The 56720-nt window shown below is 42.3% G+C and carries 60 protein-coding genes and 5 pseudogenes; 46 read left to right on the top strand and 19 right to left on the bottom strand.

Annotated elements, in window-relative coordinates; all coding sequences use genetic code 11:
- Positions 1-778: 778 nt before the first annotated feature.
- From BM135_RS07305 to BM135_RS07325, 5 genes and pseudogenes are all read left to right on the top strand, one after another.
- A complete protein-coding gene (locus tag BM135_RS07305; RefSeq protein WP_092519122.1) occupies positions 779-1798 on the top strand; it encodes a P63C domain-containing protein in 1020 nt (339 codons plus the stop codon).
- A 141-nt stretch (positions 1799-1939) separates the two neighbouring features.
- Positions 1940-3238: pseudogene (locus BM135_RS07310) on the top strand (DNA methyltransferase); the annotation flags it as partial.
- A gap of 94 nt (positions 3239-3332) precedes the next feature.
- On the top strand, positions 3333-3662 hold the full coding sequence (locus BM135_RS07315) for a phage holin, lambda family (protein WP_175486018.1): 330 nt from the start codon (positions 3333-3335) through the stop codon (positions 3660-3662).
- A gap of 56 nt (positions 3663-3718) precedes the next feature.
- Positions 3719-4048: a structural protein gene (locus tag BM135_RS07320; RefSeq protein WP_342741292.1), complete on the top strand. Its 330-nt coding sequence runs from the start codon at positions 3719-3721 to the stop codon at positions 4046-4048.
- Positions 4045-4302 (top strand): lysis system i-spanin subunit Rz, encoded by a 258-nt coding sequence (locus BM135_RS07325; protein WP_092519125.1) that lies wholly within the window; start codon positions 4045-4047, stop codon positions 4300-4302. The genes BM135_RS07320 and BM135_RS07325 overlap by 4 nt, the downstream gene beginning before the upstream one ends.
- Here BM135_RS07325 and BM135_RS07330 read toward each other — a convergent pair.
- The 3 genes and pseudogenes from BM135_RS07330 to BM135_RS07340 form a co-directional block, all read right to left on the bottom strand.
- Positions 4301-4444 (bottom strand): annotated as a pseudogene (locus BM135_RS07330) (winged helix-turn-helix transcriptional regulator); the annotation flags it as partial. The gene BM135_RS07325 and the pseudogene BM135_RS07330 overlap by 2 nt on opposite strands.
- Positions 4445-4857: 413 nt before the next feature.
- Positions 4858-6135, bottom strand: coding sequence for an insecticidal delta-endotoxin Cry8Ea1 family protein (locus BM135_RS07335; RefSeq protein WP_092519126.1), 1278 nt, complete (start codon positions 6133-6135; stop codon positions 4858-4860).
- 89 nt (positions 6136-6224) lie between these two features.
- Positions 6225-6650: a JHE-like toxin PirA gene (locus BM135_RS07340; protein WP_245737318.1), complete on the bottom strand. Its 426-nt coding sequence runs from the start codon at positions 6648-6650 to the stop codon at positions 6225-6227.
- A 581-nt stretch (positions 6651-7231) separates the two neighbouring features.
- On the opposite strand from BM135_RS07340, the gene tnpA reads away from it, so the two are divergent.
- Positions 7232-7687, top strand: a complete 456-nt coding sequence (gene tnpA / locus BM135_RS07345; protein WP_092519127.1) for an IS200/IS605 family transposase — start codon at positions 7232-7234, stop codon at positions 7685-7687.
- Positions 7688-8013: 326 nt separating this feature from the next.
- Here the strand turns inward: tnpA and BM135_RS07350 are convergent, their stop codons facing one another.
- From BM135_RS07350 to cobA, 3 genes are read right to left on the bottom strand one after another with little or no spacing between them, the layout of a single operon-like run.
- On the bottom strand, positions 8014-8874 hold the full coding sequence (locus tag BM135_RS07350; protein ID WP_092519128.1) for a GHMP family kinase ATP-binding protein: 861 nt from the start codon (positions 8872-8874) through the stop codon (positions 8014-8016).
- Positions 8867-9940, bottom strand: coding sequence for a threonine-phosphate decarboxylase CobD (gene cobD / locus BM135_RS07355; protein WP_092519129.1), 1074 nt, complete (start codon positions 9938-9940; stop codon positions 8867-8869). Before cobD ends, BM135_RS07350 begins: the two co-directional genes overlap by 8 nt.
- Complete coding sequence (gene cobA, locus BM135_RS07360; protein WP_092519130.1) at positions 9940-10695, bottom strand: uroporphyrinogen-III C-methyltransferase; 756 nt, start codon at positions 10693-10695, stop codon at positions 9940-9942. The genes cobD and cobA overlap by 1 nt, the downstream gene beginning before the upstream one ends.
- 791 nt (positions 10696-11486) lie before the next feature.
- Between cobA and BM135_RS07370 the strand changes: the two genes are divergently transcribed.
- The 17 genes from BM135_RS07370 to cobT all read left to right on the top strand — a co-directional run bounded on the left by BM135_RS07370 (position 11487) and on the right by cobT (position 26434).
- Positions 11487-12914 (top strand): cobyrinic acid a,c-diamide synthase CobB, encoded by a 1428-nt coding sequence (locus tag BM135_RS07370; RefSeq protein ID WP_092519131.1) that lies wholly within the window; start codon positions 11487-11489, stop codon positions 12912-12914.
- Positions 12911-13927: an adenosylcobinamide-phosphate synthase CbiB gene (gene cbiB, locus BM135_RS07375; protein WP_092519132.1), complete on the top strand. Its 1017-nt coding sequence runs from the start codon at positions 12911-12913 to the stop codon at positions 13925-13927. The genes BM135_RS07370 and cbiB overlap by 4 nt, the downstream gene beginning before the upstream one ends.
- A gap of 12 nt (positions 13928-13939) precedes the next feature.
- Entirely contained in the window at positions 13940-14581 is a 642-nt protein-coding gene (locus BM135_RS07380) for a cobalt-precorrin-8 methylmutase (protein ID WP_092519133.1), read from the top strand.
- A 1-nt stretch (position 14582) separates the two neighbouring features.
- The gene (gene cbiD / locus BM135_RS07385) at positions 14583-15755 is read left to right on the top strand and encodes a cobalt-precorrin-5B (C(1))-methyltransferase CbiD (RefSeq protein WP_422646122.1); all 1173 of its coding nucleotides are present in this window, start codon (positions 14583-14585) and stop codon (positions 15753-15755) included.
- Complete coding sequence (gene cbiE, locus BM135_RS07390; RefSeq protein WP_092519135.1) at positions 15752-16426, top strand: precorrin-6y C5,15-methyltransferase (decarboxylating) subunit CbiE; 675 nt, start codon at positions 15752-15754, stop codon at positions 16424-16426. The genes cbiD and cbiE overlap by 4 nt, the downstream gene beginning before the upstream one ends.
- 6 nt (positions 16427-16432) lie before the next feature.
- Positions 16433-17047 (top strand): decarboxylating cobalt-precorrin-6B (C(15))-methyltransferase, encoded by a 615-nt coding sequence (locus tag BM135_RS07395; RefSeq protein WP_092519136.1) that lies wholly within the window; start codon positions 16433-16435, stop codon positions 17045-17047.
- Positions 17040-17858: a cobalt-precorrin-4 methyltransferase gene (locus BM135_RS07400; protein WP_092519137.1), complete on the top strand. Its 819-nt coding sequence runs from the start codon at positions 17040-17042 to the stop codon at positions 17856-17858. Before BM135_RS07395 ends, BM135_RS07400 begins: the two co-directional genes overlap by 8 nt.
- Positions 17839-19035, top strand: a complete 1197-nt coding sequence (gene cbiG / locus BM135_RS07405) for a cobalt-precorrin 5A hydrolase (RefSeq protein ID WP_092519138.1) — start codon at positions 17839-17841, stop codon at positions 19033-19035. The genes BM135_RS07400 and cbiG overlap by 20 nt, the downstream gene beginning before the upstream one ends.
- Positions 19029-19754 carry a precorrin-3B C(17)-methyltransferase gene (locus tag BM135_RS07410; protein WP_092519139.1) on the top strand — a complete coding sequence of 242 codons (726 nt, stop codon included), beginning with the start codon at positions 19029-19031 and terminating at the stop codon, positions 19752-19754. The genes cbiG and BM135_RS07410 overlap by 7 nt, the downstream gene beginning before the upstream one ends.
- The gene (locus BM135_RS07415) at positions 19751-20530 is read left to right on the top strand and encodes a cobalt-precorrin-6A reductase (protein ID WP_092519140.1); all 780 of its coding nucleotides are present in this window, start codon (positions 19751-19753) and stop codon (positions 20528-20530) included. The genes BM135_RS07410 and BM135_RS07415 overlap by 4 nt, the downstream gene beginning before the upstream one ends.
- Positions 20531-20563: 33 nt before the next feature.
- Positions 20564-21343 (top strand): sirohydrochlorin cobaltochelatase, encoded by a 780-nt coding sequence (gene cbiK / locus BM135_RS07420; protein ID WP_092519141.1) that lies wholly within the window; start codon positions 20564-20566, stop codon positions 21341-21343.
- A gap of 25 nt (positions 21344-21368) precedes the next feature.
- Positions 21369-22112: a cobalt-factor II C(20)-methyltransferase gene (locus BM135_RS07425; RefSeq protein ID WP_092519142.1), complete on the top strand. Its 744-nt coding sequence runs from the start codon at positions 21369-21371 to the stop codon at positions 22110-22112.
- Between the two features lie 105 nt (positions 22113-22217).
- A complete protein-coding gene (locus BM135_RS07430; RefSeq protein WP_092519143.1) occupies positions 22218-23765 on the top strand; it encodes a cobyric acid synthase in 1548 nt (515 codons plus the stop codon).
- Positions 23766-23861: 96 nt separating this feature from the next.
- Positions 23862-24407 (top strand): bifunctional adenosylcobinamide kinase/adenosylcobinamide-phosphate guanylyltransferase, encoded by a 546-nt coding sequence (cobU, locus tag BM135_RS07435; RefSeq protein ID WP_092519144.1) that lies wholly within the window; start codon positions 23862-23864, stop codon positions 24405-24407.
- Positions 24404-25162 carry an adenosylcobinamide-GDP ribazoletransferase gene (cobS, locus tag BM135_RS07440; protein ID WP_092519145.1) on the top strand — a complete coding sequence of 253 codons (759 nt, stop codon included), beginning with the start codon at positions 24404-24406 and terminating at the stop codon, positions 25160-25162. The genes cobU and cobS overlap by 4 nt, the downstream gene beginning before the upstream one ends.
- A gap of 46 nt (positions 25163-25208) precedes the next feature.
- Positions 25209-25349, top strand: a complete 141-nt coding sequence (locus BM135_RS16915; protein WP_175486010.1) for a hypothetical protein — start codon at positions 25209-25211, stop codon at positions 25347-25349.
- Between the two features lie 2 nt (positions 25350-25351).
- Positions 25352-26434 carry a nicotinate-nucleotide--dimethylbenzimidazole phosphoribosyltransferase gene (gene cobT, locus BM135_RS07445; protein ID WP_092519146.1) on the top strand — a complete coding sequence of 361 codons (1083 nt, stop codon included), beginning with the start codon at positions 25352-25354 and terminating at the stop codon, positions 26432-26434.
- 87 nt (positions 26435-26521) lie between these two features.
- Here cobT and BM135_RS07450 read toward each other — a convergent pair whose 3' ends face one another.
- A complete protein-coding gene (locus BM135_RS07450; RefSeq protein ID WP_139204082.1) occupies positions 26522-26974 on the bottom strand; it encodes a hypothetical protein in 453 nt (150 codons plus the stop codon).
- A gap of 56 nt (positions 26975-27030) precedes the next feature.
- The gene (locus BM135_RS07455; protein ID WP_092519148.1) at positions 27031-28638 is read right to left on the bottom strand and encodes an AMP-binding protein; all 1608 of its coding nucleotides are present in this window, start codon (positions 28636-28638) and stop codon (positions 27031-27033) included.
- A 259-nt stretch (positions 28639-28897) separates the two neighbouring features.
- Here BM135_RS07455 and BM135_RS07460 point away from each other — a divergent pair, with 259 nt between their 5' ends.
- Both BM135_RS07460 and BM135_RS07465 read left to right on the top strand, forming a co-directional pair.
- Positions 28898-29647: an SDR family oxidoreductase gene (locus BM135_RS07460; RefSeq protein WP_092519149.1), complete on the top strand. Its 750-nt coding sequence runs from the start codon at positions 28898-28900 to the stop codon at positions 29645-29647.
- A gap of 117 nt (positions 29648-29764) precedes the next feature.
- On the top strand, positions 29765-30418 hold the full coding sequence (locus BM135_RS07465) for an epoxyqueuosine reductase QueH (protein WP_092519150.1): 654 nt from the start codon (positions 29765-29767) through the stop codon (positions 30416-30418).
- Positions 30419-30875: 457 nt separating this feature from the next.
- Here the strand turns inward: BM135_RS07465 and BM135_RS07470 are convergent, their stop codons facing one another.
- Complete coding sequence (locus BM135_RS07470) at positions 30876-31691, bottom strand: helix-turn-helix transcriptional regulator (RefSeq protein WP_092519151.1); 816 nt, start codon at positions 31689-31691, stop codon at positions 30876-30878.
- 1063 nt (positions 31692-32754) lie between these two features.
- On the opposite strand from BM135_RS07470, the gene BM135_RS07475 reads away from it, so the two are divergent.
- The gene (locus tag BM135_RS07475; RefSeq protein ID WP_092519152.1) at positions 32755-33249 is read left to right on the top strand and encodes a bactofilin family protein; all 495 of its coding nucleotides are present in this window, start codon (positions 32755-32757) and stop codon (positions 33247-33249) included.
- Between the two features lie 218 nt (positions 33250-33467).
- On the opposite strand, the gene BM135_RS07480 is transcribed toward BM135_RS07475, so the two are convergent.
- Positions 33468-34088: a phage repressor protein CI gene (locus BM135_RS07480; protein ID WP_092519153.1), complete on the bottom strand. Its 621-nt coding sequence runs from the start codon at positions 34086-34088 to the stop codon at positions 33468-33470.
- A 196-nt stretch (positions 34089-34284) separates the two neighbouring features.
- Between BM135_RS07480 and BM135_RS07485 the strand changes: the two genes are divergently transcribed.
- The 12 genes and pseudogenes from BM135_RS07485 (at position 34285) to BM135_RS07545 (ending at position 41113) form a co-directional block, all read left to right on the top strand.
- On the top strand, positions 34285-34476 hold the full coding sequence (locus tag BM135_RS07485; RefSeq protein ID WP_139204083.1) for a DUF5347 family protein: 192 nt from the start codon (positions 34285-34287) through the stop codon (positions 34474-34476).
- Between the two features lie 327 nt (positions 34477-34803).
- Positions 34804-35031, top strand: coding sequence for a hypothetical protein (locus BM135_RS07495; RefSeq protein WP_092519155.1), 228 nt, complete (start codon positions 34804-34806; stop codon positions 35029-35031).
- Positions 35032-35050: 19 nt separating this feature from the next.
- Entirely contained in the window at positions 35051-35287 is a 237-nt protein-coding gene (locus BM135_RS07500) for a DinI-like family protein (protein WP_092519156.1), read from the top strand.
- Positions 35288-35534: 247 nt separating this feature from the next.
- Positions 35535-35738, top strand: a complete 204-nt coding sequence (locus BM135_RS07505) for a tail protein X (protein WP_092519157.1) — start codon at positions 35535-35537, stop codon at positions 35736-35738.
- 9 nt (positions 35739-35747) lie between these two features.
- Positions 35748-36011, top strand: a complete 264-nt coding sequence (locus tag BM135_RS07510; RefSeq protein ID WP_092519158.1) for a hypothetical protein — start codon at positions 35748-35750, stop codon at positions 36009-36011.
- A 73-nt stretch (positions 36012-36084) separates the two neighbouring features.
- The gene (locus BM135_RS07515; RefSeq protein WP_092519159.1) at positions 36085-36588 is read left to right on the top strand and encodes a lysis system i-spanin subunit Rz; all 504 of its coding nucleotides are present in this window, start codon (positions 36085-36087) and stop codon (positions 36586-36588) included.
- Positions 36589-36799: 211 nt separating this feature from the next.
- The gene (locus BM135_RS07520; RefSeq protein ID WP_092519200.1) at positions 36800-37549 is read left to right on the top strand and encodes a phage baseplate assembly protein V; all 750 of its coding nucleotides are present in this window, start codon (positions 36800-36802) and stop codon (positions 37547-37549) included.
- On the top strand, positions 37546-37887 hold the full coding sequence (locus BM135_RS07525) for a GPW/gp25 family protein (RefSeq protein ID WP_086110222.1): 342 nt from the start codon (positions 37546-37548) through the stop codon (positions 37885-37887). Before BM135_RS07520 ends, BM135_RS07525 begins: the two co-directional genes overlap by 4 nt.
- A 3-nt stretch (positions 37888-37890) precedes the next feature.
- A complete protein-coding gene (locus BM135_RS07530) occupies positions 37891-38799 on the top strand; it encodes a baseplate assembly protein (protein WP_092519160.1) in 909 nt (302 codons plus the stop codon).
- Complete coding sequence (locus BM135_RS07535; RefSeq protein WP_092519161.1) at positions 38792-39400, top strand: phage tail protein I; 609 nt, start codon at positions 38792-38794, stop codon at positions 39398-39400. Before BM135_RS07530 ends, BM135_RS07535 begins: the two co-directional genes overlap by 8 nt.
- Positions 39397-40509 (top strand): phage tail protein, encoded by a 1113-nt coding sequence (locus BM135_RS07540; RefSeq protein ID WP_092519162.1) that lies wholly within the window; start codon positions 39397-39399, stop codon positions 40507-40509. The genes BM135_RS07535 and BM135_RS07540 overlap by 4 nt, the downstream gene beginning before the upstream one ends.
- 42 nt (positions 40510-40551) lie before the next feature.
- Positions 40552-41113 (top strand): annotated as a pseudogene (locus BM135_RS07545) (tail fiber assembly protein).
- Between the two features lie 90 nt (positions 41114-41203).
- Here the strand turns inward: BM135_RS07545 and BM135_RS17330 are convergent.
- A complete protein-coding gene (locus tag BM135_RS17330) occupies positions 41204-42007 on the bottom strand; it encodes a phage tail fiber protein (RefSeq protein ID WP_245737319.1) in 804 nt (267 codons plus the stop codon).
- Position 42008: 1 nt separating this feature from the next.
- On the opposite strand from BM135_RS17330, the gene BM135_RS07560 reads away from it, so the two are divergent.
- A complete protein-coding gene (locus BM135_RS07560; protein WP_245737320.1) occupies positions 42009-42791 on the top strand; it encodes a contractile injection system protein, VgrG/Pvc8 family in 783 nt (260 codons plus the stop codon).
- A gap of 69 nt (positions 42792-42860) precedes the next feature.
- Entirely contained in the window at positions 42861-43097 is a 237-nt protein-coding gene (locus BM135_RS07565) for an ogr/Delta-like zinc finger family protein (protein WP_092519163.1), read from the top strand.
- 153 nt (positions 43098-43250) lie between these two features.
- Here BM135_RS07565 and BM135_RS07570 read toward each other — a convergent pair whose 3' ends face one another.
- Positions 43251-43475, bottom strand: coding sequence for an HP1242/YdcH family protein (locus BM135_RS07570; RefSeq protein ID WP_092519164.1), 225 nt, complete (start codon positions 43473-43475; stop codon positions 43251-43253).
- A gap of 268 nt (positions 43476-43743) precedes the next feature.
- Here BM135_RS07570 and eco point away from each other — a divergent pair, with 268 nt between their 5' ends.
- Both eco and BM135_RS07580 read left to right on the top strand, forming a co-directional pair.
- On the top strand, positions 43744-44220 hold the full coding sequence (gene eco / locus BM135_RS07575) for a serine protease inhibitor ecotin (protein WP_092519165.1): 477 nt from the start codon (positions 43744-43746) through the stop codon (positions 44218-44220).
- A gap of 302 nt (positions 44221-44522) precedes the next feature.
- Positions 44523-44690, top strand: a pseudogene (locus BM135_RS07580) (aquaporin); the annotation flags it as partial.
- On the opposite strand, the gene BM135_RS07585 reads toward BM135_RS07580, so the two are convergent.
- On the bottom strand, positions 44675-44866 hold the full coding sequence (locus BM135_RS07585) for an ATP-dependent Clp protease proteolytic subunit (RefSeq protein ID WP_092519166.1): 192 nt from the start codon (positions 44864-44866) through the stop codon (positions 44675-44677). The pseudogene BM135_RS07580 and the gene BM135_RS07585 sit on opposite strands and share 16 nt — an antisense overlap.
- 492 nt (positions 44867-45358) lie before the next feature.
- Here BM135_RS07585 and pvcA point away from each other — a divergent pair, with 492 nt between their 5' ends.
- Genes pvcA through BM135_RS07600 form a run of 3 tightly spaced genes read left to right on the top strand, consistent with a single transcriptional unit; the run spans position 45359 to position 48598 of the window.
- Entirely contained in the window at positions 45359-46381 is a 1023-nt protein-coding gene (gene pvcA / locus BM135_RS07590; RefSeq protein WP_092519167.1) for an L-tyrosine isonitrile synthase, read from the top strand.
- A gap of 35 nt (positions 46382-46416) precedes the next feature.
- On the top strand, positions 46417-47286 hold the full coding sequence (pvcB, locus tag BM135_RS07595) for a tyrosine isonitrile desaturase/decarboxylase (protein ID WP_092519168.1): 870 nt from the start codon (positions 46417-46419) through the stop codon (positions 47284-47286).
- Positions 47287-47320: 34 nt separating this feature from the next.
- Entirely contained in the window at positions 47321-48598 is a 1278-nt protein-coding gene (locus tag BM135_RS07600) for a rhabduscin glycosyltransferase (RefSeq protein ID WP_092519169.1), read from the top strand.
- Between the two features lie 190 nt (positions 48599-48788).
- Here BM135_RS07600 and BM135_RS07605 read toward each other — a convergent pair whose 3' ends face one another.
- Both BM135_RS07605 and BM135_RS07610 read right to left on the bottom strand, forming a co-directional pair.
- Positions 48789-49415, bottom strand: a complete 627-nt coding sequence (locus BM135_RS07605) for a YceI family protein (RefSeq protein ID WP_092519170.1) — start codon at positions 49413-49415, stop codon at positions 48789-48791.
- A 19-nt stretch (positions 49416-49434) separates the two neighbouring features.
- Positions 49435-49995 (bottom strand): cytochrome b, encoded by a 561-nt coding sequence (locus tag BM135_RS07610; RefSeq protein ID WP_092519171.1) that lies wholly within the window; start codon positions 49993-49995, stop codon positions 49435-49437.
- A gap of 492 nt (positions 49996-50487) precedes the next feature.
- On the opposite strand from BM135_RS07610, the pseudogene BM135_RS17335 reads away from it, so the two are divergent.
- A pseudogene (locus tag BM135_RS17335) lies at positions 50488-50600 on the top strand (thioredoxin domain-containing protein); the annotation flags it as partial.
- A 270-nt stretch (positions 50601-50870) separates the two neighbouring features.
- Here BM135_RS17335 and BM135_RS07615 read toward each other — a convergent pair.
- From BM135_RS07615 to prpB, 4 genes are all read right to left on the bottom strand, one after another.
- Positions 50871-52757 (bottom strand): propionate--CoA ligase, encoded by a 1887-nt coding sequence (locus tag BM135_RS07615; protein WP_092519172.1) that lies wholly within the window; start codon positions 52755-52757, stop codon positions 50871-50873.
- Positions 52758-52880: 123 nt separating this feature from the next.
- Positions 52881-54332 (bottom strand): bifunctional 2-methylcitrate dehydratase/aconitate hydratase, encoded by a 1452-nt coding sequence (locus BM135_RS07620; RefSeq protein ID WP_092519173.1) that lies wholly within the window; start codon positions 54330-54332, stop codon positions 52881-52883.
- A gap of 35 nt (positions 54333-54367) precedes the next feature.
- On the bottom strand, positions 54368-55543 hold the full coding sequence (prpC, locus tag BM135_RS07625; RefSeq protein WP_092519174.1) for a bifunctional 2-methylcitrate synthase/citrate synthase: 1176 nt from the start codon (positions 55541-55543) through the stop codon (positions 54368-54370).
- 14 nt (positions 55544-55557) lie between these two features.
- A complete protein-coding gene (gene prpB, locus BM135_RS07630; RefSeq protein ID WP_092519175.1) occupies positions 55558-56442 on the bottom strand; it encodes a methylisocitrate lyase in 885 nt (294 codons plus the stop codon).
- Positions 56443-56720: the final 278 nt, after the last annotated feature.

Raw genomic sequence — 56720 nt, forward strand, 5'->3', positions numbered from 1 at the left:
GACTAAGCGCCAGAAGGCTGGCTGGGATAATGGCTATATGATGAAAATCCTGACAGTGGGATTTTCATCTGTATAAATTAGACCCGTTTGCCCTATATGAATATCCTCAATATAAGTAAGTTGGTTTTAAAGTATTCTGACAACAGCATTAGAATGACTCTGGTGTAATATGAGGCATTATATAAATATTCAACTAAACGGAATTAAAACCAAAACCGATTTATTTCGGATAAAACATTAATAAAAGATAAATAAAATTGATTTTTAAAAATTATATGGTTAGTGAAATCTTTGAATTTACAACTCAATTCGATCAGGGGCGGTCAATGCTATATTCACAGTTAAATCAATGCATTAGGTGTTATTTCAACCATTTCGATCAACACCTCGAATTGGTATAGAGAACACCCCTATATGCTAGATAAATCAACGTGTTAATCTGATTTTCAGCAAAAAAGAGAACACCCTCATGAAAGATGAATTCGAATGGTGTGATGAGTTCGATGGATTTTAATTCCAACCTGTAAGCCATCGCTACAAGTTCAACCTGTCGGCCAGACCGACCAGTTCAAATTCAAGGCTGCGCATGGCGTGGCCTTTTTGTTTTCTGGGGGTAGTTAGCTTAGGGTTATATCTGCTTGAATAGCCATTACTGGGCTTTAAACTGCCGTAAATTAAGATTAATCTGGTTTGCATATACGTACAAAATATTTATTTGCACGTGTAAACGTACATATGTTTTAATTGCTCGTGATTTTACGATACGAGTAACTTAACCATGACAGATGAAAATAAAAAAGAAGTTGTTGGTAAGGCAAAGGGTGGTAAGGCAAGAGCGGCCAATATGACCCCTGAACAAAGAAAAAAGTCAGCTCAAAAAGCAGCAGTAGCCCGCAAAGAAAAGGCAATGCTGCCCACAGTACTGAATGAGGGAGTATTAAGCATAGGTGATACAGAGTTAGATGTCGCTGTATTGAATAATGGAACTCGGGTTGTGAGCGCTACGTCTATATTTGCCGCTCTTGGGAGAACTCAGAGAGGTTATAAGAAAGATAATGAAAATCAAAGAGTTATAGGTCAGATCCAGACCCCCCCTTTCATGGATGCAATTAACCTTAAACCTTTTATAAATCAAGATCTTGAAGAGCAGATCCCGAAGGTAAAATACAAGACAAAAACAGGCGTAATTAAAGAAGGACACAATGTACTTATACTACCTTTAGTGGGAGACCTCTACTTAAAAGCTAGAGAATTTGGAGCAATAAAAACCAAGGAACAGATGTCGGTTGCACATAAAGCAGAGATATTAGTTCGTTCTTTGGCTAAAGTTGGTGTAATCGCTTTAGTTGACGAGGCAACTGGCTATCAACGTGATAGAGAAAGAGATGCTCTGGCTAAGATTTTGGAGGCTTTCGTAGCTAAAGAATTAAAACCATGGGTGAGTACTTTTCCGGCTGATTATTATGAAGGGCTTTTCAAAATTTACGGTCTTGAGTACCCCCCGGTAGGACAAAAAAACTGGAGACCGGGTTTTATAGGTAATGTTACAAACAATGTTGTCTATAGCCGTCTTGCCCCCGATTTCTTGCCTGAATTAAAAAAAGCAGCTTCTAGGTCAGAAAGAAAAGCAAAGTTACATCAGTGGCTAACAGATGATATTGGACATCCAAAGTTAAGAGAACACTTAGCATCTATAGTCACCTTGCTTAAGATATCAAAAACGCCAGAGCAATTTTACGAGTTAGTGGAAACAGTGCATCCAAAATTGATTCCAGAAACTGAACAAGATAGCGAATGAAACACCAAACTCGCTTCTGAACTGCACCCCCAGTAGTTAACTTAGCGTTTACAACTCGATTATCCAAGGCTGCTTAATGCGGCCTTTTTTGTTTTGCAATCCTAACCATTTGACATTCATTCGATATCGGAATTCCGATAACGGCACCTATTTATTGAAGGTGATAACCTTGAAGTACTTAAAATATTACAAAAGTCTTATCACAAAAAGATAAAGATGATTTATATCGACCCGCCCTATAACACAGGCAAGGATTTTATCTATAAAGACAGATTTGATACATCGGGTCGGCGTCACACAAACTGGCTGAACATGATATTTCCACGGCTGCTCGTTGCTAAAAACTTACTTCATCCGGAAGGCATGATCTATATCTCTATAGATGATAATGAAGTCTTTAATTTAGTGAAGGTCTGTGAAGAAATATTTGGCTACGATGCCATTAAAGTTATTGTCGTTAAGATGAGTGAAGCTAGCGGACTAAAAATGGCCAGCGTCAAAAAACTAGGCACTATTCCAAAATTAAAAGAATATATCATTGCTATAAAACCGAGTGGTATCAATGGCATTGAATTTACGCCAATAAAAAAGATTAAGTGGGACTCGGCGTATAATTTATATTTGGATAATTTTAGCCGGGAGCACAGGGATTTTTACGATTCTATAAAAGATTCAAAATATCTTAGTGACGAGCAGTTAAAAAAACTGGATGAAATTTTATCAGGTGTAACTTTAAAGCCTTTGACCGAAGTATATAAAGGAGCCGCTTCCAAAAAGAATGAGTGGCTTTTTAATAATAGCTGGCGAATATGCCAATGCGTCAAATCCAGCAGCGTTCACAAGCTAAGCGAAGAAAAGAGGAAAAACAAAAAAACAAGTGATGTTTTTTCTGTTAAGTCAGCTCAGGGATTAGTATATCTGGTACGCGTAACCTATTCAGAAACCAGCCGAAATCCCAGACCGCAATTGATATTTGCCTCTGACCACCTGTTTGTCCATCCGGGTGATTTCTGGTCTCACATTAAAACCACGGGGATTAATAACGAAGGTGGTGTGCCTTTCAAAAATGGGAAAAAGCCATTAAAACTCGTGACTGAATTGATTGGTTCTTTAAAACCCCTTAATGATGGCGATATCGTTTTGGACTTCTTCGCTGGTTCAGCAACGACGGGGGAAGCGACGATGATAGTGAGTAAAAATAAGGATGTTAAATTAAATTACATATTAGTCCAGTTACCCGAAAGCTTAGAGGACGCCTGCAAATTAGCCAGTGCTGATGCGAAAAAGCAAATAAAAGAATCTATGGATTACTTAAATGCATTGGGTAAGCCGCTTAGCTTAACGGAACTGGGAAAACAAAGAATGAGAATAAGTATTGAGAAATACAAAACTGAATCTCAGGCAGGTGGATTTAAAGTATTTAAGCTTGTTACAGCATAACTTAACTATCCCCCATTACTTTTAACCAACTCACAGGGGCGACCATAACTCACCCCGCGGATGCCCATTGTTCAGATGGGGTGGAATTATGAAGATGAAAGAGAACCCAGACTTTTGGGTGCACCTCGGTGACTGGCTCGTCTCGGTAAGAGAGCAGGGCATCGGGGCAGCACTCGCAGGGACAATGGCATTTCTTCGCGGTCGCTATAACGGCGGAGGATGGTTGCGAGTCTCTATCGACGCCTTTATGTGTGCCATGTTCGCGTGGTTCATCCGTGATGTATTAAATCTCATCGGTCTGGATCCTGATTTGGCCTACATCGGCAGTGTGGTGATTGGCTATCTGGGGACCGACTTTATCGGTCAATTGCTGCGTAAGGCGGCGGAGAAAAGAGCGGGGGTAAGTAATGACGAGAGGCATTGATAATAACAATCCGGGCAATATCGATCATAACCCAAAGAAGTAAGTGGCAGGGTCAGTTGCCTCATGACCCAAAGATTGAAAAGCGGTTCTGTCGCTTCGAATCTGAAATTTACGGTATTCGGGCACTCATGAAGTTACTGACCAACTACCACAAGAACGGTTACCAAACGGTGTACCGAATGATAGACCGCTGGGCACCCAATGTGGAAAACAACACCTCAGCCTATATCAATGGCGTTGCCAAGGCACTGAGCGTCGACCCGCATCAAGTGCTCAACATTGATAAACCGACGTTGATTGCACTGGCTAAGTCGATCATTCGACATGAGAACGGCCAGCAACCGTATTCTGATGATATTTTCACACGGGCATTTGAGATGCTATGAACTGGAAAGCTAAAGCTGTCGTGGTGATTGTTTGTATCGCGCTGATTGGCTCGGTTGCATATTCTGTCTATTCGGTGTATGCGGATAATGGGCGACTCTCTGGAGAGAATGAGGTACTGACAACTCAGCTATCAGAGAAAAACGCCATTATCACCACCCAGCAAGAACGCCTCAATCAACTCGCAGAACTGGATATCAAGCACACTCAGGAACTCGCCAATGCCAAATCTGAAATTGACACTCAACATCGTTAGATAAAATATACCCTTTGCCTTTGATATAACCTTTTTTACTTAGGTTCATAATATGCCCTGCAACACATGATCGACTGATCCCAAGAATATCAGCAATTTCTTGTTGCTGAATAAAAGGATCACGCTTCAGAAGTTGCAATATCTGATTTTACCTCTTTGACATATCATCCCCTCAGCTATTTTTACACTGATGTTTTGTTTCATGTCAGGCAAACAGTAAAGTCTATTTTTATACTTCTTTCTCATTATGAGAATACGATCGTAAGTTTGCTGAAGTTATCAAATTGCAAAAAATGTGATGTATGTCTCTAATATTATGCTGAAAAATTAATAAAAATCAGATGACTAAATACATCAAGTGAGCAAACTATATTTACTACTGTAATAATCTCTTTTAAAACAGTGCATTGAGTTGCTTTATGGAAATTACAAACATATGTTTGGTTTTATGATTTATTGATTTTCATAGAGAGGTGAAACTGGAGTATACGATGGGAAAAAATTACCCCTGGTTACATAGTTAGCTATGTAACCAGGGGAGCTATTAGTCAGGTATTATTTTTTATTATCCAACATATGATATGAAACGGCAATACCCGCTGCTTGACCAGCAAGTGAAGGTTCATCGTTGGCTAAGTACAGCCCTGCAATATAGTGTCCATCAACAGCATATTTTCTGTATTTTTTGGCGTAGCGCTGACCAATCTTGAGTGTACGCTTATCACTTAACGTAAATAATGCTTCATCAACAGCACCATTGCCCCATACTTCCAACATTTCGATAACACTATCATTTAGCTCAATTGAATTTGTTTCTGATGTTACTTTGCCAAGTGTGTAGGATGAACCGTTGGCAAACGTGATCTTAATACCACCAACTCGAGGCGCATTCCCAATTCTTTGTACATATCCAACCAATGATTTTATTTTATTGTATTTACCGTTGATTAAAGATGGCTTGAAGGGTTCCTGCATTTTATCGTCTTCTTTAATCGCTTGATTTTTCATTTCGGGAGTAGGATGATCAAACACAGTTGAATAACTAATAGTTTTAGGATAGAAACCACTTTTGAAGCTATTATTTTTTAGATGTTCAATTAATTCAATACACTCTAAACCGTGTAATAAACAATATCCTCTAACAGATAATAAATTATTAGTGATATCCTGTGGTTTTGATGTATCTATGGTATTCTTATATTCATTAGTATACATCGTATTAATGTAGTCTTTGGCCTGGCCAACCAATTTGTCGATAAGTTGTTTTAACTCATTGACTTCAATATCTGTCAGCCCAATATCATTTTTCTTCTCTACCCCCATTTTCCAATAAGGGATCTGTAACATAATGGTGTTAGTGTACATCGGCATGATCTGGTAGTTTGTTTTATTATCAAAAGACTTAAATCTTTCATCTATACTAACCAGAAATCTAGCTAGGAACATATATGCTTCATGACTTTCTTTACTACCAGGCGAGGTTTCCAGCATGTATTTTACATTTTCTATTTTTCCTTTGATTTCTTGTAGAGCTCCATTAAGTATTCCTTTAATAGTTTTTAGAGTGGCATTCTCTATCCTCTGCTCTACTTTTTGGAGGATTTGCTCCCAAGTATTATCTTTCTGTTGAGGCCAAAATAGTCCTAACAGGAAGGACATTGCCTGACCTGCTCCTGGAATAAATCCTATGCCACCAATAATCGCATCCTTTACGATTGATGACATATCCCATTCATAATCAGGGGTAGATGTTGTATAAGGCACCATAAGCATGGCGTCAGTGAGTACAGGTAATGTTTCATTATTAGATACATTAATTGGTGTGGTATTCATGATTTTATTTTAAATCCTTAGTTAAATCGTGCTTTAGTTAGATAGTTATTAAATTAAAATCTGTTAGTTATAGATGGTTTTTCATCTTGTTACTTCTTATATCCAGTAACAAAGGCTCTTTTATCTGTATTGTTATAAATGACGACCTTGCTGTAATACACAGGGTTGCTCGGTGATTTTAATATTCCGTTCTCCCCTGCTTTCACTGTGATAGAGGAATCTTCAAACCATTCTGATGTGAAAGAATGAGACCAATAAGAAACAGCCTTAACTGATGATGCGGGGCCGGAATTAGCTACGTAGTAATTGGGACGTTTTTCGAGAATAATTGGTGTGTCAATTCTTATTGCCTCAATAGAAGAGTGTGGCTCTATTGTCATATCCTTATAAGGACTGACTGTAAGAGGTTCTGATGCTGGTGTGTTTGTATTATAAGTTAATGGTTCTGGATTGGAATCATTATCACTTGTGACTGTAACGTTACTGTCATTTATATTTGTATTGATTTTACTCATAAGGTGTTATCCTATTTTAAAAATTTATTAAATATAATCCTGGGTTGTTTTTAATGTGTTAAATATTTATTTTACAGCGTTTTTACTATGGTTATATTATGTTAATATTTATGGTGGATTTCTCCTTACAGTTGAGATTTATTTTATTATTAATAGTGAATCTATATATTATGACTGCGGATATTATAAACATATTGATATAGCAGGATGAAATATAAAAAATGTAAGTTTGATTTAAAAATTATACTGCTTATTGAAATGATATTATTAGCATGCGGATATTGTTAAAATTTATTAATGCGTGTGGATAAGTAATAATATGACTATTTTAAATAAGGTTGATAACTTTATTAGTGCGAGATATAAATAGTGCTTTTATTAATCTCTTAAGATCTAATTCCCCGCCGCTTTCGGCGGGGTTCTTCATTATGGCTTTAGCCAGTTTAAGAAGCATAAGCTTCTTAAACATAAAACCACCCGCTATGCGAGTGGAGCTCAAGGGTTATAACAAGAAAAACACCTTTCCGTTACAATATAGATGTTCAAGCTAATATATGTAACTAAAAGAAGGAAAGGTGTTTATGGGAATTAAAGCACAAAGCTCAGCCCATACAAAATGGCTCTGCAAATACCATATCGTCTTTTCGCCAAAATACAGACGAAAAGTTATTTTTGCGAGTTTACGTTCAAGTATAGGTGAGATTTTACAAAGCCTTTGTAAGTACAAAGGGGTAGAAATAATAGAAGGGCATTTTATGCCAGATCATGTGCATATGTTGGTGAGTATCCCCCCGAAAATAAGTATACCGAGCTTCATAGAGTATTTGAAAGGTAAAATCTCACTGATGAGATTTGATAATCACGCGAATTTAAAATACAAATTTGGCAATAGGAAGTTTTGGTCAGAAGGATATTATGTGAGCACAGTGGGGTTAAATGAAGCCACGATCCGCAAATATATCCGAGAGCAAGAAAAGCAATATTTAATGCAAGATAAATTGAGTACACGTGAGTATGAGGACCCCTTCAAGGGGTAAGCCAAAGCGGCAATGACACTTTAGCTTGAACGAAGAGAAAGCGGCGTCGTTTAGGCGCGGTCGGTAACACGCCCTTATAGGGCTAGAGCAAACCACCCGCTATGCGGGTGGTTATGATTACCAATTTCCCGGCTGGGGTGTATCTTCTACCAACGTAACCCATACATCTTTTTTTGTGTTCTCATGGTATTCCTATTATTTCTTAACTTTTTTCTAACTTAAAAAATTACAGCATAAGGGTGCCTATGCTCACACCTCTTTCTGGCTGCCTGTTATCTTTCGAATTAGCTATGTAATGAGAGATAGATTCGCTTCTCAAGTTTATTTCAGCGAACACCGCCCGTAATCAGTTTGACCTGATAGATTTTCGGATAATACTCAGAGATCTTCTTTTGATGCAGTTGCCAGCACAGGTAATTTACATCATGGTGGTGTGAATTGAATAATAGGCCAACAACACTGCCGCTATGGGCAACGTTCAAGCCATAAATACCTGTCTGTTCAACTAAATCCTTCAGTTGATGAAAACAGGGTTTCGGTAATATCGATTGGTTGGCGATGGCACTTAATGTACAGGCTTCTCCAAGTCGGTAATTATCATGCCGCTGATTTGCTGTATTAAATTGCAACCAGGCTTGTTGTAATAAAGAAACGTTATTTTGCAATTGTGATTGACGATCCTGCCGATGATATTCTTCCGTCAAAACGGTTTGTGGACTTTCCAGCAGCAAAATATCGATATCCGGTTGCCAATCGAAAGAAATTTGAGTTTGGGCGGTGAGATGATCAAACAGGGTTAATTGTCTGAATATCGTGCTGTCAGTGGGTTCCAATTTGACACAAAGTTGTGCCAGATCTGCGCTGCTCAATGATTTCCCTAATAATTTGGCGGTTGCTTGAGCGGTAGCAGCAATATCCGCTGTGCTGCTGGCCATGCCTTTGGCGAGTGGAATTGTCGATTGATATTCAATGCGCAAGCCAGAAGTCAATTCGGGAGGCTCCTGCCAGTAATCCAAGAGTAAATTTACCATCTGGCGCATACGTGGGCGTTCATGTGGCGCAGGAACGCCTTCACTGACAGAAATACAGTTGAACCAGTTGATTGGGCAGGAGATTAATTTTTCTCCACCAAATAGCCATCCTTGCAAAAGCTCTCCACAGGAAGCGGGGAAAGAGGCTTCAGCCATAGGCAAAAACCTGCTGCATGGCTGCGATCAGGCGCTGATTTTCCCATTCACTGCGTACGGCTACGCGATAGTAACGTGCGTCTAATCCTGCATAGTTCTTACAATGGCGAATTAACAACTGATGTTTAAGCAGGAGATGCCATAAATCAACATTGGGTTTATGGCAGCGGAAGAACAGAAAATTAGCCGATGGCGGCCAGACAGTCAGTTCAGGTAAAGCTGAAAGTTGAGTCCAGAGATAATGTCGCTGCGATTTTAGCCATTGATGTGTAGCAGCAATATAATCATGCTCGTCAAACAAAATCTCACCAATCCGAGCCGCAAAGGCGTTGATTGACCACGGTTCACGCCGATGTTTCATCTCAGCAATTCCCGCTGTATTTCCGCTGACTAAATAGCCCAAACGTAACCCGGGAATGGCGAAAAATTTTGTCATTGAACGCAGTATATAAAGATGTTCAGTGACCACAATTTGGGGAATCAACCCTCGGTTATCAGGCAGAAAATCAATAAAGGATTCATCGACAATCAGCGAGATCCCTTGTTTCTCACAATATTTCACCAGTGATTGCAAAAACTGGCTGTCTGGCATTAATCCGGTGGGATTATTGGGGGTGGCTATAAAAATGCAATCGGGTTGGATGGTGGAAAGTGCATCTAACAGGCGTAAATCCGGTTGAAATCCAGTTTCTTCTGTTAACGGATAGTCGATGATTTCAGAGCCAACTTGCTGCAAGGCTCGCCGATATTCGGCAAAACCTGGAATAAGCAGTAAAGCTCGCTTGGGATGGAGATAACGAGTAACGGCATAGATCAGTTCTGTTGCGCCATTGCCCGCCATCACTACCGCATTATCGCATTGATGAGCTTTTGCGATCGCCTGATGTAAATGACGATATTCCACATCTGGATACTTTTCGATATCGGCAAGACTATTTTTGATCAACGCCTTAACCCGTTCTGGTGCGCCCAGCGGATTGATATTGGCGCTGAAATCAATAAGCGTATTGGCGGGAAGACCATATTGCTCGGCAACGCCAAGGATATTGCCACCATGTTCACTCATTAAATTGCTCCGTCAGTGGGAAGAAAGGAGAGAGTTGCCCCCAGATTAACAACTTCACCAATTACAATCAGTGCTGGTGCACGCAGATTCTGCTCTTCCGCTTTTGCAGACAGAGTTTCCAGTGTGCCTATAACGCTCTTTTGTTTGGGTTGACTGGCGTACATGATCACCGCTGCAGGTGTTGCGGGGGATTTGCCATATAGCATCAGTTGTTGGCAGATCTCCATCAGACGGGTCATTCCCATCAGAATAATTAATGTTCCTTCCAATTGGGCGAGTATTTCCCAGTTCTGTTGTTCATTGCCCTGAGACGTATGCCCTGTTACGACATGGAAACTTGATGCGTGATTGCGGTGAGTGACAGGAATACCGGCATAGGCCAATCCACCAATTGAGGAACTTATCCCCGGAACGACTTCAAATTTGATGCCATGTTGTGCCAATACTTCCGCTTCCTCTCCTCCGCGACCAAAGACATAGGGATCACCGCCTTTCAGGCGAACAACCTGTTTTCCCGCTTGTGCATGTTTTACCAGAATTTGGTTAATCTTTTCTTGTGGGATGGGATGATAATCATGTTCTTTCCCAACATTAATGATTTCACAATGATCAGGCACTTGAGCAATGAGTTCAGGGTTGACGAGACGGTCATGAACAATAACATCCGCAAATTGAATACAATGTAGTCCTTTGACCGTGATTAAACCGGCATCACCGGGGCCGGCTCCCACTAACCAAACATTGCCTTTATTCATTGGATTACCTCTATGGGTTTAAAATATAAATAATTAAAGAAATGGAAAAATATTCTCATCATGATAACTAAAACGGGATTTTATTTATTATAAAGGCTTGCCTATTCTGTCTTATGCTTTAGTTAATTATCTTTCTAATAATCTTTTTTTGTATTTATGAATAGCGTTATATTAATCTCATTTTTTTGATAATTATTACTTCAATATGGTGTGGGATAATTTGATTTATATCAATATTCGTATTTTTAATTTTGATTTTTTTAAAATGAATTTTGTTATCTGTTGAAAATATTTACTAGCAGAAATGTTTTTTCATTTTATTAATGAAAGGCTCTTTATTTTTGTTGTTTTTTTATTTAAATTCATTAGGTTAATTTTTTGTTGTTAATTGATGTGTTTTTGCTGTGTATTAATTTTTATTTTCTTTATTATAAAAACATGTTTTATAACTTAAGAATCATGAACAAGATCACAAAAGTAATCATGGGTGTTTTTATAAATATAAAAAATGTGTATTTTTAAATAAAACAATTTTCTGTTTTTTAAAATGTAATTTACTTCGTGATAATGAATTTCTATCATAAGGTTTAATTTGTTGAAAGATAAAGAAACCATTGATATCTATATTGCTCGTGAAATATTAATTGATTTGTCAAAAAATAATTAAAAGCCTTTTGTTTGATAAATATCAATGAATGAGAGCATTAGTTTTAGTTTTTAGTATCAATACTGGTTTAACGCTAATGTTAGTGGAACACCAATACAGAGTTTAAATATTTTGGGGCAAGCACATGCAACAGAAATATGCTTTTGTCATTGCAGGTACAGGCAGCGGATGTGGGAAGACAACGGTTGCGCTGGGCATTATGCGGGCCCTGATGAATCGTTCACTGCGGGTACAGCCGTTTAAAATAGGGCCTGATTATCTGGATGGCGGCTGGCATCGTGCTGTGACTGGTGTTGCTTCACATAATCTTGATGCTTTTATGCTCCCCGAACCCATTTTAAATGGTCTGTTTAACCAAGCCATGACCAATCAAGATATTGCGGTTATTGAAGGCGTTATGGGGTTATATGATGGCTATGGTACTAACCCCAACTATTGTAGTAGCGCGGCGATGGCAAAGCAGCTTGGTTGTCCGGTGATTTTATTGGTGGATGGTAAGGCGGTTTCTACCTCGATTGCAGCTACGGTGATAGGGTTTCAGCAATTTGATCCGGCGGTCAATATTGTGGGAGTGCTGATAAATCGTGTCAATCGGGATAGTCATTTTCAATTATTAAAACAGGCAATTGAACGTTATTGCGGTATTCCCGTTTTGGGACGAATCCCTGTAATGCCTGATATTGCGCTTCCTTCCCGCCATCTTGGGCTGATCCCGGCACAAGAACAAGGCCGTCAGCATGATAAAGGCAGCCAACACAATGAAAATGTTCGCCGTGATGAATGCTGGTCTTATCTTGCTCAACAGATTGAAGCCTCGGTGGATTTGGATAAATTGCTGGCATTGGCTCAGCTATCTTCTTTACCAAAAGGAAATATTGATTCTCTTGTCGATCCCGCAATAGGGCAAGGTTTGACGCTGGCTTTGGCAGAAGATGAAGCATTCCACTTCTATTATCCCGATAACTTGCTGTTATTGGAAAAAGCAGGTGTGACGATCAAACGTTTCAGTCCCCTGCATGATTACCAGTTACCCACATGCCAGATGATCTATCTGGGCGGGGGATATCCTGAAATCTATGCTCAAACTTTATCTTCCAATTACGCCATGCATGAAGCATTACGTCGGGCGCATCAAAAAGGCATTCCCATTTATGCGGAATGCGGTGGTCTGATGTATCTCGGTGATGCCCTGACTGATGCAGATGGCGTGCGGCATAACATGGTGGGGTTGATTGCTGGTGAAAGCCAGATGGGGGATCACTTGCAACGCTTTGGTTACTGCGAAGCCACGGCAATGTGCGATACCTCTCTGGTGGCGAAAGGGGAAACGCTACGTGGGCATGAATTCCATTACTCGGATTTTATTACGACTCAGCCGCCTATTTTCCAATGTGTCAAATGGTGTGATATCCCAACACGAAAAAAAGCGCAGAAAAACTGGCTGGGGGGCTACCAGAATGGCAACACGCTGGCGGGCTATCTGCATATTCATTTTGCTCAACGCCCTGGTCTGCTTCATCGCTGGCTGATGATGGCACGGAGGCTGTTATGACAGTCTTACTGTGGTTTGCGGCTTTTATGCTGGATATGAAATTGGGTGATCCTCCTCATTGGCCGCATCCCGTGCGCTGGATGGGACGGCTTATCAATCAAACTGAACAGTTTATCCGCCGGATTTGCCAAACCGAAACCGACTTGAAATGGGGCGGTGTACTGTTATGGCTGGTGGTAGTGGGAAGCGTCTGGCTGGCGAGCTATTGGGTTTTGCAATTGGCCTATGGTTTGGCGTTCTGGTCAGGGTGTTTGGTTGAGATTTGGCTGATTTATACCGCGCTGGCAGGACGTGGTTTGAGTGAGGCGGCAAATGCGGTTTATCAGGCCTTGCGGCAGGGAGATTTGTTAGCCAGTCGTGAACAGCTTTCCAAAATTGTCGGGCGGGAAACGGCTCAATTGCAAGCACCACAGATCAGCCGCGCCACCATTGAAACCGTGGCAGAAAACAGTGTGGATGGTGTGATTGCACCATTGTTCTTTTTAATGCTTGGCGGCGCTCCACTTGCTATGGCCTATAAAGCAGTTAATACCCTCGATTCAATGGTTGGCTATAAAACCCCCCGTTATCGGGCGCTGGGGATGTTTTCGGCGCGTATGGATGATGTGGCGAATTGGCTGCCTGCACGTTTGGGCTGGCTTTTGCTGGCAATGGCTGCGAAATGGCAGGGGTTGGATTTTCGACAGGCGCTACGAATTGGCTGGCGTGATCGCTATCAACACAGTAGTCCCAACAGCGGCTGGTCGGAAGCCACAGTAGCGGGGGCATTGGGCATCCGTCTTGGCGGGCCGAATGTTTATTTTAACCAGCGCGTTGAAAAGCCGTGGATTGGTGATGCAAGACGCGAGGTCACACCTGACGATATTCCACAATCTATACAGATGATGATGGTGGCATCAGTGATGGCGCTGCTGCTGTTTGCGCTGCTGCACAGCTTGAGTGTGGTAGATAGCTTGAGTGTGATAGACAGCTTGGGCAGTTTGATGAATAGCTTGGTCAGAGTGACGGTATAAGGAGGGAACAGCATGAGCAATTACATCCAGCAACCCCAACAGATTGAAAGAAATAGTTTTGACATCATTAGCCGACTTATTTGTGAATCACGTCCTGATTATCGTTTTGTAGATGCGGATCAAGAAGCAGTGATCAAACGGGTGATCCATACCACTGCCGATTTTGACTGGCTGGATATTCTCTATTTTTCCCCTGATGTTTTTCGCCTCATTCGTGACGGTATCTTGCGTGGCTGTACGTTATATACCGATACAACAATGGTGTTGTCTGGCATCAATAAAACCCGCTTGGCTCAGTACGGTAGCGAATGTCGTTGTTATGTCAGCGATCCCCGCACTATTCAAATGGCAAAAGCACAGCAAATCACGCGTTCAATGGCAGCCGTTGATCTGGCTCTGCAAGAATCAGGGGAGAAGATTTTTGTCTTTGGTAATGCCCCGACCGCGCTGTTTCGCTTGATGGAACATCAATCTGCACCGATTTCTGTCGTTGGTGTCCCCGTCGGTTTTGTTGGTGCGGAGGAATCAAAACATGCCCTTATCAATAGCGGATTAAGTTGCATTGCTGCAAAAGGACGCAAAGGAGGCAGCAATATTGCAGCCGCCATTATCAACGCCATTCTTTACCGGATGCCGGAGGTGAAGGGTGAATGAAATCCGTGATCAGCAAGTTATTGATGATAAACAAGCCGATGGCCTCGGAACGATTTGGCACAGGGGCAAGCAATATCGCAAGGGTTATACCACCGGATCTTGCGCTACGGCTGCCGCTCGGGTCGCTGCGTTGATGATCTTGCGCCAGCAGATTATTCATCAGGTTTCGATTGTCACACCCTCTGGTGTCACATTGGCCTTGAATGTCGAGCAACCCTTGATTGAAGGACAGCAGGCGATTGCGGCTATCCGTAAAGATGGTGGCGATGATGTGGATGCAACCCACGGAATGCTGATTTTTGCCCGTGTTTCCCTCAATGACAGCGGCGTGATCATACTGGATGGCGGCGAAGGCATTGGCAGAGTAACACGAGTGGGGGTCGGTTTGCCTATTGGCTGGGCTGCTATCAATAAAACCCCACGGCATACCATTGAGGAAACAGTGCGGGAGGTGATTGGCCCGCATCGTGGGGCTGATATTGTCATTTTTGCGCCAGAAGGCGAGGAACGAGCGAAGAAAACCTATAACGACAGATTGGGGATTAAAGGCGGGATTTCGATTATCGGCACGACAGGCATTGTGACGCCGATGTCGGAAGAGAGCTGGAAACGTTCTCTGGCGCTTGAACTGGAGGCTAAACGTGCCAGCGGGTTGGATCGTGTTATTTTTGTGCCGGGTAATCATGGTGAACGTTTTGTCAGTCAACAATTGGGCATTGATGCGAACTGTGTTGTCACGATGAGCAATTTCGTCGGTTATATGTTGCAAGAAGCGGTGCGCTTGGAGTTCCGCCATGTAGTGCTGGTAGGGCATGTCGGCAAGTTGGTGAAAATCGCCGCCGGTATCTTTCACACCCACAGCCATATTGCCGATGGTCGCATGGAAACGCTGATCGCCAATCTGGCCTTGATGGGAGCACCTTTCGAATTGATTCAGGCGGTGGATCAATGTGATACCACCGAAGCCGCTATTGAATTGATAGCTGAGCAGGGCTGGCAGGGGGTATACCAACAAATTGCCCAGAAAATCTGTTGGCGTATCGACCAGATGCTGCGCTTTGCCAGTGGTAAACCACAATGTGACGCCATTCTGTTCTCCTTTGATAACCAAGTATTGGGTTGCAATCGGCCTGTGGACGAGATTGTGCAGGATTTTGGGGAGGATTGCCGATGATCACCGTTGTTGGTATTGGCCCCGGAGCTGCTGCAAACCAAACGTTGGCTGCGCTGGATGCTATCAAACAGGCAGAAGTGTTAGTGGGTGGAAAACGTCATCTTGCCGGGTTTCCTCATTTCAGTGGTGAAATCCGCTGTTTGAATGCGGATATGGATGGATTAATGCAGTGGCTCGAACAGAATCAGCATCGGCAGGTTGTCGTGCTGGCTTCGGGTGATCCCCTCTTTTATGGCATTGGCAAACGAATTACCGAGCATTTCTCTGGGTTGTATGCTGGCAGCCAAAACTTCGGCAGACAAGACCTTGGCAGGAAAAACCTTCGCATTATTTCTGGCATCAGTTCGATCCAATATCTGTGTGCCCATATCTTGCTGGATATGAATGACATTTATCTCACCAGCAGCCACGGACGCAAACCGGATTTTGGCTGGCTGCTTCAACATGAAAAAATCGCGATGGTAACGGATGACGTCATTGGCCCTTACCAGATTGCGCAAGAAATTTTAGCGCGAGGGCAGCAACGCCGCATGGTAATTGGTGAAAATCTATCTCAGGAACATGAGCAAATTATGTGTTTGAGCGCGGAACAGGTCGCTCAACGAGGTGACATTGATTATGGCTTGAATGTAGTCGTTATCTTAAATGGTAGTGATCTTAAATGGTGGTGATCCTGAATGAAAGATGAACTTTTTTTGCGTGGTCATCGCATCCCAATGACCAAAGAAGTGGTTAGAGCGCTGGCGTTGGGACGGTTGGAGCTGGAAAAAGCCAGTCGCTTTATTGATGTTGGAGCGGGTACTGGCAGCGTCAGTATTGAAGCGGCATTGCGTTATCCCACACTGGACATCCTCGCGATTGAACGCAAAGAGGAAGCGTTGCTACTGCTTACGGAGAATGTTCGGCATTTTGGCTGCCATAGCATTCGCATCCAGTCTGGGGTTGCTCCCATACCATTGGACAACACCGCCGATGCCATTTTCATTGGCGGAACTGGCGGGAATTTGACGGAAATTATTGATTGGGCGCTTGTACACCTGAATTCTGGCGGGCGTTTGGTGATGACTTTTATCTTGCTGGAAAACTTCACTCAAGCATTATCGCATCTGAAATCTTGTCAGGTAACCGAGCTTGAGGGACGTGAAATTCAGGTAGGAGAACTGACGGCATTGGGGCAAGGGCATTATTTCAAACCCAACAATTCCACCTATTTGCTGTCCTGCCAGAAAGATTCTGAACAAGAGGAACTTAGGCAAGAGAGGCATTGGCAAGAGGAGCAAGATAATGTCTGAACACGTTAATTCTGAACAGATTGATTCTGAACAAATTGATAAAGCCAGTTTTGATACTGCAAAAGTTTGGTTTGTTGGTGCAGGGCCGGGGGATAAGAGCCTGATTACCTTGAAAGGTTATCAATTGTTGCAGCAGGCTCAAGTCGTGGTTTATGCCGGTTCACTGATTAATCGGGAGTTGCTGGAGTATTGCCGCGCAGATACCGAATGCCATGATAGCGCGAGGCTGACGTTATCGGAAATCACGGCATTAATGGTGAATGGTGTAAAAGCGGGCAAGTTGGTGGTTCGCCTGCAAACAGGAGATTTATCGCTGTTTGGCTCCATTCGTGAACAAGCGGAAGAGCTGGCAAATCACGATATTGGTTTTGTCTCTGTGCCGGGAGTGAGTTCATTTCTTGGCGCTGCTGCGCAGTTGGGGGTGGAGTACACCGTGCCCGAAGTCGCGCAAAGTTTGATTATCACCCGAATGGAAGGCCGAACGCCAATGCCGCCACGGGAAACGTTGGAAGCCTTTGCCGCCCACCAGACTTCAATGGCGATTTTCCTTTCGGTACAGAACATTGCGCAGGTTATTGCGCAGTTGGTTCAGGGAGGATATGAGCAGCAAACACCTGTTGCTGTAGTTTACAAGGCAACATGGCCGGATTGCCAGATTGTGCGGGGGACATTGGCAACAATTGCTGAACAGGTACGCAGCGCTGGCATTCGTAAAACTGCCTTGATTCTGGTGGGGGCGTTTCTTGGGGAAGAGTATCACTACTCGAAATTGTACGATGCGAGGTTCAGCCATGAATACCGCAGCGCCTAACAAATTGACTTCTGCCAGAACTGTTGTTGGCAGAACTAGAACTACAGCTAAAAAAGCCATTTTAAATAAATCGGCCTTGAATATACCGTCCTTGAATAAACCAATAGTGAATAAAGAATATGCCTTGTTTTGTCTGACGGAAGGAGGCATAGCGCTGGCTCGTCGTTTGCAATCCCACTTGGCGATGGATTGCTTCACTTCTCCTGAATTGCTGGAGAGTGAATTTTTGGATCCGGACAATGGATTCATGGCTTTTGAAGATGGATTTGCCAGTACAGTGCGCAAGGCATTCATTCAATACAGTGCTTTGATCATGATTGGTGCGACGGGGATTGCCATTCGGGTTATCGCCCCTCTGCTCAAGGACAAAATGACCGATCCGGCGGTTGTGGTGCTGGATGAAAAAGGACAATTTGCTATCAGCTTACTGTCGGGGCATATGGGAGGCGCAAATAAGCTGGCACAACAGATCGCTGATATTCTTGATGGTCAGGCGGTGATCACGACTGCGACAGATGTTAACCAAGTTGCAGCATTGGATCTGTTATCTCAACAAATTGACGGAGAAATGGAGAATTTCCGTACCAACGTCAAAACCGTCAATCAAATGCTGGTCAATGGTAAGCGGGTGGGAATTTGGTGGCATCCCTCCTTGCGTTGCGAAAAAGAACGCTACGACACGCGCGGTTTCATTTCTGTTGATGTTCTGGATGATCGGCCTGAACTGGATGCTCTGGTATACGTCAGTTATGAACGGATAAATCTGGCATTGGCAATTCCCACTTTTAAATTAATTCCTCGCCGTATTGTTGCAGGAATTGGTTGCCGGCGCGGAGTGGAAGCCGATCGGCTTGCTGAATTATTGGATCGCCATCTGATGGAATACGGTCTTGAGCCTTTGGCGCTAAAAGCCGTTGGCAGTATCGAATTGAAAAAAGCCGAGCCAGCGTTAATCCAATTGGCAGAAAAACGCCAAATTCCATTCCAAATCTTCTCTGTTAATCAACTTGCCCAGTGTGAACAAGCACTTCCGGCTTCTGAATTTGTCCGAAAAACGGTGGGCATAGGCTGTGTTTCCCAACCCGTGGCTTGGATAATGAGTCAAGGGCACTTGGTTGGCCATACCCTGCGTGAGCAGGGCGTCACCATCACATTAGGAGTATTGAATCCATGTTAACTGTCATTGGAATTGGCCCCGGCAGCGAAGCCATGATGACGCAGGAAGCGATTGCAGCATTGAAAGCGGCTGATATCGTGGTGGGTTACAAAACTTATACCCATTTGGTGAAACCGCTGGTGGGCGATAAAGAGATCATCAAAACCGGCATGTGCAAAGAGATTGAACGCTGTCAGATAGCTATTGAACTGGCAGAGCAGGGCAAAAATGTGGCGATGGTTTGTAGCGGCGATGCGGGAATTTATGGCATGGCTGGCTTGATTTTGGAATTAGTCAGCCAGCAAAAACGCAATGTGGAAGTTCGGTTGGTGGCAGGTGTCACGGCAAGTACAGCCTGCGCTACCTTGCTTGGTGCGCCGTTGATGCATGATTTTTGTCATATCAGCCTGAGTGATTTGCTTACACCGTGGGAGGTGATTGAAAAACGGGTGAGGGCTGCGGCAGAAGCTGATTTTGTGGTTTGTTTCTACAATCCCCGTAGCCGTGGGCGGGAAGAACATTTGGCACGGGCATTTTCCTTGATGGCTCCGTGGAAATCAGCAGAAACTCCTGTAGGTGTGGTGAAAGCGGCGGGGCGTAAACATGAGGATAAATGGCTGACGACTTTTGCGACAATGGATTTTTCCCGTGTTGATATGCGCAGTCTGGTGATTGTGGGTAATCAGTCAACCTATATACGTGATGGGCTGATGATCACGCCGAGAGGGTACAAACTATGAAACGGCCGCTGATCCACATTTTTGGCGGCACAAGCGATGCCCGCCAGATTTGTGTGATGATGGATACTGCCGGCATAGATTATGGCTTGTCAGTGGCTACCCCAACAGGAGCACAGCAGGCAATGGGGATTCGCGGCGAAATTGTCATTGGCAGGATGGAAGCCGAAGGAATGGCCGAATATCTGCAAAAGCAGGGGGTGAGAATAGTAATTGATGCGTCTCATCCTTATGCTGAACGCTTGAGTCAAAACATTGTCAGCGCTTGCCAAACATTGGGAGTGCCTCTCATTCGTTATATCCGTCCCAGCGATATTGACGCCGTTGAACATCCCCTCATCCATAAAGTGGCAACTATTGAGAAGGCGTGTGAAGTAGCAGCCAATTTGGGAACCCGCATTTTGCTGACTACCGGCAGCAAGCAATTGCCGGATTATGTAACTCACTTACAAGGAAAAACCGTGCTGGCTCGTGTATTGCCGACAACAGAAGTTTTGGCGATGTGTGAATCCTGTGGTTTGTCCGTCGATCAGATTTTTGCCCTGAAAGGCCCATTCAGTGCCAATTTCAATCGGGCATTTTACCAATTTTGTCAGGCGGAGGTCGTGATTACTAAAGAGTCAGGTGAGCAAGGTGGTTTCAAGGAAAAAATCGAGCCATGTCTTTCTCTCGGTTTGCCCTGCATCGTGCTTTGTCGTCCCGAGGGGCAATTTGGCGGAAAAGGGATCACGCAGGTCAATGGGTTGGAAGCAATGGCGCAGTTATTGGCGAATGTTTGAAGGCCAGCAAATAGACCAATAAGGAAGAGTGAAATGAAAAAAGCACTATTGGTTATAAGCTTCGGAACCAGCTATCCCGAAACACTAAAAAGCAATATTGAAGCCTGTGAACAGCAATTGGCATCAGTTTTTCCGGACAGGGAGCTATTTCGGGCATTTACTTCTGGCATGATTATTCGAAAATTGCATCAGCGTGATGGTATTCACATTGATACTCCCCATGATGCACTGATCAGATTGCAGCACGCGGGTTATAACGATGTCGCTGTTCAATGCCTGCATATCATTAATGGCGATGAGTATGAAAAAGTGCTGCGTGAAGTTGAGAAATTCCGCCCCCACTTTAAACGGTTGGTGTTGGGCGCTCCGTTACTCAGCCACTTTAATGACTACCTGCAATTGATGCGGGCGCTACGCCACCAGCTTCCCCGGCTGGCGGAGAGTGAATGTGTCGTCTTTATGGGACACGGTACAACACACCCTGCTTTTTCCGCCTACGCCTGTTTGGATCACCTGATGAGTCATTACCATTTTCCGGCGCGGGTAGGAGCGGTTGAAAGCTATCCCGAACTTCCCCTGATCATCAAAGGATTAAAAGAGCAGAAGATCCGCAAAGTTTATCTGATGCCATTGATGTTGGTGGCTGGAGATCATGCCACCAATGATATGGCCTCAAATGAAGAAGACTCTTGGAAATCACAGTTGGAGAAGGCGGGAATTGTCGCAATCCCCTGGTTACAGGGTTTGGGGGAAAACTCAATGATTCGGCAGATGTTTGTCGATCACCTTACTTACGCGCTGGATGCTGAATGATGAATAATGATGAGGAGAAAGCCGAATGAACGGAAAAGCAAAAACAGGAAAACTGTATGTTATGGGCGTTGGCCCCGGAGCCAGTGACCTGATTACTGTACGGGCGGCGCGTATTCTTTCTGAGCTTGATGTGGTTTATACCCCAACGGGGAAAAAAGGAGCCCAAAGCCTCGCCCACTCCATTATTGAAGAATACCTTTCACCAAAAACCGAAGTTTGTACTTACCATTTTTTAATGAAAGCCGATATAGCAGCAAAAAAAGCGGTATGGGACGAAGTGGCACAAACCTTGAAAGAGGAAGTTATCAGCGGCAGGAAAGTCGGTTTTATCACTTTGGGAGATCCCATGCTGTTCAGTACATGGGTATTTCTTTTGGAGCGGATGAACTCTCCATCATGGTTAGAAATTGTACCGGGGATCACCTCATTTTCTGCTATTTCCGCGGTCAGCATGATGCCACTGGCAATGGAAAACCAAACTTTGGCGGTTATTTCCTGTACCGCTTCTGAAGCCGTCTTAGAACAAGCATTGCTCAATCACGACTGCATTGTCCTGATGAAAGTTTATTCGCGTTTTCCCCTGATACGTGACCTGCTGCATCGACACAATCTATTGGAACATGCACAGATGATGGCAGATGCCACTTTGCTGACAGAGCAATATTGGCGCGATCTTGCCACGTTATCCTTTAGTGAAAAAGATTGGAAGCATGAGTTATCGTATTTTTCCACGATTTTGATTAATAAAAACTGGCAATTATCGGGGTGAGTTATGCAACAGAAAATAATGAAATAAAAAGGATCATTATTTCCAGTCACGACATAAATTTGATCTATCAAAAATAAGCAACCACGAAATAAGGGAGAATACACAATGACATTATCGCTGATGGTTCAGGGAACGGCATCTGATGTAGGCAAAAGTGTGCTGGTAGCGGGATTTTGTCGAATATTTTCGCAGGACGGTTATCGTTGCACTCCCTTTAAATCCCAGAATATGGCGCTTAATTCAGGGATTACCGCAGATGGCAAAGAGATGGGACGGGCGCAGATATTTCAGGCGGAAGCGGCGGGAATTGCGCCGGATGTGCGCATGAATCCTGTATTGTTGAAACCCACCAGCGATCGTAAGGCACAAGTGATTTTTATGGGAAAAGTGATGTGCAGCATGAATGCGGTGGAATATCACGAACATAAGCCCCAATTGCTGCAACAGATTTTGATGGCATATAACGGGTTGGCAGCAGAAACGGACATCATGGTATTAGAAGGAGCAGGCAGTCCGGCGGAGATCAATTTGCGTGATCGCGATATCGTCAATATGGGTATGGCCGAATTGGTGAATACTCCCGTAATTCTGGTGGCAGACATTGATCGTGGTGGTGTGTTCGCATCCATCTACGGTACATTGGCCTTGCTTAAACCTGAGGAAAAAGCCCGAATCAAGGGTGTTATCATCAATAAATTTCGCGGTGATATCTCTTTGTTGCAATCAGGTATCGATCAGATCGAAGCTTTGACACAAGTACCGATATTGGGCGTTTTACCGTGGCTGGATCTCGATCTGGAAGATGAAGACAGCGTTGCCTTGCAGGTGGGCAAATATGATCGGCGGAAACAAAAAACAGAAGGTCGTTTGGATGAAAATTGCCTGAATATTGCTGTCATCCAATACCCTCATATCGCTAATTTCACGGATTTCAATGCGCTGGCGGCTCAACCGGATGTGCATTTGCGTTATGTCTCTGAGCCTTCTGAACTGCAAGGCGCTGATCTGATTATTCTTCCCGGCAGCAAGAATACTTTGGGGGATTTGGCATGGTTGAAAACTCAAGGTCTTGATCAGGCCATTATCAAAGCCCGTCAGGAAAGCGTACCAATTATCGGGATCTGTGGCGGTTATCAAATGTTGGGCAAGCAGATTGTGGATGAAGTGGAATCCGGCTTAATTCAAATGACAGGTTTGGGGTTATTGGATACTGAAACAGAATTTGCCAGTGAAAAGCAGACTGCACAGGTTAAGGGCATCGTGATGCCTGCGTTATCAGGCATGTTGAAATTATGCAGTGAAAAGCCGATTGCGGGTTATGAGATTCACATGGGAACTACGCAACTTAGTAAGCAAGCCGCGCCTTTTGCCAAAATGCACTGGCATAATGGTGAGGAAAAAATCTGGTTTGATGGTGCAGTTGCGCGGGATGGTTTGGTGATGGGAAGCTACTTGCATGGTTTGTTTGATCAAAACACATTCACCCGCCCACTATTAAATCAATTGCGTATAAGAAAAGGTTGCGTTCCAATGGAAAATGTTGCCTTTAATTACGTCCGGCACAAAGAAAAACAGTTCAATATATTGGCGGCCAGTATGCGTGAACATCTGGATATCCCACGAATTTATCAATTAATGTGTGAACATAAATAATGATTTATCGTAAATTTACAAGAGGAAATTTAGATAAAATAGGGCATTATGTAGAGTCATTCTGTGAAATGAAATTTTGCATGATGGAGTCATACCATGATTTTAGTGACAGGCGGTGCCCGCAGTGGCAAGAGCAGCTACGCTGAACACCTGCTTGCTGAGCAGTGCAGGCAGGTATTGTATATCGCTACGGCGCAGGTCACGGATGAAGAGATGGCGGCTCGTATTGAGCAGCATAGACAGGAGCGTCCGGTACATTGGCGCACTTGGGAAGGCCATCAAGATTTAGGCTTTGTTATCCGCCAGCATCGTCAGCCCCAAGAGGGCGTTATACTAGAATGTGTTACCACATTGATTGCCAATTTACTGTTTGACTTATCGGGTGGTATATCACCTGAGGAACTTGATTTCGCATCATTGGAAGTGCTTATCCATCATCAGCTTGATGATTTGATTGATGCCAGCTTGATGTGTCCGATGCCGGTGTATTTGGTGACCAATGAGTTGGGAATGGGCATCACACCTGAAAATCGCCTGGCACGCCATTTTGTCGATATTGCTGGGCGTGCTAATCAAAAGTTGGCAAGGGCTGCTAAAGAAGTCTGGTTGATGGTGTCAGGCATTGGAGTGAAGGTTAAATGAAGCTGAATGTTTTTTGGGCAGCATTACAGTTTATGACACGGCTTCCGATCCCCGAAAAATGGGCGGAAGGTGTCGATTTTCGCCAATATTGGCGTGGTGTTCCCTATTTCCCTGTGATCGGGTTGATTCTTGGTGGTTTGGCTGGCTTGGTATCACTTTCTATCAGTCAGTCGGGTGGAGGAATGTACATCGGCGCGATTGGTTATGTTTTGGCTTTGGCTTTTTTGACGGGTGGATTACATTTAGATGGATTGTCTGACACTTGTGACGGGATTTTTTCCGCCCGCCAGCGAGAAAAAATGCTGGAGATCATGCGTGATAGCCGGCTCGGAACTTATGGCGGTATCGGGTTAATCTTCTGTATCGTCCTCAAAATATTAGCTGTCGTTGAATTGTCTTATCATCCCCCTCTTTACTTGCTTGCTTTGCTGACGTGTGCCCCGATTGTTGGACGTACGGCTGTGGTGCTTTTAATGTATGAGCAACTTTATGCCCGTGAAAATGAGGGCATGGGAAGCGGTTATATTGGTCGAATTACCCCCTCTGCAACTGCACTGACTTTATTGGGTGGGGCTGTATTGTTGATGACATTGGGAAACTGGAAAGCCTTATTGGCAATGATGGTGTCGTTGCTTGTGGTTTATGGGCTTGCGCTCTATTTCAATTATCGCCTTGGTGGGCAAACGGGCGATACGCTGGGGGCTTCTATTGAAGTGGGAGAAGTTACTTTTTTGTTGGCAATAATTTGGCAATAAATGATGAGTTGGCAATAAATAAAATCAATCTGGAGAGAATAATCAGATGCGATTGTTTCTTGTTCGACATGGACAGACACAAGCCAATATTGATGGTGTGGGGGCTTACAGTATCGTCGATAATCATGTGGGGTTTATCACTTTGCGGGTATTCAATGCTCGGACAGAATACTGGCTGGATGAATAAACATGACATTACAATCGTTGATTGAGTCTATTCAACCCTTGAATCGGGAAAATATGGAAAAAGCGGCACGGCACATTGACAGCCTGCTCAAGCCATTGGGGAGTTTGGGGCGTCTTGAAGAATTAGCAATACATTTATCTGGCATGCCAGGCATTGCAGATCTGCAAAACCTGCAAAAAGAGATCATTGTCATGTGTGCTGATCATGGTGTGTATGATGAAGGTGTAGCTATTTCACCTAAAAACGTTACGGCCATACAGGCACGCAATATGTTGAAAGGGCTAACAGGTGTTTGTGTGCTGGCGAAAAACAGTGGAACGCATGTTTTACCCGTGGATATTGGTATTGATTGTGAGCCTATTGAACACATGCTGTCCCTTAAACTTGCACAGGGTTGCGGCAACATTGCCCAAGGTGCCGCGATGGGTTATGAACAAGCAGAAATGTTGTTGCTGGCAAGTGCACAACTGGTGCAACAGCGCATTGCGGCAGGAATAACCGTATTTGGTATTGGGGAGATGGGTGTTGCCAATACAACTTCGGCTGCTGCGGTTATTAGTGTCCTGACAGGAAGTGATCCCTGTGATGTAGTTGGGTTGGGCGCTAATTTTCCTGTTGAGTGGCTGACGCATAAGCAATCCATTGTACGGCAGGCTATTGCCATCAATCAGCCGGATAACAAAAACGCAATTGATGTGTTGGCAAAAGTGGGCGGATTTGAGTTTGTAGGCATGACTGGCGTGATTCTGGGAGCTGCTGCTGCTGGCGTGCCAGTTGTACTTGATGGTTTCTTGTCTTATGCGTCAGCATTGGCAGCGTGTCAGATATCCCCCATTGCACGGGATTATTGCATTCCTTCCCATATATCGGCAGAAAAAGGTGCGATACTGGCGTTACAACATTTGAATTTGCAGCCATACTTGCATTTAGATTTGCGTCTTGGTGAGGGGAGTGGTGCAGCTATTGCCATGTCCCTGATTGATGCAGCCTGCACGATGTATTGTCATATGGGTAAATTGGCAAGTAGTGGTATCTGTTTTCCTGCGCCAAAAAGGCCGTACATAGCGCAGCCTTTAAGAATATAAATTAAGCCAAGGGTATTAAGCTAACGATATGTTATTAAGACATTTATCATTTTCTGATTAAGAATAATGCTCTGGCTCCATAGTAATTTAGTATATATGCGAAATTAAATCATCATAAAGGGATTTATTCTTATCCAATTTTAAATAAAATTGAGGTGCTACAAAATGGTGTGTTTTGCGTAAATAATCCAATGATACTTCTGGTATTTCAATGAATTTTATAATTGGAATAGCTAAGCCGAAATCATTATCTGCAAAGTAGTCAAAAACAGATTTTCCATTACTAGGAATGGCTTTTTCTGCGATATCTGCAATTTGTCTGGCAGTTCCTGATATAGGTTCACCAAGTAACATTATTCCTTTTATTGCTTTGACGGGGGTTGTTACATAAATAAAAGCAACGGTATGTTTTCTCCTGAATTTTCGGCGGAATTCGTATTTCTTTTCACCGGATGAAACTTTTTTCCAAGCAGCATCATGCAAACTTAAAACAATATAATCTTCTTGTGTGATGTTATATTTTTGAATTTTGACTTTCATACGATGATTTTGCTCCATTATTATTGATTCATCGTTAGCGTTTTTTTCTTTTTATATCAATTTCTGACATGCTTTCTCAATTGCTCTTTTAAAACTTTACCATTGGCATTTCGGGGCAAGGTTAAAAAAGTATATCCTTTTGGGCGTTTATACCGTGCTACTACCGTACAAATGTAATCATTTAGCTTTTGCTCAGTGATTGATGCATTTTCATCAAGCTCAATAAAGGCATGGGGAACTTCTCCCCAATAAGAATCGGGTTTCGCCACGATAGCAACCGCTAAAACACCGGGATAACTGGATAGGGCATTTTCCAGTTCAAGGCTGGAAATATTCTCACCGCCGGAAATAATGATATCTTTTTTTCTGTCAATGATTTTGATATAGCCATCAGGATCAACGACAGCCAGATCCCCGGTATAAAACCATTCATTGGTGGTTTCTGCTGTGACGTGGCGTACAGGATCATAAGCTGCCACAATATTACCGCGTATGACGATCTCACCAATGGTTTTGCCATCAAAAGGAACTGCCTGTTGGCTATTTTCATCAATAACGCTAACTTGCCCCTGCAAATTGGAGACAATGCCTTGACGTATCCTTTTTAAGGTTTTTTCTGATTTTGGCAGTTCGTTCCATTCGTACTTGTTTTCACAAACAACGACAGGTCCATAAGTTTCGGTTAAACCGTAGACATGTGTCGCATTAATACCAACCTCATCCATCAGTGAAAATTCCATTTCTGTTGGTGGAGCACCTGCAATAAGACCATAAACGCGACCACCAAAATGCTTGCCATATTTTTGCGCTATCTTGCCTAAAGAATAGTGAACAATCGGAGCACCACAATAATGTGTTACGTTATGTTCTTGTATAAGTTGCATCGCTTCTTCTGCATTAAATTTCCTCATACAGATGTGTGTACCCGCCCGTGCCGCAATTGTCCATGGGAAACACCAGCCATTGCAATGAAACATGGGCAACGTCCACAAAAAGATGGGATGCTTAGGCATATCCCAATCCAGAATATTGGAAATGGCATTTAAAAATGCACCACGATGGGAATAAACGACCAATTTAGGTTGTCCGCTAGTGCCTGAAGTGGAATTGATACTAATGGCATCTTGTTCGTTAATTTGGAAAAATGATAGAGTCTTTGATGAATGTTCGGTTATCAGTGATTCATAAGGTATAAATTCATATCCGGTAGGGAATATAGGGATAGTTGAACTATTTTTATCAACAATAATTATCTTAATTTGATTATTGAAAGAAATATTATTTAATAGTGAAAGATAACTTCTATCAATAAATAATATTTTTGGATTCAATTTTTCAAAGACAAAATTTAATGTGGCTTCACCTGTTCGAGTACTCAAGGCATTGAGAATGCCACCAGATAAAGGAACTGAAAAATGCAATTCAAGCAATTCGTGGATATTTGGTAAAAGAGCTGAGACTATGCTTCCCTTATTCACCCCCATTTGTTGGAGAGAGATTGCAATTCTTTCACAGCGATTGGCATATTGGCACCAAGTCCAACGCTGTTTTTCGTCAATGATGGCTATATCATTACCATTGCTTAATACAGCTCTTTTGAGAAATAAAATCGGTGATAAGGCAGTGCCGGTATATTCATTTAAGAATGAATTATCGAGAATCATATTTTTCACCTCATGTTATTGTCTTCTTTGAAAACATTAGTATTATTGTTTAAAAATAATCTCTGGCAGAAAAATAAGCAATATCGAGTTAATTTAATGGGTGATGTTTTTTTATGTAAATAAACTTACTTTGTTTTGTGTTTTTTAATACACTGATTTCATCTAATAAGCTTGCTTAAATGATTGTTTGAAAATAGCTTGGAAAAAATTTTACTAAGATAATAAAAAAACTCTATCCACTAATGCAAAAGGAAAAATTATGTTTAATTTAGCGGGAAAGATTGCTTTTATTTCAGGTGGAACTAAAGGCATCGGCAAGGGAATTGCCAGGGTATTGAAGCAAGCCGGCGCTATTACTATTATTGCAGGCACTGACACAGTAAGGGGCGAAGCAATTGCCAAAGAACTGGCGGTCGATTTTATTCCTCTTGATGTTACTGATCAGACGGCATGTAAGAACGTGATAGATAAGATTATTGAAAAGTATGGCAGGCTCGATATTCTTTGTTCTAATGCAGGTATTTTTCCACAGCATTATTTGAAAGATATGACCGCGGAAGATTGGGATTTAGTGCATACCGTCAATCTTAAAGGGACATTTTTCTTAGTGCAGGCTGCGTTGAATGTCATGGAAAAACAGCGTTACGGGCGTGTTGTTATCACTTCATCAATAACAGGCGAGATAACGGGTATTTCGGGTTATAGCCACTATGGCGCCAGTAAGGCAGGGCAATTGGGATTCATGCGCAGCGCTGCGTTGGAATATGCAGGGCAAGGCATCACCATTAATGCGGTTATGCCAGGCATGATCATGACTGAAGGCTTAACGGCATTTGGTGATGAATTCCCCAATCATATGAAAGATGCCATCCCAATGCAGACTTTGGGTATGCCTGAAGATATTGGTTATGCTGCCTGTTTTCTGGCTTCTGATGAGGCGAAATATATTACAGGGCAAACGATTGTCGTTGATGGTGGGCAGGTTTTGCCAGAAATGCAGGAAGCTTGATTATTTTACAAAGATTGTCGTAAGACAGTAGAAACAGGTAAGATGCCTATCCAATAACAGGGAGCGGAGTTTATCCTCTTCCTGATTTTTTATTGTCTGAATCAGGTAAGAAATATTATGTCACTGAACTATGAGCGTAACCCGCTTCCACTGCCAAACGGACACCAAAAAGTGCTGTTGCACTCATGTTGTGCGCCATGTTCTGGGGAAGTCATGGAAGCCATGTTGGCTTCAGGAATTGATTTTACGATATTTTTCTATAATCCGAATATTCATCCTCTGAAAGAATACGAACTGCGCAAAAATGAAAATATCCGTTTTGCGGAGCAGATGGGTATTCCTTTTGTCGATGCGGATTACGACCGTGATAATTGGTTTGAACGCGCGAAAGGAATGGAAAATGAGCCTGAACGTGGTATTCGTTGCACAATGTGTTTTGATATGCGTTTTGAACGAACAGCGTTATATGCCCATGAACATGGTTTCCCTGTGATTACCAGCTCACTTGGTATTTCACGTTGGAAAAATATGCAGCAGATTAATGAATGCGGTGTCCGCGCAGCTTCCCGTTATCCTGATTTAATGTATTGGGAATATAATTGGCGTAAGGGAGGCGGTTCTTACCGCATGATAGAAATCAGCAAACGTGAAGAATTCTATCAGCAGGAATATTGTGGTTGTGTTTATTCTCTGCGGGATACTAATCGCCATCGTCTGGCCACTGGTCGGGAAAGAATTAAATTGGGTACGATCTTTTATTCCGTAAATTAAAATCAATTTGGTTTATATTTTTCTTCATATTCTTAGGCTGAATTTTTAAAAAAAAGCCTGCACGGATGCAGGCCATAAAATACGGCAAATATAAAATCCCTGGTGGTGACTTAGAGCTTAGTCGGATTAGCTCCAAATAGTGACGAGTCACCATGACTATATGTGAGATGAGATACTGCCGTCCAATGGATTGCACAGATCAATCAGAGGAGATTGATCGATAAAAACGATCATTCATGATTCATCAGGCATGGAAAGTGTGAAGTAATCAGATAAAGTGGTGTACTTCGATAATACCTTAGGTTAATCGTGATTGCGGCTTTTCAGTTTGATCTAAAACAGGTTTACATGAAACTGGAAAGCCTTGGTTTATGGGATATAGCACTAAGTTTTAGTTGTTGAGTATCAATTTTTGAGTATCAGTTGATAAGCGTTCGGTTAGTTGTTAAATAAATCATTAATCTTTGCCATACCTGGCGCGGTTAGGTGTACATCCAAAGCGTCGGCGATAACTTTGAGTGAAATAAGACTGGCTGGAAAAACCCGATTCTAATGAAATATCGGCGATACTCATTTCGCTATTCAGTAATAATTGATGTGAGTAAAGAATACGTTGCTCACTGATCCAAGCTTTGGGTGAAGTACCATAGACACTGTTAAAAAGCTCCTTAAAGGAAGTCAGCCCCATACCGAATTCACGCGCGAAGTCATTTAATCTCCATTCTTTGAGATAATGAGCCTCCATAAATGTTTGCAGCCGTTCTACCTGACGATTGCTTAATTTCCGCAGAATAGACATCAACAATGCCCCTTGATTACCCAAGGAAAGCAGTAATAATAACTCTTCAACTCTTAATTGAATCAACGCTGGAGGAGAATCATGTACTAGTAAGTTGGCTAGCCCGCGAATGCTTTCCGTCAGCAAGGGAAATTGATTAAAAGGAACCAACCTATAAGCAGGAAACTCATGCCTCTCTATCTGACTTAATAATGATCCAAAACGCTTTAAAAAATTGCGTAAAAACTCCATGTGTAAGGGTAACCACAATACCCGACAACTTTCTGTATTGGTTTTGGCTGCATAGCTTCCAGGATGGGTAAAAAGGATCTCATTAGTTGTGATGTGATAAGTGTTTATGTAATCTTTCCACACCATTTCACCATCGAGTAAAATATACAGCCCTCTTTGTTTATGCTCCAGGATATTGAAATCCGGCATGGTTAATTGAACTGTGCAAATATTATTTTGATTTAAGCCCGTCGTCCTTTTCATTTAATATTCCTAATTTTCCGTATCATGAGTAATCATTTTTTTTGATGAGTGCATGGTGTATTTATTTTATTAATTAATGGATTAAAAAAACTTCCTTACGACACTTTAATTATCTTGATAAAACTGAGTGCCGATTGAAAAATATTGAAAGTTCTCGAAAGCTCATGCGTAACATCAATTAAATCACTTTTTGTATTATATAACTAAATAGATATTTGTGTTAGGTTTAAGTGAAAAATTTTGTGATTGAAAATAGTTTGTTTGTTTTTTACCTTGTGCTGATTAATCTTTATATGATTTATTTCAACTAACTGTTTTTAATGGGTTATTTTTAAAATAAATTAAGATATTGAGATAAAAAAGTTAACAAAAGGGATAGGTTGTAAATTAACTAACCAAGTTATTTTTAACTGGAATTTATCTATGTGAACTCAGAATAGTTAACATTAAAACACCATTTGGCTGATTTAAAACCCCAACTCTTGTTTAGCTGTTTTATAAAGTAAATGGCTATTTTGTAGGGTTGTTTAATCTTCTAATTAATGTGTTTTTTACCATTATGTTACAGCCAGAAACCTAATGGCGATAAAATGATTATAGGTAATTATAAGGCAATAGGCATAAAGTATTTTCTGTGGTTCTAATATAATACGGATTTATTAATAAATGTGGGATAATTCAATAACAACTCAAATGATTAAACTCAAATGGAATCTTTATCCGTGTAATAACGCTATAAATACCTCTGTTATAGCTTGGTAGATTGTTTTTTATACTTGTACAATGATGGGATGTGTTTTCACGGCCTGTTTTCTATTACCTGCTAAGGCATATGCATAGATATATTTGCTGATGAAATATAAGGAAAAACTACAAAAACGAGAAAAATATGGAAAAGTATCGTTTTTCAGATAATGCTTTTTTATACAGTATATGGCTCCTTTGGGGAATTGCATTGGGGCTATATCTGTATGGCGCTCATCTTAGTTGTGCCATAACAGCAATTTTATCTTTTTTAGCCTTAGTGTTTTACTTTACGAATATGAGATTGAGAATAAACGCTATGTTTAGAAAAAAAACAACAGAAGCACCAGTTGTCAGTTCTACGACACCGGCTATGGGGATGAAGCCTGAAGAGAAAAAATTACCTGAAGCTGAGACTCGCCCAAATACCATTATTGCTAAAAACTCTGTATTCAAGGGTGATATAGAAATGGAAGGGGATATTCAGGTCTGGGGTAAAGTTATTGGCAATATTTGCGTCAAAGGTGGTGCCATTCGTATTATGCATGCCGGCAAAGTAGAAGGTGAGCTGAATGCACCTGAAATTATCATTGATGGTCATGTTGAAGGTACATGCTGTGCGGAAACATTGGATATTCTCGAGCATGGCGAGTTACGGGGCATTAGCCGTTGCGGTAGTATGTCAATTCGACGTGGTGGGCTATTTGTTGGTCAGTCTGAACAGGTTGAGAATAAGAAAAAATCAGAAATGGAACGGGTTATTCCCATCAGAGACAATCAAGGCGATAAATCAAAAATGAAAAATAGCGCCTGATAATCGTCTATAAAATAAAAATTCAAGTTTTGCTGCCGGAAAATGAGTATGATTTTCCGGCGTTCTGTATCGGCTTCGACGTTCAGATTTTACGTAAACCAGATTTTGTATGAAAATGATTGAATGCCATCAAGATTATCCTATTGGAGAGAGATAACCTTGATGGAAGCCGTTTTATGTCAGATTGTTTTGTCTGGAATGGTTATTGTCCTGAATCGCTATTGTCTGGATATGACCAGAGTGATGCGACCAATGAATTTTATGTCACTGATTGCACAATCAAAAGTGACGTCATTATCACTGACCCGAATCTTACCGATTGGGATTTTGGCAATCTTTTTGATGCTGTGCATACCCTCAATATCCACCAGCCATAAGCCATCTTGAATATTGTCTTCTTGAGTATCCAGCAGATACCATGAGGCACCATCATCAATAATCAGAGGATTTTTGAGTTCCTTAGGAATCAATTCGCTATCCAAAATTACAGGGTCAGCTTCATTAAGCTTACCACCCGATAATCTTACGCGAGAGATGGATGGAGCAATGATATCTTCCAATCGTTCCGTTTTTTTGCCGTCTTCTCCATCTGGAAACATTTCTCCCTGACCCGTGCTCAACCACAGTAGTGAAGCGCCAGTTTCGAGATTACACTGGATGATCCAATCCGCTGGAAAGCTATCACGAAGGTAGCGGTTTGCCATTGTGCTTTTGGAAACGCCCAAATGGTTACTTAGGGCCTGGCGTGATTTAAACCCATACGCGCGGACAAGACGCTCAATAGCAGGTCTTCCCCCACTATCGGCTCCCATTTTGATCTCAATATTGGTATTTTTCATTGACGGTACAGATAAGAGCTATTAGTATCTCATCATTGTTCTCTAAATGAGATCTTTGATGAACCCGAATTGGTTAAGCTAAAAACCATTGAGAGATATTGCATCATGAACGCCCAGATTTCAATCTTTATCCAGATATCGAAATATTTCGAAAATGATTGAGGGATCGTTTCGTAGGAAAATGTTGAGGGAAAATATGGCGAATACTGAGAAAGAAAAGTTTGCCCAGATTAACCTCGGTCAGCGGCTGGAAGGATTGAATCACTTGTCGAGGATCAGGGCGACATACTGGGGTGACGATGAAAAGGAGTTAAATCGGTTTATACAAGGCGTGACTTCACCATACTTGCCTCATGCAGGATTTATCTGCACACGTATTCATCAATGACCATCGTGCCTAAATCAGAATCTACTGCTGTATCAGAACAAATTATTTATAAAATGAGCAAGAGATTCTCATCTTGGAGTTCTGTCAATAACTATACGGATGAACAGACTAATAGAGAGATAAAGTATTTTACAGATAGCAAAGTTGTCACAGTGGAAAAATCAATCAAATTGGCAAGTATTTCTGCGAAAACAACAGATAATAGTTATTAACTATCAAATTTAATCACTATAAAAGGTAAAAATTACTTTAGTTTTTGTCTTATTGTATGTACTGTACATACATACAGTTTATTATATGAGGGCGAATAAATCAGTGGAATCTCTTATGGAATCATTGGTAGCACAACGTATCAATTTCATTGCTAGAATGGCAACAAGTTGTGAATGTAATCATGTGGAAGACAAAGAGTTGGCACTGGTTTGGATAGCGGAGCTATCTGCACCTTATGAAAAAAAATTTAACAGTTACCAGAGTAAACTGGATAGTAATCTGTTAGGTAATAAGGTGGCCGGTAACAAAATGTTAAGGAATTCGGATTCAATAGAAGAATAACTTTGGCGGGTGAAAAAGGATGCGAGTAGAAATACTTTTCGATAAACGAACTAACGTTTCTGAATCAGTTATGTCGTCGCTAGAAAGTGAATTAGAAAAAAGAATATTACCCCATTATCCCGATACAAATTTTAGAATTGCAACCAGTAGCAGTACCTCCGTAAAAGTGACAGGGGCTAAAAAAAGCAGTGAATACGATCACATAATGGAGCTCATTCAAGAGATTTGGGAAGATGATAGTTGGTTATCTGATTAGCGCTGACAAAGAGTCAGTATCCCCCACAGATGGGATAGCACATAATTATAATTAAGATAAAACAGTACAAAGGCAGGAAATGATTTCCTGCCTTTGTACTTATTGAAACAAAGTTATATACAGACTCAAAATTGTTCTTCATTTGTACTATTTACCTAACAATCTCATCGCATTGATGTATTTTCCTGATTATTTGATCATAACTCTCCGATTTACTGACTATTTTCTGCAAAGGAAAGGAGAGTGTATGCGAGTTATAGCACAACAAAATGAAACGGTTGACGCCATTTGCTGGCGTCATTATGGTCGCACGCTGGGAATGACTGAGCGTGTATTGCAGGCAAACCCCGGATTAGCTGATTTTGGCGCGGTATTGCCTCATGGAACGAAAGTTGAAATGCCAGAATTTATGCCTGCTGCCAGTAAACCCATTATCCAGCTTTGGGATTAAGGGGTATACATGGATAAATACAGCCACGCTACTTATGCCTGCGCTAGTACTACTGCCATTTTTTCCGGTCTCTCTTTATATGAGTGGAGTTTTCTGCTCGGTGCGTTCGCCAGCATTTCTCTCGGTATCTTGACCTATCTTCTTAACCGCCGGGAGCAGATGAAACGAACCCTAATCTTGAAAAAAATCCTGGAAAATCTGGAACTAGAGCCTGCGTCAAAATCGGCCAAGATTGTCAGTGAGCTGATCAATCAAGCGCCGAAAGAACTGTAGTTCTCAGGGATAGCTAGCATTCAGGGATAAACAATATGCAGTAGGTTGAACTGGTTTGTTGGGGATTTGAACGATGAAAAAAATGCCTTTAATTGTGTGTTTGGTCATTGGCGGAAGCCTTGGCTGGTGGGGACATCGTTCTCTGTCTCTCAATGAAGTGGCAAATTTGAAACAGCAACAGGCTGCACAGCTTGTTGCCATCAATCAAAATATACGTTCAGAAACGTTGGCAGCTATTGAACAAATGAAAGAGGCACAAAGCCGGGCTGCGCAATTAGATGAATATTATTCAGGAAAGTTAGCTTATGCTGCTGAAGAAAATGCGGCTTTACGTGCTGACATTGCTGCTGATCATCGGCGGGTGCAAATCGCCGCCGCCAATCTTGCTACCTGTCAGCTCACCCAAAACCGAGATACCAGCGCCCGCAGCGTGGGCAATGGAACCCAAGTCGAACTCACTGCAAAAGCTGGACGCGCTATTTACGATATCCGAGCCGGAATTATCAGTGACCAAGCCAAATTAGACTATTTGCAACAGTATGTACGTGATGTTGTTCGGCAGTGTAAACCAGAATAATCGCATCTCATTGCAATACCGTTCAGCATCATTCAAGAAATCATAAAAAGCCTTCTTTCACTCCGGAGAAGGCTTTTTTTATCTTAATATTATTGATTTAAAAGGATTTTATTTCTGGATTTGTATGTTGTTTCTTACAACCTCAGTTTAATGTCCAGCCTGCTTTTTCATGGCATTCTTGCTTCATGAACACACAACTGACTTTTACGCCATGAACACACAACTTACCGAAATAATGCGTTTATTGCGAAACATTATCCGAATAGGAGTTGTTTCCGAAGTAGATACCACAAGAGGTATGTGTCGGGTTGCGACAGGTGATCTGAAAACCGACTGGATACAGTGGCTGACATCCAGAGCGGGGAATTCCCGCACATGGTGGGCACCCAGTGCTGGTGAACAGGTTTTATTACTGTCTATAGGCGGAGAGCTGACCACCGCCTTTGTATTGCCAGCGATTTTTTCAAATGGACGTCCGGCACCATCAATCTCTCCTCAAGCAACGCATATTGAGTTTCCGGATGGTGCAGTGATGGAGTATGAGCCGCAATTAGGAGCATTGACTGTTAAAGGCATTAAAACTGCAAAAATTGAAGCTTCGGATTCCATTGAGATGACTGCGATGGATATCAAATTAAATGCTTATAAAGAGATCGGATTAAAGGCTGGTATGGAGATCGGATTAAAGGCTGGAAACGAGATCAAGTCGGAGGCTGGAAACAAGGTTGAATTAAAGGCTGGAAACGAGATTGGATTAGAGGCTGTAAAAGAAGTCAAGTTATCTTCTGAGAACGAAATCAAAATTGAGGCGCATAAGCTTGAACTGAAAGGGGAGGAAGGAGAAATGCACGGCAAGATTAAACATTCTGGAGGCACATTCACTTCCAACGGCATAACTGTGGATTCCCATAAACACTCCGGTGTTCAATCAGGCGGTGCAACCTCTGGAGGTCCAATATGATGTATTTGGGAATGAATCGGTACACAGGCCGAGAGTTGACAGATTTAGCACATGTCAGGCAATCCGTCAGCGATATTTTATTAACTCCTGTGGGAAGCCGTATTGCACGTCGTACTTATGGTTCTTTACTGCCTGAACTTATAGATTGGCCGCAAAATCCGGCAATTAGGCTTCAGGTTATGGCAGCCAGTTATACCGCAATCAGCCGTTGGGAGCCGCGGGTAACATTGACGTCAATTACGATGGAAACCCTACAGGATGGCAAAATGGTGGTGGATATTACGGGTACTTATGAGCAATCTGCCAAAGAATTTTCACTTTCTATTCCGGTGAGGTAAGTCATGTCAACCATCGATTTAAGTCAGTTGCCACCCCCAAATGTGGTTGAGCCACTGGATTATGAACAACTGCTGGAAGAGCGTAAAAAAGGGTTGATATCGCTCTATCCAGACGATCAGCAAGATGCCATTGCTCGCACTTTGCAACTGGAATCCGAACCTTTGGTCAAGTTGCTGGAAGAGAACGTTTATCGCGAATTGCTCTTGCGTCAACGGGTTAACGAAGCTGCTCGGGCGGTAATGGTGGCCTATTCAACAGGCAGCGATTTGGATCAGCTGGGTGCAAACAACAACGTATCCCGCATGGTTCTGATTCCTGCGGATAACTCCACCGTACCACCGACCCCTGCGGTGATGGAATCTGACAACGACTATCGTGTTCGCATTCCACAGGCCTTTGAAGGCCTGAGCGTTGCCGGCTCGGTTGGTGCGTATGAATATCATGCCCGCAGTGCGGATGGCCGTGTCGCTGATGCCTCGGCAATCAGCCCGTCGCCGGCTAACGTCACCGTGACTATTATGTCGAGAGAAGACAAGGGCGTAGCTTCTAAAGAGCTGCTGGAAATCGTCGAAAAAGCGCTGAACGACGAAAACGTGCGTCCGGTGGCGGATCGCTTGAAAGTTCAGTCGGCCAGCATTGTGGAATATGAAATTGATGCAGTGTTGTACATCTTCCCGACACCAGAGTCAGAGCCCATTCACAAAGCGGCAGAGCAGAAGCTGAAACACTATGTCGAAACACAGCATCGCCTGGGCCGTGATATTCGTTTGTCAGCGATTTATGCCGCATTGCATGTGGAAGGTGTCCAGCGCGTGGAACTGAAAGCACCGTTGAAAGACGTGGTGCTGGATAAAACCCAGGCATCTTATTGCACCAAAACCAGCCTGACGATGGGAGGCTCGGATGAGTGATCGCCTTTTACCAATGGGTTCGACCCAGCTGGAAATTGCGGCGGCCAAAGCCTGCGCGGAATTGCAGAAGATCAAAGTGCCGCTACGTGAACTGTGGAACCCAGACACCTGTCCGGCATCACTGCTGCCTTATCTGGCATGGGCATGGTCAGTCGATCGTTGGGACGAGAACTGGCCTGAGAGTACCAAGAGGAAGGTAATCAAAAGCTCGCTATTCCTGCACAAACACAAAGGAACAATCGGAGCAATTCGACGGGTTGTTGAGCCATTGGGTTATCTCATCCGTGTAAAAGAGTGGTGGCAAACCAACGATGTACCGGGCACCTTCCGGCTGGATATTGGTGTGCTGGATAGCGGTATCACCCATGAAATGTTCGAAGAACTGGAAAACCTGATTTTTGATGCCAAGCCAGTCAGTCGGCATTTGATTGGGTTGGACATCAATCTGGATACACGTGGTAAATATCACTACTCGGCGGTGACTTACAGTGGTGATGAATTGACAGTTTACCCTTATCTCCCGGAACAAGTAACAGTATCCGGATTGGAAGTTGTGGGGGTGGGCGTACATATTATTGATGACATGAGGATTAGAGCATGAGTACTAAATATTTTGCGCTGTTGACGCAGCTAGGTGCAGAGAAATTGGCGAATGCCACGGCATTGGGGACTAAAATTGAAATTACCCATATGGCCGTCGGTGATGGTGATGGCAAGTTGCCGACACCGGACACCAAACAAACCAAACTGATTAATGAAAAACGTCGTGCGGCGATTAACACGCTGAGCATTGATCCTAAAAACACCAACCAGATCATTGCAGAGCAGGTTATTCCTGAAAACGAAGGCGGCTGGTGGATCCGTGAAATCGGCCTGTTTGACAAAGACGGCATTTTGATTGCCGTGGGTAACTGCGCGGAAACCTACAAACCCCAATTGCAGGAAGGTTCCGGCCGGACTCAGACTATTCGCATGATTTTGATTGTCAGTAGCGCTAACGCGGTGACATTGAAAGTTGACCCATCTGTGATTCTGGCAACACGTGAATATGTTGATGATTCCATTCAGAAACACGCGAACAGTCGTAACCATCCTGATGCAACGCTGAAAGAGAAGGGATTTGTGATCCTGAGCAGCGCAGTGAACAGTAATAGCGAAACTCATGCAGCAACATCAAAAGCGGTAAAAGAGGCTAACGATAATGCTAATACCCGTCTAGAGAAAAGCAAGAATGGCGCAGATATTCCAGACAAAAATGAGTTTGTGAAAAACCTCGGTTTGCTGGAAGGTTCAACTTTACCGGTTGGTGTGCCTGTTCCGTGGCCGTCAGAAATTCCACCGGAAGGTTGGTTTCAATGCAACGGTGACTTATTTGATAGAGAAAAATACCCGAAACTGGCTCTTGCCTATCCATCAGGTAGATTACCGGATTTGAGGGGGGAATTTATTCGTGGTTGGAGTGATGGAAGAGATGTTGATGTTGGGCGAACTCTTCTTTCATCACAAAATGATTTACTTAAGGCGCATGATCATTTTTTTAGTCAAACATGGGGGGCAACGGGATTTGACAAAACAAGTGGGGGGTACCTTGTTGGTGCGGATGTAGGTGGTTCTGTGACCAATGCGAGGTCTATCCCAACTAATTCTTTCGGGGGCATCGAAACTCGCCCACGTAACATTGCATTTAACTACATTGTGAGGGCTGTATAGTGACTAAAGCAGAATTGAATAGCGAATTCATAATTCATCGCAATGGTGGCCGATAATATCACAGTGTTCAATTACAATGGTGAATCGCGTGAATATCTTTCTTCCTCTGTGGAGTTATTACCTGTCGGTGTTGGCAATTCCTGCACACTCTTGTGTTGATAAGCCAGGTGAAAACAAGGAGGGTTATGCGATTTGCCGTTCGAAGGATCTGTTAAGCTGGGAGTACGTTATTGATCACCGGGGTGAAACGGTGTATGACATTGAAACGGGTGAAACTTGGGTGATTACAGCTCTCAGCGATTATCCATTAGGCACAACCCCAAATGCACCCGCTACACAATTCGATAAATGGGATGGTAAGCGGTGGGTGACAGATAATCAGGCACTAAAAGCGGACCATATCAGACGAGCGGAACAGCAAAAATCATCACTGCGACAACAGGCAGGCATTGCTATTGCCCTGCTACAGGATGCTGTTGACCTCGACATGGCAACCGACGAAGAGAAAGCTGCCCTCCTTGCGTGGAAGAAATACCGTGTCCTGCTCAACCGGGTTGATTGCTCGACCGCCCCCGATATCGCATGGCTTGAACAGCCAGAGTGATTACAGGGGCATAATGCCCCTGATTTTTGTATTAGTCGTGACTTGATCTGACAATTCCTAAAAAAGTGTATAACTAATTGTTATTTCTCATTAGAAATCCCTGATTTCTTCTTGTAATTTCCTTTGTTTTTGGTTCCAAATAGAATCTTCTGGCATTTGAACACGAACATCCAAGCGGCAACAATCAGGAATATCACAAGGCTCTCCATCAGTATAATAAACCTTCTTATCTTCAATAATCTCTTTTATTCGCCAATTCTGAAACCGTTCAGGCAAATGTGAATACTGACGGTGGAAAGTTTCAATCATGATAGAACCATCTATTTTTACTTTGTCATCAATGTAAACCAGTTCCAGCCCATTATTATTTGTTGGTGATGAGATACCTCCGTGTACACCCCATGCACTGTCAGAATTATAGCCTAGTACACCAGAAATTTGATAATGGCCAATACCAGATTTAGTAACAATAGCACCTTCTGATTCGTTATTAACTATGAACTTACCATCAGGGTATATTTCTATTATCGGGGAAGATACTCTGAGACGTCCAGCAACATCTGGTTTAGCATTCCCTTCATGATAGACTTTATGTCCTCTGACTCGAAGATTGTCAGATTTAAGGCTCATCCATTCAGTTGTACCTCTTCTAGAGAGGCTATGCTGCCATTTGAAATATTCATTACCATTATCCCCTGTTCTAAACCACATGTAGGAGTCTGTATCGCCGTCTCCTGTGTTTTTAAAACCAATAGCGGCCATATCAGTATTTCTATGCCAAGCTATTTCAGTGTCAGTCGAAATAGTGATATTCCCTGTCACCTCGCCCCCACTACGTTGCAAGGCACCAGCCGCTAATTTTTGGGTTTCCGCTAAACCGACGTTAGAAAACATTGTGAGCACGATTGCCACGAGAAACCAACTGAAATTTAAAATCAGTGAGGAATTAAAAGGCATCTCCATGCACATCGATCAGACTAACGAATCTGACGTGAGTTTCCTGACTCGTATAGCAAAACAAGAAGGGGCAATTGCTTCCGTCAAAAATGGTGAGTTGTTGTTTGTTCGACAAGGACAAAATAAAACGGCGAGTGGTCAGGATATTCCGCCTGTGCTGATTATTCGTCAATCTGGGGATAATCACCGTTTCTCTTTGTCTGATCGTGAAGCCTATACCAGCGTCGTTGCTCAGTGGCAGGATACTCGCATAGCCATTAAACAGACGGTTAAATTGAAACGGGCAGAGTCAAAGAGCGGAAAAGTTGAAATTATCGTCGAATATAGAAGCAGCGAGAGTAAATCATTAGGTAAGAATGCTTATCAAAAAGACAAAAATAAAACAACAACGGCACAGCAAGAATCTGCAAGTTATTTGACCGGCACTCAGGAGAATGTTCTGACGCTTTCCCGCGTTTATTCTAATAAGGAAAATGCAGAGCGTGCCGCCAAAGCTGTTTGGGAAAAAATGCAGCGGGGGGCAGCGCAGTTTTCTATCACATTGGCGAAAGGATGTGCAGATATCTACCCTGAAACACCCATCCAGCTAAAGGATTTTAAACCAGAGATTGATGGAACTCATTGGACATTGGTGAAAGTAACTCACAATCTTAACGACAGTGGCTTTACGACATCATTGGATCTCGAAATTAAGATTGATGATGTCGAAATAAAATATTGATCTCAATATGAGATCTTTGGTATATTGTTCACCAGACGAGACAGTGTTATTTCAAGAAAGGTGAACGATATGATTAAGTGTCCTCTGTGTGGTCAGTCAGCGCATACTCGTAGTAGCTTTGAACATTCAAGCCAAACAAAGGAGCGCTATAACCAATGTCAGAACATCAATTGTGGAGCAACGTTTGTTAGCCATGAAACCTTTGTACGTTTCATCTCTAAGCCAGGTGAAGTCCAGAATGTTACGCCACATCCAAAGGCAAAAACCAAGAGACAACCTCGCCAGAAAGTGGCTACCGTGCAGTAATTAATGTAAAAACATAAATAACAAAAAACCATTGCTCCAGTTTTTGCCACCATTATGGTGGCTTTTTTGTGGATATTGAATTGAATTAAGTTCTCTTGTCGAGAACTTCGTTAACGCCTACTTGAAAGTAGGCGTCAAAATCATTTGATGGGGTTATTTTTGATTATGAAATTCTTCTTGCAAAATCCTTTGCATTTCATCTTTGATGTGTAGTTTTTCTTTTTTTAAACGTACAACTTTATCACTGTAGCCCGCTCCATTTGGGCCTTCAAGTTGGGTTATCTCGTGGTCAAGTCGGTTATGTTTTTCAAACAGGGATTGGAAACGGGGATGAGATTCTTTCAGGTTGGATACTAAATCACGATATTCTAGAAACATGAGACCTCCTATACGAAATTTATCGCCACACCTAATAAGTGTAGCAGCCCATTGTAATATCAGACTTGAGATATATCACATAAAAAAGAACTGGTAACACCAGTTCATCAGATTAATTATTAATAAAAGTTAACATTGGTTCAAAGTGAATAACTTTAATATTATCTAATGCCGATAAAAATCAGTGTGTTGCCAAAAAACATAATTTACCCCAGCCTTTTTGTTGTTATGATTCAATCTCCTTTTTAAATATATTCAGAGGTGATATATGAAAAAATATCTATTTCCTTTAGCGGCGTTGATGGTATCGACTTCTGTTTTTGCGGATAAAAAACCTGTAGATGTAGCACCTTATCCTGCGGCTTCTGAGGGAATGATACGCAGTGTGATTGAACTTCCTCAGAAAGAGCATGAAAACAACTACATGGTTGAGTTGATGATTGGCAAGGATATAAAAGTGGATTGTAACCATCATTGGTTTGGTGGCAGGTTGGAGACAAAAGTATTGGAAGGGTGGGGATATAATTATTATGAGCTAAATAAAGTCTCTGGCCTCGTTTCAACAAAAATGGCATGTCCAAACAAGGAAAAAACGGTACGCTTTGTTCAGGTTAATTTAGGTAAAGATGCGGCTGTACGCTATAACAGCAAATTACCTATTGTGGTATATACACCAAATTCGATGACAGTCAAATATCGTATTTGGCAGGCATCGGATGAAGTAAAGGAAGCAGTAATTAAATAAGTTATTGATTAGATAAATTAACAACCTGAGTTTTTCATATTAAACTCAGGCTGTTCTATTAATGAGTTTAGTACACTGTTTTTTATATTAATTTTTAAAAAATGGATATTCATTTCTTCGTTGCTTATTGTTAAGTTAACAATAAATAAATCTATAGTTAACCTATATACTTTAATTCATATGGATGATGTTTATTTCTCCTTTCTTTTCTATCAGTGATTCCTTGCCCATATTTAAAAATACTAACTAAACTGTTTTTAGATTTTTTTGCATTCATGCAAAAATCATTGAGGAATCAATGAATGTTTAAAAAATTATCGGCAGAGTTCTTTGGTACTTTTTGGTTGGTATTCGGTGGATGTGGTAATGCTGTTTTCGCTGCGGCATTTCCACAGCCGAGGATTGGTTTTCTGGGGGTATCTCTGGTTTTTGGTTTAACAGTGGTAACGATGGCCTATGCTGTGGGGCATGGTTGATAGATTGATTTGCTGCTCAGTCGGTTGATCCGATTACGGATTTTTAATATTTCTCTGGCTTCGATTTCGATATCTGAAGCATGTCCTTGAACACTCCCTAATGGTTGCCTCATCATAAAATTGTTATTTTTCAGTTGGTTGACCATTGATTTCCCCTGCGATAATGACATGGCATGACTTAATGAGCTGATTCTGAGTATATGGGTTTGTTGTCATATCTTTTTCGTGTTTGTTTGTAAATTTGTTATACATTATTTTTTCTCTCGTAATAAATAATGTTAGATATCTAAATAATATAGCTTTAAAAAATAATTTTTCTAAAAAACATGAACTTTATTTACCTTTTGTAACATCATCAAAAAAATTGAAATATTTTTTTAAAAAATTTAATTTTTTTATGAAATTATAATGATATATATTCATATGCAGAATTTTTATGGTTATATAACACGTGTAACAAAATAAGATGAAATAAAAAAGCCTCAATGTATTTATAGTTAGGTTTGGTTGTGTGTTATTAATTTCTTTCTGTGATATTTTTTAGAATTTTTTGTTTTTATATCCAAAATCTTGTTGGTTGAAGTTTTATAAACAGCAATATTTATATATTGCCAATTGTATTAATTAGCTTAGATGTAAATGTAATAAATTAGGAATGAATTATGGAACGTTTTGACATAGAAGAAGTGTCTAGTAAAATTCTAGATGAGTTACTGCAATACCGACGTCGTTTCCCTGAATCTGAACATACACCTCAATATGAAGAGAAAAAGGTTTTAGAGGTTCAATTGCCACGTATTCGTGCATTTGTGGAACAAGGGAAACCTATTGAATGTATTTTGCCTGCATTTCCGACAAAATCACCAAACCCTAGAAAAGTATTGGGTAAGATGCCGGATATGGCAGAAAAATTATCACTGATTTTCCTAAACTCCCTTTGTCAGCGTATTCAGCTTTATTATCCACCTGGAGCAAATATTGTTATTTGTTCTGATGGACATGTTTTTAGTGATCTTATTAATGTTGATGATGAAACAATTACCCATTATCAATTAGAAATTGAAAAACTGTTGCATGAACTTGGCGCGACTCATCTGTCGGTTTTTAATCTTGGGAATGTTGAATCACTAACTCAATATACCAGTGATTACGATCGACTGCGTGAATTATTGGTTAGTCGCTATGCATCTTCAGTTGAGGAGATCAAAGAAACACTCAAAGAAAGCGAAGATGGAGTTCGATTATATCGGGCGATTACTCGTTTCCTTTATGAAGATAGTTTATTACCAGAATACACAGGTTCGAAAAATGCGTTGCAAAAGGATGCACGTCAGCGCGCTGTCGGCGTTATCCAACGTAGCTGGGCGTGGGGTAATTTGCTGGCGGAGCAGTTCCCATTGGCGATCCGTCTTTCTATTCATCCACAGCCCGTCGACAGTATCAAAATTGGTATTCATATGATGCCGACCCGGGATGATTGGTTGACGCCGTGGCATGGTGTGGCTGCCAATATTAATGGTCAGTTTGTGTTGATGAAAAGTGATGAAGTGAAAAAAATGAATGGAAAGCTAATCGAAATTCGGGGTATTCCAAGTCATTACTTGATTGAAACATTATCTGAAGAAAAACTGTTTGAAGAAAACCCGCAAACAGAATTCCAGACGACAGCAGCACAAGCAGAATAACTCAGTGGCATAGTGCATTTTTGAGGGAAAAAATCATGAATACATATGAACTTGATTGTCATATAGAGTTGGTGAAACCTTTCGGAGTATTTATTACGCCTAAGCATCCTGATCAGGATATTACCACACTGTCAATTGATGCCTTGCGTGAACTGGCTCGTACTCATCTGCTGGTTGTATTACGTGGCTTTCGCTCCGGCTTTACGGATAAAGAAAAATTGACGGAATATTCCAATCGCTGGGGTGAAATCATGATGTGGCCATTTGGTACTGTATTGGATGTCATGGAGCATCCCGAACCATCTGACCATGTTCTGGACAGTAGTAATGTACCGTTGCATTGGGATGGAATGTATCGAGAGACGATCCCTGAATTTCAGATATTTCACTGTGTTTCTGCTCCCGAAGCTGCTCAGGGAGGACGTACTACATTTGTCAACACTGAACAATTGATTATCGATGCCAGTGATGACGAGCGCAATACATGGAAGAATACCACCATTACTTACCGCACAAGCCGAGTGACACACTATGGTGGTGAAGTTGTTTCACCGTTGGTTTGTCTGCATCCCGACGGTAAAAAGTGGGTGATGCGTTACAATGAGCCGATGGGAAAAGAAGATACGAAGTATGCTGATCATCACTCTTTGAAGATAGACGGAATATCACAGGAAGAGCAACAGACACTTGAGGAAACATTGTATAACCGGTTGTATGATCCGCGTTATTTTTATGCTCATCAATGGCAGTCTGGAGACATCGCGATTTGCGATAACTTCACTTTATTACATGGACGTGAGGCCTTTATTTCCCATTCTCCTCGCCATATTCAGCGGGTTCATATCCATGGTATGCCTGTGTGTGAAAATCACAGCTTTCGCACTATTTCTGTTTCCGGTTCCTGATTGAGTAGAAGTTGTCTTGAAGGAGGTTTGATTAATGTCTCGTATTGTTTTAGCTACTGTTGCAACTCCTGGTCATGTTTTTCCAATCTTCACTATTGCGGAACATTTAATAGGGCAGGGACATGATATCACGATATTCAGTGGAGCCCTTTTTCAACAGCAAACGGAAGCGTTGGGAGCTACTTTTGTTCCCTTCGATAAGCAAGTGGATGTTGATTACCGCTATCTTGAAAAATACTTTCCTGAACGGGCAGAATATCCGCCGGGAAATACCCAGATGGCGCTGTCGTTAAGGCGGTTTTTTGCTACCCCTATTCCCGTATTATCGAAGCAGTTGATGCAAGTACTCGAAGAGAGACAAGCTGATCTTCTGATTATCGACAATACTTTTTATTCAGCGTTGCCGCTATTGCAGAAACCGGCTGATGAACGTATTCCTGTCATTGCTATTGGTGTTAGTCCGCTGCCGTGGTCATCAAGGGATACCATATTCTGGGGACCTAGAATTCCACCTGAATTATTGCCTGCTGATTTAACACGTGAGCAATTAGTGGATGAGGAGACGCATCAATTAATCGAGCTGGTCAGGGAAGCATTCAATCAGTCGCTTGCTGCCGTGGATTGTGCACCACTGACTGGGGACCATAACGATGTTTTGATGAGCGGAGTTGATCGTTACTTGCAACTGGCAACACAATCATTTGAATTTCCACGTGATGATTTACCTGAGACGGTGGATTTTATCGGATCATTGCCAGTGAAAGTGAAAGATGATGAAACGCAAATCAGTTGGCCGGATGAAAACCTGCCGTTGATCTTGGTGACCCAGGGAACACTGGCTAATATTGATTTTAGTCAGTTGATATTGCCGACTTTACGTGCGTTGGCAACTTTGCCGGTTCGGGTATTGGCAATTACAGGCGGCCGTTCTATTGATGCTTTGGGAGAAGAAATTCCAGAGAATGCCAGAGTGGTCGAGTATCTCAATTTTGAACACTGGCTTCCTCGCACATCAATTTTTATTACTAATGGTGGTTATGGTTCGCTGAATTCTGCCATTCGTCATGGTGTACCTTTGGTGGTCGCGGGAACGGGAGATGGTAAATTGGAAGCTGTCGCTCGTGTTATCTGGTCACGTTGTGGTATCAGCCTGCATACTGATACACCGAGTGAACAGCAATTATACAAAGCAGTGACAAGGATATTATCTTCCCCGATATGGCACCAGCAGTCACAAATCATTAAGGCAGATTATGATGCCCATAATGCTTTGGCATCAATAACACGTCACATTAACGAATTGATTGCTTAAGTAATATTATTTCTATCCGGCAGATTTGGAATTGCAGAACGGTTAACAAATTAGTCATTCAAAAGATAGAGATGATAGAAGGCTATAAAAATAGAAGGTTGTGAAAATAAAACGCGGTATGGTTTCTTGCCGCGTTTTTTATTAAAAAGTAATCGCTTAAATTAATATTAAAACGTTATCAGGAGGAAAATCAGGCTTTTTCCCGTACCCCTTCAACAGAAATGATCAACTCGACTTCCTGAGATTTTGGCCCTAAATCACTTTTAATCTTAAAATCTTTCAATTTGATTTTTCCATTGGCCTCAAAGCCTGCGCGATATCCGCCCCACGGATCTTTGCCTTCTCCCATTAATTTGGCGTTCAATGCCACGGGCTTGGTGACACCATTTAATGTTAGATCACCAACGATGGTGTAATTTTCCCTTGTTTTTTTGACTTCGGTTGAAATGAATTTAGCTTCTGGATATTTTGCTGTATTCAAAAAATCGGCACTGCGTAGATGCTTGTCACGCTCAGCATGGTTGGTATCGACACTATTTGTTTTAATATTGACATTGACTTTATCTGTAGCGGGATTTTGTGCATCGAACGTGAAGTTGCCGTCAAATTTCTTGAAGCCCCCGTAAAGCCAGCTCATACCCAAATGTTGGATACGAAATTCAATAAAGGCGTGTTGACCTGCCGTGTCAAATGTATAGTTGGCAGCCATTGCTGAGCCAGTACCCATCAATAACATGCCTGCGGTCAGGCTGATTATTGACTTCTTAAGCCATTTCTTTTTAAATATGGTCTTTTTAAATATAGTATTTTCAAACATAAGAGTAATTCTCCAGAAATTATTTTATATCGGGATTGAAACCAAACATTCTTTTTAGGGTGATATCACGGTCGATAAAATGGTGTTTTAGTGCAGCGAGACCATGCAGCAGAGAGAGCACCATTGCAATCCAAGCAAAATAAAGATGGATAATACCGGCTGTATCAGCTTGAATTCCTTGTTCAGTCAAGGTTGCGGGAACATCAAACCATCCAAAAACACTGATGGAATCACCATCCGCAGTAGAAATCAGATATCCGCTGGCTAAGATGCCAAATAGAACGATATACAGTGTGAAATGTGCTAGTTTTGAACTGATGCGTGTAAATTGACTGTAGCTTGCCAATGGTTTTGGTGGTGGAGAAATAAATCGCCATATAAGGCGAATAACTATGACAATGAAGATTAATATACCGATGCTTTTATGCAGCTCCGGTGCGCGATGATACCAAGCATCATAATAACTTAATGTCACCATCCACAATCCAAGGGCAAACATCCCGTAAACGGCAAGGGCTACTAGCCAATGGATTAAAATAGAAATATGTCCAAAGCGTGTGGAAGTATTTTTTAGCAGCATACTGTTTCCTTATTTTTGATCACTTATATCCAATCGATTTCAGGTTGAAGTATAGTCAACAAGTCAGCAACTTGAAAAACGGATATAAAGCGTACTGGCAGCCCTAAAGTGTCATAAACATTAATGAGAAAGTTAGAACATTATAGTAGATAAAAATTAAATTTTATTTTTATAAATCTCAAACAAATAATTTGTTTGAGAATATCAAAATTTGTCAATAATAAGATGGAATGGTAATGTTTTAGGTAAAATAAAGAAAATAAGATAGATTGTTATATTCTTTTTGGTTATTTTATTATAACCAATTATTTGTGGTTTTTTATTGGCTGAGTTTTTTATCTTAGTTGCTGTTTTAGTATGAAAGGATCAATATTAAAAGATTAATTTTATTGTCTATCTCTTTTTTCTTATTATGAGATGAGATGTTTTATTGTTTTTTATACAGTCACATCATTTATCACAATATGATTTATAATTACAGAGAGAAAGGTGATGTATACGTTGTGGATAGCCAATAAAAACTATTCTTCTCTTCTTGGTCACTGCGTCCGTGGATTTTGCTCAAGGCATTGGATATTCCTTTTAACTTTCTGATTGTTAACTTTCTGATTAGGATAAAAAAAGCTCCGTGTAGGAAACGGAGCAATAAGGGGTAAAATGAGCTGGAAAAATGTAGTACATTACTATAATAACTCAACGACATTAAATATTGATTAAACGAAAGAGAACTTCATAGAAAAATATCTGTATTCAATAGGTTATCCCATATTTGAGATTTTCCCTGCCAGTATAACTAGCATTTTTTGATGAATATAAACAATGGATAGTCAGAATTATAAATTCTGATTTAGAAGTGTTTTTGATTCAGGAAAGCTTTAATGGGAAATTGCATCTTTAATAACCTCCAGTGAGGTAGGGTTCTCAATCAGGGCAATATCGCTGGGTTCACGACCTTCACAAATGGCCTGCATAGTACGGCGCAACATTTTTCCTGAACGGGTTTTCGGTAATTGTGTCACAAAATAGACCCGTGCCGGACGGCCAACGCTGCCGATTTTCTTATCCACTAATTCCATCAACGCTTTTTCCAATACAGCAAAATGGTCAGCACACTGGATTTCCCGTCCTTCTTTGAGAACAGCAAAAGCAACGGCTGCCTGTCCTCTTACTTCATCTTTGATACCAATGACGGCAACTTCGGCCACATCTTCATGGCTGGCAATGCACTCTTCGATTTCCCGTGTCCCTAAGCGGTGACCAGAAACGTTAATCACATCATCTGAACGTCCCAGAATAAAATAGTAACCGTCGCTGTCACGGAGCCCCCAGTCGAAAGTCGAGTACACTTGCTGGTCAAAGTGTCGCCAGTAAGTATTGATAAAACGGGTATCGTCGCCATAAATAGTCTGGATGCAACCGGGAGGCAAAGGGCCTTTGATGGTCAGCATTCCTTTCTCATTAGCGTCGCATTCCTGACCAGTCAGTTCGTTGATCAGTTTGACGTTAAAACCATACATAGGAAAACCTGTGCTACCAAAACGGTTTGGCCTGTCATCCAAACTCCGTGCAATCGCCATAATTGGCCAGCCTGTTTCAGTTTGCCAGTAGTTATCAACCACAGGCACATTAATGGCTTCGGCAATCCAACGGGCGGTATGCTCATCAAGAGGCTCTCCTGCTAAATAGAGCGCTTCAAGTGATGAGATATCATATTTGGCGATGCAATCCGTAGGATATTTTTTCAGGACGCGGATTGCTGTAGGGGCTGAAAACATTCTGGTGACACGATATTTTTCGACAATCTGCCACCAAATACCAGCGTCCGGGCGTATCGGAAGTCCTTCATACATGACGGTTGCCATGCCGGCAATCAACGGAGCATAGATAATATAAGAGTGTCCGACAACCCAACCGATATCCGATGTACAAAAGAAAATGCCACCGGCCTTACCACCAAAAATAACGTCCATTGATGTTGCCAGCGCCACAGCATAACCACCGACATCTCTCTGAACACCTTTCGGTGTGCCGGTTGTGCCTGATGTATAGAGCACGCAGGAGATTTCATTGGATTCAAGCCATGTAACGGGCACTTCCGCATCAAGATGTTTCTGCCGTAATGTAGCGAAATCTACATCTCGGCCGTTCATCCAATTAATATCAGCCAGCCCGCGATCTAACATTAAAACATGGCGTGGTGTGTGTTTGGCCAGCTCAATGGCTTCATCCAGCAGAGGTTTATAGGGAATGATTTTGCCCCCACGTGAGCCAGCATCCGCAGAGACGACTAAAACCGGTTCGGCGTTATCTAATCGTGTGGCGAGACTGTGGGAAGCAAAACCACCAAATACCACTGAGTGGATCGCGCCAATACGGGCGCAGGCCAGTAAAATAAACAGAGCTTCAGCCACCATTGGCATATAAACAATAACGCGGTCGCCTTTTTTCACGCCGAGGAACAACATCATAGCGGCAGCTCTATTCACTTCTTGATGTAATTCTTTATAGGTGAAAACGCGCTCACTGTTAGTTTCCGTTGAAATGGCAATCAGTGCCTTGGTGTTGGGTTGGCTTTCCAGCCAGCGATCCAGTGCGTTGTAACAAAGATTGGTTTTTCCTCCACAAAACCAACGGGCAAAGGGTGGGTTACTATGATCCAGCGTCTGTTCAAAAGGCTGTTGCCAGTGTATCCGTTTGGCTTGCTCAGCCCAAAAAGCATTGGGATCATCAATCGAATGCTGATAGAAATCTTGGAATGACATAATCTCTCCTAGCATATGCAGATGAGAGGCGACGTCTGGAATCAGAGCCGCCGATAGCGATGTCTTTCATCTTTCAAGCCAACGCTTGGTTAGCGGTGGCTTGAAATCGATTGGGTATATAGATTATATAACGTACAAATCGAGGTATTCGTTTACGGGAATATTTTTCAATGACATTAGGTCAAGAGATTTTTCCAGAATGCTTTGTTGTTGGTCTTGCGGGAAACAACGCGCCAGATTGATCCTGAATTTTTCTTCTAATAGCGGAATACCATCTTTACGGCGGCGAGCGTGCCCAATCGGGAACTCAACTTTGACTTCATCCAGTTGCGTGCCATCGGTAAAGACCAGAGTCAGCGCATTGGCAATAGAGCGTTTTTCAGGATCATGATAATCACGGGTGAAATCGGCATCTTCGATACAGACTATTTTTTCCCGTAAAGCATCAATACGTGGATCGGCAGCGATATCATCTTCATAATCCGCAGCCGTCAGGCGACCGAAAATCAATGGGATGGCGACCATATATTGAATGCAGTGATCCCTGTCAGCAGGATTATTCAATGGCCCCTGTTTATCAATAATTCTGATACAGGCTTCATGGGTACGGATAGTGATTCGGGCAATATCTTCAATTCGTTTGCCGTGCTCTTTCAGTTGTTGATGCAGGAACATTGCCGCTTCTACAGCGGATTGTGAGTGGAATTCAGCCGGGAAAGAGATTTTAAACAGCACATTTTCCATTACGTAAGAGCCATAAGGGCGCTGGAATTTGAATGGTTGGCGATTGAACAGAACATCATAAAATCCCCAATTCTTGGCGGTCAATACAGAGGGATATCCCATCTCACCTTTTTGAGCTATCAATGCCAGACGCACCGCGCGGGAGGTTGCATCCCCCGCAGCCCAAGATTTGCGAGAGCCGGTGTTGGGAGCATGACGATAGGTTCTCAGGGATTGACCGTCAACCCAAGCTAATGAAACCGCACTCAATATTTCTTCACGTTTCAGCCCCAACATTTGAGCAACAACCGCCGTGGAAGCCACTTTTACCAGAACAACGTGATCCAATCCGACTTTATTAAAGGCGTTTTCTAATGCCAGGCAGCCTTGAATTTCATGCGCCTTAATCATCGCTGTCAGAACATCCCACATGATTAGCGGTTTTCCCCCACGGGCAATCGCATTTCTTGACAGCCAGTCAGCAGTGGCAAGTATGCCTCCCAGATTATCAGAGGGATGTCCCCATTCAGCCGCCAGCCAAGTGTCATTGAAATCAAGCCAGCGAATCATTGCACCAATGTTGAATGCAGCCTGAATGGGATCAAGCTGGAATTGGGTTCCCGGCACGCGCGCTCCATTGGGCACGGTTGTTCCCGGCACAATTGGCCCTAATAATTTTGTGCAGGCGGGATATTCCAGCGCTTCCAACCCGCAGCCCAAGGTGTCTATCAGGCAATGGTGAGCCGTGGTGTAAGCAATTGGGGAGGTTATAGTGTAGTCCATGACATAATCCACAATATCCACAATCACCTGATCGTAATCAGGGCGGTTGTTAACAACAGAGGTAGACATAATCAATCCTTAAATCGTGTTATGTGTAAATCGGGTTATTTACGTTGTTCAATCGGTATAAATTCCAAGTTTTCAGGGCCGGTATAGTTAGCCGTTGGACGGATTATTTTGTTATCAATGCGTTGCTCAATAATATGTGCCGCCCAACCAGAAGTTCGGGCAATTACAAACAGCGGTGTGAACATGGCAGTAGGAACGCCCATCATGTGATAGGACACCGCAGAGAACCAATCAACATTCGGGAACATTTTCTTGTTATCCCACATCACAGACTCAATCCGATCTGCAATGTCATACATCTGGGTTGTACCTGCTTCTTGGGAAAGTTGCAGGGAAATTTCTTTGATCACTTTATGGCGAGGATCGGCAATGGTATAAACTGGATGACCGAAACCAATGATGACTTCTTTTCTTTCCAGACGGGCAATAATATCAGCTTCGGCTTGAGCTGGGGTGCCATAGCGTTGTTGGATTTCGAATGAAGCCTCATTGGCTCCACCGTGCTTCGACCCACGCAGAGCACCAATTCCCCCGATAATGGCAGAGTAAGTATCCGATCCCGTACCTGCAATGACCCGGCTGGTAAATGTAGATGCGTTAAATTCATGCTCAGCGTATAGGGTCAGGGAAATGTGCATTGCTTTTTTCCATGATTCACACGGTTTTTGACCGTGCAGGAGGTGGAGAAAGTGTCCGCCAATGGAATCATCATCGGTTTCAACTTCAATACGGCGACCATTATGGCTGTAATGATACCAATAAAGCAGGATTGAACTGAGAGAAGCGAGTAAGCGATCAGCAATATCACGAGCACCTGCGAGGTTATGATCCTCTTTTTCTGGCAAAGTGCAGCCCAGTACAGAAACGCCGGTACGCATCACATCCATGGGGTGCGCTATCGCAGGCAGTGCTTCCAATGCGGCTTTTACGCTGCTGGGCAGGCCACGCAAGGATTTCAATTTATTTTTGTAGGACGTTAATTCTGCGCGGGAAGGTAGCTTGTCGTGGATAAGGAGATAAGCGACCTCTTCAAACTCACAATGGGCAGCTAAATCGAGAATATCATAGCCACGGTAATGTAAGTCATTGCCATTTTTGCCGACAGTACAAAGTGCTGTATTGCCTGCCGTAATGCCGGACAGTGCAACCGATTTTTTAGGTTTGAATGTCGTAATTTCAGGGGATTCCGTGACTGTATTCTGTTTACTCATGCGTATCACCTCTGCTATTTTTTTGGGGAAAACAGGGCATCCAGTTTTCGTTCAAAATCGTAGTAGTTGATGCTTTCATAAAGTTCGTTACGGGTTTGCATCATATTGATGACATTTTTCTGTGTGCCATCCCGACGCAGAGCTGTATAGACCTGTTCGGCTGCTTTATTCATGGCTCGAAATGCTGATAGGGGGTAAAGGGCAATGGCGACGTTCACGCTTCTTAATTCTTCGAGTGTAAAGAGTGGTGTCGCACCGAACTCGGTAATATTCGCTAAAACAGGAACCGACGTTTTGGACGCGAATTCCTTATACATATGCAGCTCAGTAATCGCTTCAGGAAATAGCATATCGGCGCCAGCTTCAATATAAGCTGCGGCTCTGTCCAGTGCTGCATCTAGCCCTTCCACCGCCAGTGCATCCGTACGGGCCATAATGACAAAATGTTCATCGGTGCGGGCATCAACGGCAGCTTTGATGCGGTCTACCATTTCCTGTTTGGATACGATTTCTTTATTCGGACGATGACCACAACGTTTAGCACCGACCTGATCTTCAATATGAACACCCGCCGCACCTGCTTTAATAATAGAACGAATGGTGCGGGCAACATTGAATGTTGAGGAACCGAATCCGATATCGGCATCAACAAGCAGAGGTAAATCACAGACATCAGTGATGCGGCGGATATCAATCAACACATCTTCCAGTGTAGAAATTCCCAAATCAGGTAATCCCAGTGAACCGGCAGAAACCCCGCCACCTGAAAGGTAAATTGCCTTGTAGCCTGCCCGTTTTGCCAGCAATGCATGGTTTGCATTAATGGTTCCGACGACTTGTAACGGAGATTCGGCTTCTATTGCTTGACGAAAAGCCAATCCTGCAGAAGAAAATGCCATATATAACCTCAGTGTTACTAAAATGGAACGAATTTGTATGCGGCTATAATTTAAGCAAGGTTTGTGCCAATGATAAAAGAAGTGAAGCGTAAACAGGAGCGGATATAAAAAACTTATTGTTTTTATTATTTAAATTTACATGGATAGATTGATTTTAGTTAATGGGTAGTTGCTGTTTAGCTATTGGCTATAATGTATACTTGTTTCATTTTGAATAAATTATGTTTCATTTTTGTTTCAGATTTCGGAAGTGAAACAGCAGGGTGATCTCATTACAA

Origin of the sequence: Xenorhabdus japonica, assembly GCF_900115195.1 — a bacterium.
GTDB classification, from domain to species: domain Bacteria; phylum Pseudomonadota; class Gammaproteobacteria; order Enterobacterales; family Enterobacteriaceae; genus Xenorhabdus; species Xenorhabdus japonica.

Excerpts from the sequence above, each read along its gene's own strand:
- BM135_RS07475 (WP_092519152.1), top strand. The coding sequence starts at position 32,755 with ATGTTTAGAAAAAAAACAACAGAAGCACCAGTTGTCAGTTCTACGACA.
- BM135_RS07370 (WP_092519131.1), top strand. The coding sequence starts at position 11,487 with ATGCAACAGAAATATGCTTTTGTCATTGCAGGTACAGGCAGCGGATGT.
- cobU (WP_092519144.1), top strand. The coding sequence starts at position 23,862 with ATGATTTTAGTGACAGGCGGTGCCCGCAGTGGCAAGAGCAGCTACGCT.
- cbiK (WP_092519141.1), top strand. The coding sequence starts at position 20,564 with ATGAAAAAAGCACTATTGGTTATAAGCTTCGGAACCAGCTATCCCGAA.
- BM135_RS07395 (WP_092519136.1), top strand. The coding sequence starts at position 16,433 with ATGAAAGATGAACTTTTTTTGCGTGGTCATCGCATCCCAATGACCAAA.
- prpB (WP_092519175.1), bottom strand. The coding sequence starts at position 56,442 with ATGGCATTTTCTTCTGCAGGATTGGCTTTTCGTCAAGCAATAGAAGCC.
- cbiB (WP_092519132.1), top strand. The coding sequence starts at position 12,911 with ATGACAGTCTTACTGTGGTTTGCGGCTTTTATGCTGGATATGAAATTG.
- BM135_RS17330 (WP_245737319.1), bottom strand. The coding sequence starts at position 42,007 with ATGTTTTCTAACGTCGGTTTAGCGGAAACCCAAAAATTAGCGGCTGGT.
- BM135_RS07615 (WP_092519172.1), bottom strand. The coding sequence starts at position 52,757 with ATGTCATTCCAAGATTTCTATCAGCATTCGATTGATGATCCCAATGCT.
- BM135_RS07350 (WP_092519128.1), bottom strand. The coding sequence starts at position 8,874 with ATGGCTGAAGCCTCTTTCCCCGCTTCCTGTGGAGAGCTTTTGCAAGGA.
- BM135_RS07450 (WP_139204082.1), bottom strand. The coding sequence starts at position 26,974 with ATGAAAGTCAAAATTCAAAAATATAACATCACACAAGAAGATTATATT.
- BM135_RS07335 (WP_092519126.1), bottom strand. The coding sequence starts at position 6,135 with ATGAATACCACACCAATTAATGTATCTAATAATGAAACATTACCTGTA.
- BM135_RS07610 (WP_092519171.1), bottom strand. The coding sequence starts at position 49,995 with ATGCTGCTAAAAAATACTTCCACACGCTTTGGACATATTTCTATTTTA.
- BM135_RS07485 (WP_139204083.1), top strand. The coding sequence starts at position 34,285 with ATGGCGAATACTGAGAAAGAAAAGTTTGCCCAGATTAACCTCGGTCAG.
- tnpA (WP_092519127.1), top strand. The coding sequence starts at position 7,232 with ATGGGAATTAAAGCACAAAGCTCAGCCCATACAAAATGGCTCTGCAAA.
- BM135_RS07480 (WP_092519153.1), bottom strand. The coding sequence starts at position 34,088 with ATGAAAAATACCAATATTGAGATCAAAATGGGAGCCGATAGTGGGGGA.
- eco (WP_092519165.1), top strand. The coding sequence starts at position 43,744 with ATGAAAAAATATCTATTTCCTTTAGCGGCGTTGATGGTATCGACTTCT.
- cbiG (WP_092519138.1), top strand. The coding sequence starts at position 17,839 with ATGAATACCGCAGCGCCTAACAAATTGACTTCTGCCAGAACTGTTGTT.
- pvcA (WP_092519167.1), top strand. The coding sequence starts at position 45,359 with ATGGAACGTTTTGACATAGAAGAAGTGTCTAGTAAAATTCTAGATGAG.
- BM135_RS07500 (WP_092519156.1), top strand. The coding sequence starts at position 35,051 with ATGCGAGTAGAAATACTTTTCGATAAACGAACTAACGTTTCTGAATCA.
- BM135_RS07570 (WP_092519164.1), bottom strand. The coding sequence starts at position 43,475 with ATGTTTCTAGAATATCGTGATTTAGTATCCAACCTGAAAGAATCTCAT.
- BM135_RS07585 (WP_092519166.1), bottom strand. The coding sequence starts at position 44,866 with ATGTCATTATCGCAGGGGAAATCAATGGTCAACCAACTGAAAAATAAC.
- BM135_RS07305 (WP_092519122.1), top strand. The coding sequence starts at position 779 with ATGACAGATGAAAATAAAAAAGAAGTTGTTGGTAAGGCAAAGGGTGGT.
- pvcB (WP_092519168.1), top strand. The coding sequence starts at position 46,417 with ATGAATACATATGAACTTGATTGTCATATAGAGTTGGTGAAACCTTTC.
- BM135_RS07455 (WP_092519148.1), bottom strand. The coding sequence starts at position 28,638 with ATGATTCTCGATAATTCATTCTTAAATGAATATACCGGCACTGCCTTA.
- BM135_RS07430 (WP_092519143.1), top strand. The coding sequence starts at position 22,218 with ATGACATTATCGCTGATGGTTCAGGGAACGGCATCTGATGTAGGCAAA.
- BM135_RS07605 (WP_092519170.1), bottom strand. The coding sequence starts at position 49,415 with ATGTTTGAAAATACTATATTTAAAAAGACCATATTTAAAAAGAAATGG.
- cobD (WP_092519129.1), bottom strand. The coding sequence starts at position 9,940 with ATGAGTGAACATGGTGGCAATATCCTTGGCGTTGCCGAGCAATATGGT.
- BM135_RS07620 (WP_092519173.1), bottom strand. The coding sequence starts at position 54,332 with ATGTCTACCTCTGTTGTTAACAACCGCCCTGATTACGATCAGGTGATT.
- BM135_RS07465 (WP_092519150.1), top strand. The coding sequence starts at position 29,765 with ATGTCACTGAACTATGAGCGTAACCCGCTTCCACTGCCAAACGGACAC.
- BM135_RS07315 (WP_175486018.1), top strand. The coding sequence starts at position 3,333 with ATGAAAGAGAACCCAGACTTTTGGGTGCACCTCGGTGACTGGCTCGTC.
- BM135_RS07425 (WP_092519142.1), top strand. The coding sequence starts at position 21,369 with ATGAACGGAAAAGCAAAAACAGGAAAACTGTATGTTATGGGCGTTGGC.
- BM135_RS07495 (WP_092519155.1), top strand. The coding sequence starts at position 34,804 with ATGGAATCATTGGTAGCACAACGTATCAATTTCATTGCTAGAATGGCA.
- cobT (WP_092519146.1), top strand. The coding sequence starts at position 25,352 with ATGACATTACAATCGTTGATTGAGTCTATTCAACCCTTGAATCGGGAA.
- BM135_RS07380 (WP_092519133.1), top strand. The coding sequence starts at position 13,940 with ATGAGCAATTACATCCAGCAACCCCAACAGATTGAAAGAAATAGTTTT.
- cobS (WP_092519145.1), top strand. The coding sequence starts at position 24,404 with ATGAAGCTGAATGTTTTTTGGGCAGCATTACAGTTTATGACACGGCTT.
- BM135_RS07520 (WP_092519200.1), top strand. The coding sequence starts at position 36,800 with ATGAACACACAACTTACCGAAATAATGCGTTTATTGCGAAACATTATC.
- BM135_RS07470 (WP_092519151.1), bottom strand. The coding sequence starts at position 31,691 with ATGAAAAGGACGACGGGCTTAAATCAAAATAATATTTGCACAGTTCAA.
- BM135_RS07415 (WP_092519140.1), top strand. The coding sequence starts at position 19,751 with ATGAAACGGCCGCTGATCCACATTTTTGGCGGCACAAGCGATGCCCGC.
- BM135_RS07530 (WP_092519160.1), top strand. The coding sequence starts at position 37,891 with ATGTCAACCATCGATTTAAGTCAGTTGCCACCCCCAAATGTGGTTGAG.
- BM135_RS07325 (WP_092519125.1), top strand. The coding sequence starts at position 4,045 with ATGAACTGGAAAGCTAAAGCTGTCGTGGTGATTGTTTGTATCGCGCTG.
- BM135_RS07535 (WP_092519161.1), top strand. The coding sequence starts at position 38,792 with ATGAGTGATCGCCTTTTACCAATGGGTTCGACCCAGCTGGAAATTGCG.
- BM135_RS07340 (WP_245737318.1), bottom strand. The coding sequence starts at position 6,650 with ATGAGTAAAATCAATACAAATATAAATGACAGTAACGTTACAGTCACA.
- BM135_RS07460 (WP_092519149.1), top strand. The coding sequence starts at position 28,898 with ATGTTTAATTTAGCGGGAAAGATTGCTTTTATTTCAGGTGGAACTAAA.
- BM135_RS07600 (WP_092519169.1), top strand. The coding sequence starts at position 47,321 with ATGTCTCGTATTGTTTTAGCTACTGTTGCAACTCCTGGTCATGTTTTT.
- BM135_RS07540 (WP_092519162.1), top strand. The coding sequence starts at position 39,397 with ATGAGTACTAAATATTTTGCGCTGTTGACGCAGCTAGGTGCAGAGAAA.
- prpC (WP_092519174.1), bottom strand. The coding sequence starts at position 55,543 with ATGAGTAAACAGAATACAGTCACGGAATCCCCTGAAATTACGACATTC.
- cobA (WP_092519130.1), bottom strand. The coding sequence starts at position 10,695 with ATGAATAAAGGCAATGTTTGGTTAGTGGGAGCCGGCCCCGGTGATGCC.
- BM135_RS16915 (WP_175486010.1), top strand. The coding sequence starts at position 25,209 with ATGCGATTGTTTCTTGTTCGACATGGACAGACACAAGCCAATATTGAT.
- BM135_RS07505 (WP_092519157.1), top strand. The coding sequence starts at position 35,535 with ATGCGAGTTATAGCACAACAAAATGAAACGGTTGACGCCATTTGCTGG.
- BM135_RS07510 (WP_092519158.1), top strand. The coding sequence starts at position 35,748 with ATGGATAAATACAGCCACGCTACTTATGCCTGCGCTAGTACTACTGCC.
- BM135_RS07525 (WP_086110222.1), top strand. The coding sequence starts at position 37,546 with ATGATGTATTTGGGAATGAATCGGTACACAGGCCGAGAGTTGACAGAT.
- BM135_RS07400 (WP_092519137.1), top strand. The coding sequence starts at position 17,040 with ATGTCTGAACACGTTAATTCTGAACAGATTGATTCTGAACAAATTGAT.
- BM135_RS07565 (WP_092519163.1), top strand. The coding sequence starts at position 42,861 with ATGATTAAGTGTCCTCTGTGTGGTCAGTCAGCGCATACTCGTAGTAGC.
- BM135_RS07410 (WP_092519139.1), top strand. The coding sequence starts at position 19,029 with ATGTTAACTGTCATTGGAATTGGCCCCGGCAGCGAAGCCATGATGACG.
- cbiE (WP_092519135.1), top strand. The coding sequence starts at position 15,752 with ATGATCACCGTTGTTGGTATTGGCCCCGGAGCTGCTGCAAACCAAACG.
- BM135_RS07515 (WP_092519159.1), top strand. The coding sequence starts at position 36,085 with ATGAAAAAAATGCCTTTAATTGTGTGTTTGGTCATTGGCGGAAGCCTT.